This window comes from Streptomyces sp. NPDC104814 (assembly GCF_055583185.1).
This window is the reverse complement of record NZ_JBVJOL010000006.1, coordinates 394,110-449,083: the sequence shown is the minus strand read 5'-3', so window position 1 is coordinate 449,083 and position 54,974 is coordinate 394,110. Positions and strand designations below refer to the sequence as shown.

Annotated in this window: 55 protein-coding genes and 1 tRNA gene (2 of these 56 cut by a window edge); 23 read left to right on the top strand and 33 right to left on the bottom strand. The window is 71.8% G+C overall.

The annotated features are described in order from the left end of the window. Window positions 1–390, bottom strand: the 5' portion of a protein-coding gene (locus tag ACZ64A_RS22700) for an LCP family protein (RefSeq protein WP_469812541.1). 897 nt of this gene lie to the left of the window's left edge; only the first 390 of its 1,287 coding nucleotides appear in the window; its start codon is at window positions 388–390; its stop codon lies off the left edge, out of view. 119 nt (window positions 391–509) lie between these two features. Here ACZ64A_RS22700 and ACZ64A_RS22695 point away from each other — a divergent pair, with 119 nt between their 5' ends. Both ACZ64A_RS22695 and ACZ64A_RS22690 read left to right on the top strand, forming a co-directional pair. Continuing rightward, a complete protein-coding gene (locus tag ACZ64A_RS22695; RefSeq protein WP_469812539.1) occupies window positions 510–1,067 on the top strand; it encodes an acyl-CoA thioesterase in 558 nt (185 codons plus the stop codon). 179 nt (window positions 1,068–1,246) lie between these two features. Next, the gene (locus tag ACZ64A_RS22690; protein ID WP_469812538.1) at window positions 1,247–1,408 is read left to right on the top strand and encodes a hypothetical protein; all 162 of its coding nucleotides are present in this window, start codon (window positions 1,247–1,249) and stop codon (window positions 1,406–1,408) included. A gap of 199 nt (window positions 1,409–1,607) precedes the next feature. Here ACZ64A_RS22690 and ACZ64A_RS22685 read toward each other — a convergent pair whose 3' ends face one another. After that, entirely contained in the window at window positions 1,608–2,765 is a 1,158-nt protein-coding gene (locus ACZ64A_RS22685) for an acyl-CoA dehydrogenase (RefSeq protein ID WP_469812537.1), read from the bottom strand. 200 nt (window positions 2,766–2,965) lie between these two features. Between ACZ64A_RS22685 and ACZ64A_RS22680 the strand changes: the two genes are divergently transcribed. Then, window positions 2,966–4,309 carry a UDP-glucose dehydrogenase family protein gene (locus tag ACZ64A_RS22680; protein WP_469812536.1) on the top strand — a complete coding sequence of 448 codons (1,344 nt, stop codon included), beginning with the start codon at window positions 2,966–2,968 and terminating at the stop codon, window positions 4,307–4,309. Between the two features lie 177 nt (window positions 4,310–4,486). Here the strand turns inward: ACZ64A_RS22680 and ACZ64A_RS22675 are convergent, their stop codons facing one another. Beyond that, window positions 4,487–4,993, bottom strand: coding sequence for a CGNR zinc finger domain-containing protein (locus ACZ64A_RS22675; RefSeq protein WP_469812535.1), 507 nt, complete (start codon window positions 4,991–4,993; stop codon window positions 4,487–4,489). Between the two features lie 105 nt (window positions 4,994–5,098). Between ACZ64A_RS22675 and ACZ64A_RS22670 the strand changes: the two genes are divergently transcribed. Together ACZ64A_RS22670 and ACZ64A_RS22665 are read left to right on the top strand one after the other, a co-directional pair. Next, on the top strand, window positions 5,099–5,458 hold the full coding sequence (locus ACZ64A_RS22670) for a VOC family protein (protein WP_469812603.1): 360 nt from the start codon (window positions 5,099–5,101) through the stop codon (window positions 5,456–5,458). A gap of 52 nt (window positions 5,459–5,510) precedes the next feature. Continuing rightward, complete coding sequence (locus ACZ64A_RS22665) at window positions 5,511–5,900, top strand: VOC family protein (RefSeq protein WP_469812533.1); 390 nt, start codon at window positions 5,511–5,513, stop codon at window positions 5,898–5,900. A 121-nt stretch (window positions 5,901–6,021) separates the two neighbouring features. Here the strand turns inward: ACZ64A_RS22665 and ACZ64A_RS22660 are convergent, their stop codons facing one another. The 6 genes from ACZ64A_RS22660 to ACZ64A_RS22635 form a co-directional block, all read right to left on the bottom strand. Further along, window positions 6,022–7,131: a dipeptidase gene (locus ACZ64A_RS22660; RefSeq protein WP_469812531.1), complete on the bottom strand. Its 1,110-nt coding sequence runs from the start codon at window positions 7,129–7,131 to the stop codon at window positions 6,022–6,024. Between the two features lie 120 nt (window positions 7,132–7,251). After that, window positions 7,252–7,515, bottom strand: coding sequence for a Txe/YoeB family addiction module toxin (locus ACZ64A_RS22655; RefSeq protein ID WP_469812530.1), 264 nt, complete (start codon window positions 7,513–7,515; stop codon window positions 7,252–7,254). Further along, the gene (locus tag ACZ64A_RS22650) at window positions 7,512–7,784 is read right to left on the bottom strand and encodes a type II toxin-antitoxin system Phd/YefM family antitoxin (protein ID WP_469812528.1); all 273 of its coding nucleotides are present in this window, start codon (window positions 7,782–7,784) and stop codon (window positions 7,512–7,514) included. The genes ACZ64A_RS22655 and ACZ64A_RS22650 overlap by 4 nt, the downstream gene beginning before the upstream one ends. 80 nt (window positions 7,785–7,864) lie before the next feature. Continuing rightward, window positions 7,865–9,043, bottom strand: a complete 1,179-nt coding sequence (locus tag ACZ64A_RS22645; protein WP_469812526.1) for a dipeptidase — start codon at window positions 9,041–9,043, stop codon at window positions 7,865–7,867. A gap of 4 nt (window positions 9,044–9,047) precedes the next feature. Continuing rightward, window positions 9,048–9,545 carry a 5-(carboxyamino)imidazole ribonucleotide mutase gene (purE, locus tag ACZ64A_RS22640; RefSeq protein ID WP_469812602.1) on the bottom strand — a complete coding sequence of 166 codons (498 nt, stop codon included), beginning with the start codon at window positions 9,543–9,545 and terminating at the stop codon, window positions 9,048–9,050. Between the two features lie 20 nt (window positions 9,546–9,565). Continuing rightward, complete coding sequence (locus ACZ64A_RS22635) at window positions 9,566–10,705, bottom strand: 5-(carboxyamino)imidazole ribonucleotide synthase (protein WP_469812525.1); 1,140 nt, start codon at window positions 10,703–10,705, stop codon at window positions 9,566–9,568. A gap of 175 nt (window positions 10,706–10,880) precedes the next feature. On the opposite strand from ACZ64A_RS22635, the gene ACZ64A_RS22630 reads away from it, so the two are divergent. Beyond that, entirely contained in the window at window positions 10,881–11,378 is a 498-nt protein-coding gene (locus tag ACZ64A_RS22630) for a GtrA family protein (protein WP_469812524.1), read from the top strand. Window positions 11,379–11,418: 40 nt separating this feature from the next. Here the strand turns inward: ACZ64A_RS22630 and ACZ64A_RS22625 are convergent, their stop codons facing one another. Then, window positions 11,419–12,696: an ATP-binding protein gene (locus tag ACZ64A_RS22625; RefSeq protein WP_469812523.1), complete on the bottom strand. Its 1,278-nt coding sequence runs from the start codon at window positions 12,694–12,696 to the stop codon at window positions 11,419–11,421. A gap of 192 nt (window positions 12,697–12,888) precedes the next feature. Further along, window positions 12,889–13,566 carry a response regulator transcription factor gene (locus tag ACZ64A_RS22620; RefSeq protein WP_020940464.1) on the bottom strand — a complete coding sequence of 226 codons (678 nt, stop codon included), beginning with the start codon at window positions 13,564–13,566 and terminating at the stop codon, window positions 12,889–12,891. A 539-nt stretch (window positions 13,567–14,105) separates the two neighbouring features. Between ACZ64A_RS22620 and ACZ64A_RS22615 the strand changes: the two genes are divergently transcribed. Next, complete coding sequence (locus ACZ64A_RS22615; protein WP_469812521.1) at window positions 14,106–15,644, top strand: peptide MFS transporter; 1,539 nt, start codon at window positions 14,106–14,108, stop codon at window positions 15,642–15,644. A gap of 240 nt (window positions 15,645–15,884) precedes the next feature. Here ACZ64A_RS22615 and ACZ64A_RS22610 read toward each other — a convergent pair whose 3' ends face one another. Then, window positions 15,885–16,367, bottom strand: coding sequence for an ATP-binding protein (locus ACZ64A_RS22610; protein WP_469812520.1), 483 nt, complete (start codon window positions 16,365–16,367; stop codon window positions 15,885–15,887). A 216-nt stretch (window positions 16,368–16,583) separates the two neighbouring features. Next, the gene (locus ACZ64A_RS22605; protein WP_361628617.1) at window positions 16,584–16,985 is read right to left on the bottom strand and encodes an STAS domain-containing protein; all 402 of its coding nucleotides are present in this window, start codon (window positions 16,983–16,985) and stop codon (window positions 16,584–16,586) included. Window positions 16,986–17,234: 249 nt separating this feature from the next. Here ACZ64A_RS22605 and ACZ64A_RS22600 point away from each other — a divergent pair, with 249 nt between their 5' ends. Together ACZ64A_RS22600 and ACZ64A_RS22595 are read left to right on the top strand one after the other, a co-directional pair. Next, the gene (locus ACZ64A_RS22600) at window positions 17,235–18,104 is read left to right on the top strand and encodes an RNA polymerase sigma factor SigF (protein WP_469812519.1); all 870 of its coding nucleotides are present in this window, start codon (window positions 17,235–17,237) and stop codon (window positions 18,102–18,104) included. 133 nt (window positions 18,105–18,237) lie between these two features. Then, entirely contained in the window at window positions 18,238–19,785 is a 1,548-nt protein-coding gene (locus ACZ64A_RS22595; protein ID WP_469812518.1) for a ricin-type beta-trefoil lectin domain protein, read from the top strand. 33 nt (window positions 19,786–19,818) lie between these two features. Here the strand turns inward: ACZ64A_RS22595 and hutI are convergent, their stop codons facing one another. The 4 genes from hutI to hutU are packed head-to-tail and all read right to left on the bottom strand — an operon-like array spanning window position 19,819 to window position 25,239. Continuing rightward, window positions 19,819–20,988, bottom strand: coding sequence for an imidazolonepropionase (gene hutI / locus ACZ64A_RS22590; protein WP_469812517.1), 1,170 nt, complete (start codon window positions 20,986–20,988; stop codon window positions 19,819–19,821). Between the two features lie 38 nt (window positions 20,989–21,026). After that, complete coding sequence (locus ACZ64A_RS22585; RefSeq protein WP_469812515.1) at window positions 21,027–22,364, bottom strand: formimidoylglutamate deiminase; 1,338 nt, start codon at window positions 22,362–22,364, stop codon at window positions 21,027–21,029. Then, window positions 22,361–23,578 carry an allantoate amidohydrolase gene (locus tag ACZ64A_RS22580; RefSeq protein ID WP_469812513.1) on the bottom strand — a complete coding sequence of 406 codons (1,218 nt, stop codon included), beginning with the start codon at window positions 23,576–23,578 and terminating at the stop codon, window positions 22,361–22,363. Before ACZ64A_RS22580 ends, ACZ64A_RS22585 begins: the two co-directional genes overlap by 4 nt. Further along, on the bottom strand, window positions 23,575–25,239 hold the full coding sequence (gene hutU, locus ACZ64A_RS22575; protein WP_469812512.1) for a urocanate hydratase: 1,665 nt from the start codon (window positions 25,237–25,239) through the stop codon (window positions 23,575–23,577). The genes ACZ64A_RS22580 and hutU overlap by 4 nt, the downstream gene beginning before the upstream one ends. 163 nt (window positions 25,240–25,402) lie before the next feature. Here hutU and ACZ64A_RS22570 point away from each other — a divergent pair, with 163 nt between their 5' ends. From ACZ64A_RS22570 to ACZ64A_RS22550, 5 genes are all read left to right on the top strand, one after another. After that, the gene (locus tag ACZ64A_RS22570; protein WP_469812510.1) at window positions 25,403–26,788 is read left to right on the top strand and encodes a type III PLP-dependent enzyme domain-containing protein; all 1,386 of its coding nucleotides are present in this window, start codon (window positions 25,403–25,405) and stop codon (window positions 26,786–26,788) included. 166 nt (window positions 26,789–26,954) lie between these two features. Then, window positions 26,955–27,359, top strand: coding sequence for a hypothetical protein (locus ACZ64A_RS22565; protein WP_469812509.1), 405 nt, complete (start codon window positions 26,955–26,957; stop codon window positions 27,357–27,359). Then, window positions 27,356–28,411, top strand: coding sequence for a hypothetical protein (locus ACZ64A_RS22560; RefSeq protein ID WP_469812507.1), 1,056 nt, complete (start codon window positions 27,356–27,358; stop codon window positions 28,409–28,411). Before ACZ64A_RS22565 ends, ACZ64A_RS22560 begins: the two co-directional genes overlap by 4 nt. A gap of 58 nt (window positions 28,412–28,469) precedes the next feature. Continuing rightward, window positions 28,470–28,943: a roadblock/LC7 domain-containing protein gene (locus ACZ64A_RS22555; protein ID WP_469812506.1), complete on the top strand. Its 474-nt coding sequence runs from the start codon at window positions 28,470–28,472 to the stop codon at window positions 28,941–28,943. Between the two features lie 15 nt (window positions 28,944–28,958). Then, a complete protein-coding gene (locus ACZ64A_RS22550) occupies window positions 28,959–29,333 on the top strand; it encodes a roadblock/LC7 domain-containing protein (RefSeq protein ID WP_361628584.1) in 375 nt (124 codons plus the stop codon). 11 nt (window positions 29,334–29,344) lie between these two features. Here ACZ64A_RS22550 and ACZ64A_RS22545 read toward each other — a convergent pair whose 3' ends face one another. Continuing rightward, the gene (locus ACZ64A_RS22545) at window positions 29,345–29,929 is read right to left on the bottom strand and encodes a hypothetical protein (RefSeq protein ID WP_469812505.1); all 585 of its coding nucleotides are present in this window, start codon (window positions 29,927–29,929) and stop codon (window positions 29,345–29,347) included. A 92-nt stretch (window positions 29,930–30,021) separates the two neighbouring features. After that, complete coding sequence (locus ACZ64A_RS22540) at window positions 30,022–30,864, bottom strand: MurR/RpiR family transcriptional regulator (protein WP_469812504.1); 843 nt, start codon at window positions 30,862–30,864, stop codon at window positions 30,022–30,024. A 121-nt stretch (window positions 30,865–30,985) separates the two neighbouring features. Between ACZ64A_RS22540 and ACZ64A_RS22535 the strand changes: the two genes are divergently transcribed. Then, window positions 30,986–32,392, top strand: a complete 1,407-nt coding sequence (locus ACZ64A_RS22535) for a purine-cytosine permease family protein (RefSeq protein WP_469812503.1) — start codon at window positions 30,986–30,988, stop codon at window positions 32,390–32,392. A gap of 33 nt (window positions 32,393–32,425) precedes the next feature. Continuing rightward, window positions 32,426–32,848, top strand: coding sequence for a hypothetical protein (locus ACZ64A_RS22530; RefSeq protein ID WP_469812501.1), 423 nt, complete (start codon window positions 32,426–32,428; stop codon window positions 32,846–32,848). A 16-nt stretch (window positions 32,849–32,864) separates the two neighbouring features. Here the strand turns inward: ACZ64A_RS22530 and ACZ64A_RS22525 are convergent, their stop codons facing one another. Next, window positions 32,865–33,626, bottom strand: a complete 762-nt coding sequence (locus ACZ64A_RS22525) for an SDR family oxidoreductase (protein WP_469812500.1) — start codon at window positions 33,624–33,626, stop codon at window positions 32,865–32,867. Window positions 33,627–33,776: 150 nt separating this feature from the next. Between ACZ64A_RS22525 and ACZ64A_RS22520 the strand changes: the two genes are divergently transcribed. Further along, complete coding sequence (locus ACZ64A_RS22520) at window positions 33,777–34,640, top strand: helix-turn-helix transcriptional regulator (protein ID WP_469812498.1); 864 nt, start codon at window positions 33,777–33,779, stop codon at window positions 34,638–34,640. Here ACZ64A_RS22520 and ACZ64A_RS22515 read toward each other — a convergent pair. Both ACZ64A_RS22515 and ACZ64A_RS22510 read right to left on the bottom strand, forming a co-directional pair. Continuing rightward, complete coding sequence (locus ACZ64A_RS22515) at window positions 34,608–35,021, bottom strand: DUF6924 domain-containing protein (RefSeq protein WP_469812496.1); 414 nt, start codon at window positions 35,019–35,021, stop codon at window positions 34,608–34,610. The two genes, ACZ64A_RS22520 and ACZ64A_RS22515, sit on opposite strands and share 33 nt — an antisense overlap. Before the next feature lie 541 nt (window positions 35,022–35,562). After that, complete coding sequence (locus tag ACZ64A_RS22510) at window positions 35,563–36,945, bottom strand: cystathionine beta-synthase (protein ID WP_469812495.1); 1,383 nt, start codon at window positions 36,943–36,945, stop codon at window positions 35,563–35,565. Window positions 36,946–37,280: 335 nt separating this feature from the next. Here ACZ64A_RS22510 and ACZ64A_RS22505 point away from each other — a divergent pair, with 335 nt between their 5' ends. The 3 genes from ACZ64A_RS22505 to ACZ64A_RS22495 all read left to right on the top strand — a co-directional run bounded on the left by ACZ64A_RS22505 (window position 37,281) and on the right by ACZ64A_RS22495 (window position 40,924). After that, the gene (locus ACZ64A_RS22505) at window positions 37,281–38,291 is read left to right on the top strand and encodes an SGNH/GDSL hydrolase family protein (RefSeq protein WP_469812494.1); all 1,011 of its coding nucleotides are present in this window, start codon (window positions 37,281–37,283) and stop codon (window positions 38,289–38,291) included. Between the two features lie 331 nt (window positions 38,292–38,622). Continuing rightward, window positions 38,623–39,843: an acetyl-CoA C-acetyltransferase gene (locus ACZ64A_RS22500; RefSeq protein WP_469812492.1), complete on the top strand. Its 1,221-nt coding sequence runs from the start codon at window positions 38,623–38,625 to the stop codon at window positions 39,841–39,843. A 271-nt stretch (window positions 39,844–40,114) separates the two neighbouring features. Further along, a complete protein-coding gene (locus ACZ64A_RS22495) occupies window positions 40,115–40,924 on the top strand; it encodes a hypothetical protein (RefSeq protein WP_469812491.1) in 810 nt (269 codons plus the stop codon). A 34-nt stretch (window positions 40,925–40,958) separates the two neighbouring features. Here ACZ64A_RS22495 and ACZ64A_RS22490 read toward each other — a convergent pair whose 3' ends face one another. Further along, entirely contained in the window at window positions 40,959–41,270 is a 312-nt protein-coding gene (locus tag ACZ64A_RS22490) for a hypothetical protein (RefSeq protein ID WP_469812490.1), read from the bottom strand. A 102-nt stretch (window positions 41,271–41,372) separates the two neighbouring features. Here ACZ64A_RS22490 and ACZ64A_RS22485 point away from each other — a divergent pair, with 102 nt between their 5' ends. Further along, complete coding sequence (locus ACZ64A_RS22485) at window positions 41,373–41,600, top strand: DUF4287 domain-containing protein (protein WP_361628545.1); 228 nt, start codon at window positions 41,373–41,375, stop codon at window positions 41,598–41,600. Between the two features lie 115 nt (window positions 41,601–41,715). On the opposite strand, the gene ACZ64A_RS22480 is transcribed toward ACZ64A_RS22485, so the two are convergent. The 3 genes from ACZ64A_RS22480 to ACZ64A_RS22470 form a co-directional block, all read right to left on the bottom strand. After that, window positions 41,716–42,612 (bottom strand): Bax inhibitor-1/YccA family protein, encoded by an 897-nt coding sequence (locus ACZ64A_RS22480; RefSeq protein ID WP_469812489.1) that lies wholly within the window; start codon window positions 42,610–42,612, stop codon window positions 41,716–41,718. A 228-nt stretch (window positions 42,613–42,840) separates the two neighbouring features. Further along, window positions 42,841–44,016, bottom strand: a complete 1,176-nt coding sequence (locus ACZ64A_RS22475; protein WP_469812488.1) for a 4-hydroxybenzoate 3-monooxygenase — start codon at window positions 44,014–44,016, stop codon at window positions 42,841–42,843. Window positions 44,017–44,176: 160 nt separating this feature from the next. Then, window positions 44,177–44,260: transfer RNA gene (locus ACZ64A_RS22470), tRNA-Leu, on the bottom strand. A 402-nt stretch (window positions 44,261–44,662) separates the two neighbouring features. Between ACZ64A_RS22470 and ACZ64A_RS22465 the strand changes: the two genes are divergently transcribed. Next, entirely contained in the window at window positions 44,663–45,436 is a 774-nt protein-coding gene (locus ACZ64A_RS22465) for an ABC transporter ATP-binding protein (RefSeq protein WP_469812487.1), read from the top strand. After that, window positions 45,436–47,967, top strand: coding sequence for an ABC transporter permease (locus ACZ64A_RS22460; RefSeq protein WP_469812486.1), 2,532 nt, complete (start codon window positions 45,436–45,438; stop codon window positions 47,965–47,967). Before ACZ64A_RS22465 ends, ACZ64A_RS22460 begins: the two co-directional genes overlap by 1 nt. Before the next feature lie 55 nt (window positions 47,968–48,022). Here ACZ64A_RS22460 and ACZ64A_RS22455 read toward each other — a convergent pair whose 3' ends face one another. The 7 genes from ACZ64A_RS22455 to eno form a co-directional block, all read right to left on the bottom strand. Then, the gene (locus ACZ64A_RS22455) at window positions 48,023–49,315 is read right to left on the bottom strand and encodes a class I SAM-dependent methyltransferase (RefSeq protein ID WP_469812485.1); all 1,293 of its coding nucleotides are present in this window, start codon (window positions 49,313–49,315) and stop codon (window positions 48,023–48,025) included. Between the two features lie 213 nt (window positions 49,316–49,528). Continuing rightward, the gene (locus tag ACZ64A_RS22450) at window positions 49,529–50,917 is read right to left on the bottom strand and encodes an NAD(P)/FAD-dependent oxidoreductase (protein WP_361628530.1); all 1,389 of its coding nucleotides are present in this window, start codon (window positions 50,915–50,917) and stop codon (window positions 49,529–49,531) included. A 554-nt stretch (window positions 50,918–51,471) separates the two neighbouring features. Then, window positions 51,472–52,392 carry a DUF2382 domain-containing protein gene (locus tag ACZ64A_RS22445; RefSeq protein WP_469812484.1) on the bottom strand — a complete coding sequence of 307 codons (921 nt, stop codon included), beginning with the start codon at window positions 52,390–52,392 and terminating at the stop codon, window positions 51,472–51,474. A gap of 167 nt (window positions 52,393–52,559) precedes the next feature. Then, window positions 52,560–53,501: a Ppx/GppA phosphatase family protein gene (locus ACZ64A_RS22440; protein WP_469812483.1), complete on the bottom strand. Its 942-nt coding sequence runs from the start codon at window positions 53,499–53,501 to the stop codon at window positions 52,560–52,562. Further along, window positions 53,498–54,046 (bottom strand): DUF501 domain-containing protein, encoded by a 549-nt coding sequence (locus ACZ64A_RS22435; RefSeq protein ID WP_469812482.1) that lies wholly within the window; start codon window positions 54,044–54,046, stop codon window positions 53,498–53,500. Before ACZ64A_RS22435 ends, ACZ64A_RS22440 begins: the two co-directional genes overlap by 4 nt. A 22-nt stretch (window positions 54,047–54,068) precedes the next feature. Beyond that, window positions 54,069–54,545 carry an FtsB family cell division protein gene (locus tag ACZ64A_RS22430; protein WP_469812481.1) on the bottom strand — a complete coding sequence of 159 codons (477 nt, stop codon included), beginning with the start codon at window positions 54,543–54,545 and terminating at the stop codon, window positions 54,069–54,071. Between the two features lie 184 nt (window positions 54,546–54,729). Further along, window positions 54,730–54,974 carry the 3' portion of a phosphopyruvate hydratase gene (eno, locus tag ACZ64A_RS22425; protein ID WP_469812480.1) on the bottom strand. The gene runs 1,051 nt beyond the window's last position, so only the last 245 of its 1,296 coding nucleotides appear in the window; its start codon lies off the right edge, out of view; it ends in the stop codon at window positions 54,730–54,732.

Below are 54,974 nucleotides of genomic sequence, written 5' to 3'. Positions count from 1 at the left end.
GAAGTACGTGCCGACGCCGGTGACCACGAGCACGGTCGCGAGCGTGATCGCCGTCCACTTGATCCGGCGGCGCCAGTTCGGCGCGGGACGCGGTCCGCGGCCGGCCGGTCCGGCGGGGCCGTGGCCGCCGGGGCTGCCGTAGACCTGGCCGGTGTTGTAGCCGGAGTCGTACCCGTCGTCGTAGCCGCCGGGGGCCTCGCCGCCGTCGACGTACGACGGCTGCGGCGGCACCGCGCCGTACTGCGGGCCGGCCGGGCCCGGCCGGGCGCCCGGAGCGGGCCGGCGGACCTGCCGCATGACGCGGGCGCTCTCCGGCGTCGCGCCGGCGCTGCCGCGTCCGTAGCGGGTGCCGCGGTTGTCGTCGGACCATCCCTCGGGCCAGTCATTCATGGGCCCCAGTGTGCCGGGCCCGGCGGTGTGCCTTACAAGGGCCGTCGGTAAATAAGGTCAGCGCTGTTGCGAAGCTGACACAAATCCACCGGATGTCAGCTCGGCATAAGGTGGACGGCATGACAGACCAGGCCCCCGCCGCAGATACGGACACTCCGGAGATCCCGGGCAAGCCGACGTCGGCGTCCCGCACCACGCTGAGCCACATCATGACCCACAACGACACCAACCTGCTGGGTACGGTGCACGGCGGCGTGATCATGAAGCTGGTCGACGACGCCGCCGGCGCGGTCGCCGGCCGCCACTCGGGCGGGCCCGCGGTCACCGCGTCGATGGACGAGATGGCGTTCCTGGAGCCGGTCAGGGTCGGGGACCTGGTGCATGTGAAGGCCCAGGTCAACTGGACGGGCCGGACCTCGATGGAGGTCGGCGTCCGCGTCCTGGCCGAACGCTGGAACGAGTCCACGCCGCCCACCCAGGTCGGCTCCGCCTATCTGGTCTTCGCCGCGGTCGACGCCGACGGCAAGCCGCGCTCGGTCCCCCCGGTGATCCCGGAGACGGAACGCGACAAGCGCCGCTACCAGGAGGCCCAGATCCGCCGCACCCACCGCCTGGCCCGCCGCCGAGCCATCATGGACCTCCGGGAAAGGCGCGCGGCGGAGGGCTTCGAGGACTAGGGCCTGCCGACGGCATCAGGAGCGGCCCTGGGTGCCTTCAGCGCCGGGTCGTTCTTCGTGTGCGGGTCGCGTCGTGGCCGGTCGCGTGCCCGGCATCGTGGTGACCGTGGAACGGTCCGGTCTCGCTCCGGCACTACTACGGCTCCCGCCTGCTGTACGCCGGAGTCCCTGAGAACGACGTGGCGGACTGGATGGGCCACAGCAGCACAGACGTGCTCAGGGAGCACTACCACTACATCTTCGAAGGCGCCGAGCAGCGCGGCCGAGCCGCCATCGCAACCATGCTGACGCCCGGCGCCGATGACCCCGACGACCCCACAGGCGCGTCAGAGGTCGCCTGACCCCACAGGACAACAGCCCCCGGCAACTCGCCGGGGGCTGTGTTCGTTTGGGCAGGTCAGCGGCTGTTTTCGAGTCGCCAGTTGCCCAGGATTCCCCCAGCATGACGCCCATGGACGGCCCTGATCGGGCCGCGACGGGCAGAAAGCCGAGAGCGCTCCTCCGGAGCCTTGGAACTGCCTCTGACCTGCGGAAACGGTGTTACGGGAGGTTCCTCGCCATGACGATGCGCTGGACCTGGTTCGTGCCCTCGTAAATCTGGGTGATCTTGGCGTCGCGCATCATGCGCTCGACCGGGTAGTCGCGGGTGTAGCCGTAGCCGCCGAGGAGCTGGACCGCGTCGGTGGTGACCTCCATCGCGATGTCCGAGGCGAAGCACTTGGCGGCGGCGCCCAGGTAGGTGAGGTCCGCGTCCCCGCGCTCGGAGGCGGCCGCGGCCTGGTAGGTCAGGGCGCGGGCGGCCGAGATCTTCATGGCCATGTCGGCCAGCATGAACTGGATGCCCTGGAAGTCGGCGATCGGCTTGCCGAACTGCTTGCGCTCCTGGACGTAGCCCTTGGCGTAGTCCAGCGCGCCCTGGGCGATGCCGAGGGCCTGCGCGGCGATGGTGATGCGGGTGTGGTCCAGGGTCTTCATGGCCGTCATGAAGCCCGTGCCCTCCTCGCCGATCATGCGGTCGGCGGGGATGCGGACGTTGTCGAGGTAGACCTCGCGGGTCGGGGAGCCCTTGATGCCGAGCTTCTTCTCCGGCGCGCCGAAGGAGACGCCCTCGTCGGACTTCTCCACGACGAACGCGGAGATGCCCTTGGAGCGCTTGGCGGGGTCCGTGACCGCCATCACCGTGTAGAAGTCCGACACGCCCGCGTTGGTGATCCAGCGCTTGACGCCGTTGAGGATCCAGTGGTCGCCGTCGCGGACCGCGCGCGTCTTCATGCCGGCCGCGTCCGAACCCGCGTCGGGCTCGGAGAGGCAGTACGAGAACATGCCCTCGCCCTTGGCGAGCGGGGTCATGTACTTCTTCTTGAGCTCCTCGGAGCCGGAGAGGATCACCGGCAGCGAGCCCAGCTTGTTGACGGCAGGGATCAGCGAGGAGGACGCGCAGACGCGGGCCACCTCCTCGATCACGATGACCGTCGCCAGGGCGTCGGCGCCCGCGCCGCCGTAGCTCTCGGGTACGTGCACCGCGTGCAGGTCGTTCGCCACCAGGGCGTCGTGCGCCTCCTGCGGGAAGCGGGCGTCCTCGTCCACCGCGGCGGCGTGCGGCGCGATCTTCGCCTCGGCCAGCGCGCGGACGGCGTCGCGGAGCATGTCGTGCTCCTCGGACGGGCGGTACAGGTCGAAGTCAGCCGATCCGGCCAAGGTCTCTCACGCTCCAAAGACGCTGTGATACTGACGCGATACCAACGCTAATTACCGTTAAGTAACTCAAATTTTAGAGCGCTGGACGCCGCATGGGTACGTGACCTGAACGACAGAGGGAAATCCGCCCGGTGAGGGCCACCGGCGCGCCCCGGCTATGCTCGGCACGCGCACCGAACGACCTCGACCCGGGAGCACGCATGGCCCTCAAGATCACCGTGATCGGCACCGGTTATCTCGGTGCCACGCACGCGGCGGCCATGGCGGAGCTGGGATTCGAGGTGCTCGGCCTCGACGTCGTCCCGGAGAAGATCGAGAAGCTCCAGCGGGGCGAGGTCCCGATGTACGAGCCGGGACTCGAGGACCTGCTGCGCAAGCACGTCGCCGGGATCGAGGGGTCCAGCGGGCGGCTGCGCTTCACCCAGGACTGGGCGGAGGCCGGCGCGTTCGGCGAGGTGCACTTCGTGTGCGTGAACACCCCGCAGCGCCACGGCGAGTACGCCTGCGACATGAGTTACGTCGACTCCGCGATCGCCTCCCTCGCCCCGCACCTGCGCGGTCCCGCCCTCGTCGTCGGCAAGTCGACCGTGCCGGTGGGCTCCGCCGACCGCCTCGCCTCCTACCTGGTCGAGCACGCGCCGGCCGGCGGGGACGCCGAGCTGGCCTGGAACCCTGAGTTCCTGCGCGAGGGCTTCGCCGTTCAGGACACGCTGCACCCGGACCGGATCGTGGTCGGCGTGCGCAGCGAGCGGGCGGAGAAGCTGCTGCGGGAGGTGTACGCCACGCCGATCGCCGAGGGCTCGCCGTTCGTCGTCACCGACTTCCCGACCGCCGAACTGGTGAAGACGTCCGCGAACTCCTTCCTCGCCACCAAGATCTCCTTCATCAACGCCATGGCCGAGGTCTGCGAGGCCGCCGGCGGCGACGTCGCCAAGCTGGCCGAGGCCATCGGCTACGACGACCGGATCGGGCGGAAGTTCCTGCGCGCCGGCATCGGCTTCGGCGGCGGCTGCCTGCCCAAGGACATCCGGGCGTTCATGGCGCGCGCCGGTGAGCTGGGCGCCGACCAGGCGCTGACGTTCCTGCGCGAGATCGACTCGATCAACATGCGCCAGCGCGGGCAGATGGTGGAGCTGGCCCGGCAGGCGCTGGGCGGCGGCCCGTTCCTGGGCAAGCGGGTCGCGGTGCTCGGGGCGACCTTCAAGCCCGACTCGGACGACGTCCGCGACTCCCCCGCGCTCAATGTCGCGGGGCAGATCCACCTCCAGGGCGGTCAGGTGACCGTCTACGACCCGAAGGGCATGGAGAACGCCCGCCGGATCTTCCCCACCCTGGGGTACGCCGGCACCGCGCTGGACGCCGTGCGCGGCGCCGATGTGGTGCTGCACCTCACGGAGTGGCAGGAGTTCCGGGAGCTGGACCCGGAGGAGCTGGGCTCGGTCGCGGCGGAGCGGCTGATCCTGGACGGCCGCAACGCCCTCGACCCGGAGCTGTGGCGGCGGGCCGGGTGGACGTACCGGGCGATGGGCCGCCCCACCGCGTAGCAGACGGTTTCGCGTAGCAGACGGTTTCCCCACGGACGTACGAGGGACGCCGGTTCGGCCGAGGCTCAGTCGGCCGAACCGGCGTCTGTCGCATTCTGCACCACCGCGGAGCCCGCTCACGCCCCCTTCGCCCGGCAGCCGCCCGTTCACGCGCCCCTTCGCCCGGCAGCCGCCCGTTCACGCGCCCTTCGCCCGGTAGCGCCGCATCTTCGCGCGTGCCCCGCAGACCTGCATCGAGCACCAGCGTCCGCGGCCGGCGGGGCTGCGGTCGTAGTACGCCCAGTGGCAGGTGTCGGCCTCGCACGCCTTGAGCCGCTCCCAGGTGCCCGCGACGAGGGCCTCGGCGACGGCGGCGGCGACACGGGAGAGCAGCGGAGCGGAGTCGGCCGGGGCGAGACGGGCGGAGCCGTCCCGCTCGTCCACGGTGACCAGCAGCGGGGCGGCGGCGAGCAGCTCGCCGAGCGGGGTGACCCGGCGGTGCGGGGGGTGCCCGGCGTGCGCGAGGAGGGCCGCCCGCAGGGACTCGCGCAGTTCGCGGGCGTGCGGCAGGTCGTCCTCGGTGAGCCCGAAGCGCGCCCGGCCCTCGGCCGTGCCGAGCGTGTCGCCGCCCGACTCGACGTCCAGGGTGTTGACCAGGGACTCCACGAGGGCGAGTCCTCCGGGCGCGACCGATCTCTCACTCATGCTTGCGACGTTACCTCCAATGGGGCAGCATGCAGTAACCGTTACCGTTTACCCGCCTCTATGGGTAACCGCCCGGGTAACGTCACCGATGCCGAGGAGGACGTCATGGCCGTCGCCGAACTGGGAGTCGTCGTTCTGGACTGCCCCGATCCCCGTGCCCTGGCCGGGTTCTACGCCGCCGTGCTGGGCGGCACCATCGAGGACCAGGGCGAGTGGGTGGACCTGAAGCTGCCGGGCGGGAAGCAGCTGGCCTTCCAGCAGGCGCCCGACTACGTCCCGCCGACGTGGCCGTCCGCCGACGGCTCGCAGCAGTTCCACCTGGACCTGACGGTGCCGGACCTGGACACGGCCGAGAAGGCCGTGCTGGAGCTGGGCGCGCGGCCGCTGGACGCCGAGGACCGCACGCGCACCTTCCGGGTTTACGCCGATCCGGCCGGGCACCCGTTCTGTCTGTGCGCCTGCTGACGGGCGCGCCCGCCGAGACACCGCCGAGACACCACTGATCAGGGAGGTCTCCATGCCCCGTGTGGCACGTCTGCGTTCCGTCGTCGTCGACTGTCCCGATCCGCGGGCGCTGGCCCGCTTCTACGCCGAGATCGTCGGTGGTGAGCCCGAGAGCGAGGACGCCGACTGGGTCGTGCTCCGGGTGCCGGACGGGCCCCGATTGGCGTTCCAGCGCTCGGAGGGCCACACCCCGCCGGAGTGGCCGCGCTCGGACCGCAACGCCCAGCAGTTCCACCTGGACCTGGACGCCGGGTCGAGCTGGGACGAGGTCGACCAGGTGGAGAAGCGGGTCCTGAACCTGGGGGCCCGGCTGCTGAAGCGGGAGGAGGGCGACGAGGACTTCCGGGTGTACGCCGATCCGGCCGGCCACCCGTTCTGCCTGTGCCTGATCCCCGAGGACTGACGCCGCTCCGGGGGCCGTGTGGGCACCCCGAGGGCTGACGCCGCTCCGGAAGCCGTGCGGAGCCCCGAGGGCTGACGCCGCTCCCGGGGCCGGTATCAGTCCCCAATTTCCCGGGGGCCCGCTATCCGTCCAGTTCCTCGATCGTCGCCGCCGACGGTTCCCGGCGGTCCTGCGCGGTCCGTGCCGCGAAGTCGGCGCTGCGCAGGACACGCTGGACGTTGCCCCAGGTCAGCAGGGCGAGGTCGGCCTCCGGCCAGCCTCGGCGCAGCAGTTCGGCGATGAGCCGGGGGTAGCAGGAGGGGTCGGTGAGGTCCTGCGGGTGGTCCGCGCCGGAGTCGTAGGTGCCGGCCAGGGCGACGCAGTCCGCACCGGCGACGGTGCGGACGTGGTCGAGGTGGTCGGCGACGTCCTTCAGCCTCGGCCCGGTCTGGTCGGCGGCCAGCGGCACCATGCACAGCCCCTTGGCCGCGCCGAGCCGGGCGAGCAGCTCGTCGGGCAGGTTGTCGGGGTGCGGGCACAGCGCGCGGGCGCCGGACCGGGTGCACAGCACCGGCGTCCGGGACAGGGTGAGGGCGCGGGCGATGGTGGCGTCGGAGGCACCCGAGAGGTCGGCGAGCACCCCGAGCCGGTTCATCTCGCGGACGACCTCCTCGCCGAACCGGCTCAGGCCCGCCTCGCTGGCCCAGCTGGTGCCGGCCAGGGTGACGACGCGGACGCCGAGGGAGTGCAGCACGCGCAGGATGGCGACGGAGTCGCCGAGGGCGGCGGCCGGGGCCGGGCCGGGGATCACGGCGACGCGGCCGCAGTTGCGGGCGTCGATGACCTGCCCGGCGGTCCGGGCCAGCCGCAGTCCCTCGGGGTGACCGCGTACGACGGAGCGGAGCAGGTCGAGCTGGGTCAGCGTGCTGACGAGCGCGCGGCCCGCGGCCGGCTCCCCCGGCAGGTGCAGGGACCACAGCAGGGCACCGACGTGGCCCTCGCGCAGCCGGGGCACGTCCGTGTCGACGGAGCTGTCGCCCAGTTCGAGGTCGTACCAGGGCAGCTTGCGCAGCGCCCAGGACAGCGCGCTGTAGCCGTCGGCGACGGGGTGCTCGGCGAGCAGCGCGCGCACCCGGTCGACGGCGTCCAGCGCGGCGGCGTACGCCTTCGGGAAGGGGTCGTCGACAGGGTCGTCGACGGGCAGGTCGCCGATCTCGGTCGTGTCGTGCAGTTCGTCCTGGAGGTCGGCCATGACGGTCTCCGTACGTCGTGATCGGCGGCAGAACGGCAGTACCGTCACGGTCGCACGGGGCGGGGCGTCCTTCCTGGTGGACGGGGCGTTCGGGGGTACGCCCGGCGGCTCCGCACGGGATCAGTCGTGGTAGTCGTAGCGGGCCTTGAGGATCTTCACTTCCTTGTCGTCGGCCCGGTAGACCAGCCGGTGCTCGTCGTCGATACGGCGGGACCAGTAGCCGGACAGGTCGCCTTTGAGCGGTTCCGGCTTGCCGATGCCGGTGAACGGGTCGCGCTGGATCTCACCGGTCAAGCGGGTGATACGGCGCGCCGTCCCGCGGTCCGAGCCGAGCCAGAAGAGGAAGTCCTCCCAGGCGTGCGGGTCGACGTGGACGCTCCTCACTCGCCGCCCGCCAGGTCCCGCAGTTCCTCCAGTGTCCTGCCGACGGCGGCGGTGCCCGCCCGGTCACGCGCGACCGCTTCCATGAGCCGGCGGGCGTTCGCGGGGGACCTCAGGAGGTAGACCGTCTCCTGCCAGGACTCGTAGTCGTCGGCGGACATGAGAACGGCATCGCCGCCCTTGGAGCTGATGCGGACCGGGGTGTGATCGTCATTGACGCGCTTGATCAAGGGGAACAGGTCCCTGCGTGCCTCACTGGCGCTTATGGTCATCCGCCTTCGCCCTCCATCCAAGTCGTACCGGAACATGGGACTGCTCCGGTACGACTTTCCGGTACCACCAGGGATGGTGCTCAGCCGTCCAGCGACTCGATCGTCGCGTGGGACGCGGGGCGTTGCCTGCGCAGCTCCCGGGAGACGTCCTCGGCCGCGCCCAGCACCCGGACCGCGTTCTGCCAGGTCAGCTTGGCCAGGTCGGACCTCGACCAGCCGCGGTCCAGCAGTTCGGCGATCAGGTTCGGGTAGCCGGAGACGTCGTCCAGACCCTCGGGGGTGAACGCCGTGCCGTCGTAGTCGCCGCCGATGCCGAGGTGGTCGACGCCGGCCACCTCGCGCATGTGGTCCAGGTGGTCGGCGACCGTCGCGACCGTGGCGACGGGGCGCGGGGTGCGCTCCTCGAACGCGCGGTGGATCTTCATCGCCTCGGGGCTGGTGTCCAGGTGGTGCAGCCCGTGCGCGCGCATGTTCTCGTCCGCGGCCGCCGTCCAGTCCACGGCCGCCTGCAGGACGAACTTCGGCACGAACGTCACCATCGCCACCCCGCCGTTGGCGGGCAGCCGCTCCAGCACGTCGTCGGGGATGTTGCGCGGGTGGTCGCACACCGCCCGGGAGGACGAGTGCGAGAAGATCACCGGCGCCTCGGTGACGTCCAGCGCGTCCCGCATGGTGCTCGCCGCTACATGGGAGAGGTCGACGAGCATGCCGAGCCGGTTCATCTCCCGCACCACCTCGCGGCCGAAGGCCGTCAGGCCGCCCGCCCTCGGCTCGTCGGTCGCGGAGTCCGCCCAGTCCACGTTGTCGTTGTGGGTGAGCGTCATGTACCGCACGCCGAGCGCGTACAGCCCGCGCAGGGTGCCGAGCGAGTTGGCGATGGAGTGCCCGCCCTCCGCGCCCATCAGCGAGGCGATACGGCCCTCACCGCGCGCCGCCTCCAGATCGGCGGCCGTCAGCGCCAGCCGCAGCTCGGCCGGGTGCCGGTCGACCAGGCGCCGTACGCAGTCGATCTGCTCCAGCGTGGCCGGCACCGCGTCCGGCAGGTCGGAGCGGACGTACACCGACCAGTACTGCGCGCCGACCCCGCCCGCCCGCAGCCGGGGCAGGTCGGTGTGCAGGTGGGCGGACTGGTCGGCGGCGATGTCACGGGCGCCGAGGTCGTAGCGGACCTGCTCGCGCAGGGCGTACGGCAGGTCGTTGTGGCCGTCGACGACCGGGAACTCGGCGAGGAGTTCCCGGGCTGCCTGAAGGGACGTCATCGCGTCACTTCCCGAAGCCGAAGCCGTTGCTTCCCTCGACCTTGGACCGCAGGCGCTTGCCCTTCTCGGTGGCCTGGTCGCCCAGTTCCTGCTGGAAGTCCCGCATGCGGCCCAGCAGCTCCTCGTCGTGGGCGGCGAGGATCCGGGCGGCCAGCAGACCGGCGTTGCGGGCACCGCCGACGGAGACCGTGGCGACCGGCACGCCGGCCGGCATCTGCACGATCGACAGCAGCGAGTCCATGCCGTCGAGGTACTTCAGCGGCACGGGCACACCGATGACGGGCAGCGGGGTGACCGAGGCGAGCATGCCGGGCAGGTGGGCGGCGCCACCCGCACCGGCGATGATCACCTTCAGCCCGCGGTCGGCGGCCTGCTCGCCGTACGCGATCATCTCGCGGGGCATGCGGTGCGCGGAGACGACGTCGACCTCGTAGGCCACCTCGAACTCGTCGAGGGCCTTCGCGGCGGCCTCCATGACGGGCCAGTCGCTGTCCGACCCCATGACGATGCCAACAACAGGGCTCATTCGGTGATGGTGCCTCTCAGGTAGCCGGCAGCGTGACGGGCGCGCTCCAGCACGTCGTCCAGGTCGTCGCCGTAGGTGTTGACGTGGCCGACCTTGCGGCCGGGCTTCACGTCCTTGCCGTACATGTGGATCTTCAGCTGCGGGTCGCGCGCCATGCAGTGCAGATACGCCGAGTACATGTCCGGATAGTCGCCGCCGAGGACGTTGACCATCACCGTCCACTTGGCCCGCGGGCGCGGGTCGCCGAGCGGGAGGTCCAGGACGGCGCGGACGTGGTTGGCGAACTGCGAGGTGATCGCGCCGTCCATGCTCCAGTGGCCGGAATTGTGCGGGCGCATCGCCAGCTCGTTGACCAGGATGCGGCCGTCGCGGGTCTGGAACAGCTCGACGGCCAGGTGGCCGACGACACCGAGCTCCTTGGCGATGGTCAGGGCCATCTCCTCGGCCTTCAGCGCCAGCTCCTCGTCGAGGTCGGGCGCCGGGGCTATGACGGTGTCGCACACGCCGTTCACCTGCTGCGACTCGACCACCGGATAGGCGACGGCCTGGCCGTGCGGGGAGCGCACCACGTTGGCGGCCAGCTCACGGACGTAGTCGACCTTCTCCTCCGCGAGGACCGGGACCCCCGCCTTGAAGGGGTCCTCCGCCTCCTCGGCGTTGTCGACGACCCACACACCCTTGCCGTCGTAGCCGCCGCGGACGGTCTTCAGGACGACGGGGAAACCGTCGCCCTCCGCCGCGAACGCGGCGACGTCCTGCGGATCGGAAACGATCCTGTGCCGTGGGCACGGAATGCCGAGTGCGTCGAGCCTGGCGCGCATCACCCCCTTGTCCTGGGCGTGCACGAGCGCGTCCGGCCCGGGGCGCACGGGGATGCCGTCCGCCTCCAGGGCCCTGAGGTGCTCGGTGGGTACATGTTCGTGATCGAAGGTGATCACATCGCACCCGCGCGCGAACTCGCGCAGCGTGTCGAGATCGCGATAGTCGCCGATGACGACATCGCTCACGACCTGCGCCGCGGAATCCTGAGGGGTGTCACTGAGGAGCTTGAACCTGATGCCCAGCGGGATGCCCGACTCGTGTGTCATACGAGCGAGCTGGCCCCCGCCGACCATGCCGACTACCGGGAACGTCACACCCATAGGGTATCGGCCACGCGGAGCAGACCGGGTCGGGCGCCTCTCACCGGGCTCTCACCCCGTCCGTCGGGCCTCTCACCGGCCTCCTCGGGTACTCGGCGGGCATCCGCCGTTAGGGGTGGTTAGCATGGCGGGGTTGACGAAACCGTAACGACTGGGGGCCTGCTCGACCATGGGAAGCGGTACCTCGGGGTTTCAGCGGCTTTTCCGCGAGATCGCCAAGTTCGGCGCCGTGGGCGGTGCGGGCGTGCTCGTCAACCTGGGTGTGTTCAACCTCGTCCGGCATATGACCGATCTGCAGGTGGTCCGGGCCAGCGTCATAGCCACGGCCGTGTCGATCGTCTTCAACTACGTCGGCTTCCGGTACTTCACCTACCGCGACGCCGACAAGAACGGACGCACCCGGGAACTGACCCTGTTCCTGCTGTTCAGTGTGATCGGCATGGTCATCGAGAACGGCGTGCTGTACGTGGCGACCTACGGTTTCGGCTGGGACACCCCGCTGCAGAGCAACATCTTCAAGTTCCTCGGCATCGGCGTCGCGACCCTGTTCCGCTTTTGGTCCTACCGCACCTGGGTCTTCCGTGCCCTGCCCACCGGCGAGGGCACCCCGGACGCACCGTCCGCCGTGGACCCGGCCCGGCCCGCGCGGCCTCGGCAGCGGGTCTGACCTGGTCTTCTGCTGAGTCTTCCGGTGACGACGTCCGCGCTCAGCGGACCGTCGGTTCCTCGTCGCGGGTCGGCTTCTTCGCCGGCTGGCTGCGGGAGAGGAACAGGCCGAAGACCGGCGGAGCCGCCTGCAGCATCTCCAGCCGGCCGCCGTCGGCCTCCGCGAGATCGCGGGCGACGGCCAGGCCGATGCCGGTGGAGTTGCGGCCGCTGATCGTGCGCTCGAAGATGCGCGCGCCCAGCTCCGACGGGACACCCGGGCCCTCGTCCGTCACCTCGATCACCGCCTGGTTGCCGGTGACCCGCGTGCGCAGCGCGACCGTGCCGCCGCCGTGCATCAGGGAGTTCTCGATCAGTGCCGCCAGCACCTGCGCCACCGCCCCCGGCGTGCCCACCGCCTGCAGATGCCGCTTCCCCGAGCTGACGATCGCCCGGCCGACGCTGCGATAGGCGGGGCGCCACTCGGCGACCTGCTGCTGGATCACCTCGTCGAGGTCGAAGGCGACGGCGGAGCCGGTACGCGGGTCGCGCGAGTTGGTCAGCAGCCGCTGGACCACGTCCGTCAGGCGCTCGACCTGGGTCAGCGCGACGTTCGCCTCCTCCTTCACCGTGTCCAGGTCGTCGGTGAGGGTGATCTCCTCCAGCCGCATCGACAGCGCGGTCAGCGGCGTACGCAGCTGATGGGAGGCGTCCGCGGCGAGCCGCCGCTCGGCGGTGAGCATCCGGGCGATGCGTTCCGCGGAGGAGTCCAGCACATCGGCGACCCGGTCCAGCTCGGGCACGGCGTACCGCTTGTGCCGCGGGCGCGGGTCGCCGGAGCCGAGCCGCTCGGCCGTCTCGGCCAGGTCGGTCAGCGGGGAGGCGAGCCGGTTGGCCTGGCGGATCGCCAGCAGCACCGCCGCCACCACCGCGAGCAGCGCGACCAGACCGATGATCAGCAGGGTGCGGCCGACCTCCCGGGTCACCGTGGAGCGCGGCTCCTCGACGACGACGGTCTCGCCTTCCTCGCCCTTCTGCTCCTTGGAGCGGATGACCTCGCCCTCGGGCTTGGTGCCGACCTCGATCGGCGCCCGCCCGGGGATGCGCACCACCGCGTAGCGGTCCTGCATGCCGGGGCCGTGCAGGATCTCCGGGGTGACGCCGGCGGCGCTCAGCAGCCGGCTGTCCACCACGCTGGCCAGGCGCAGCGCCTCGGAGTCCACCCGCTCCTGCGCCGTGTTGCTGATCGTCCGCGTCTCGACGATCACGAGGGACACACCGAAGACGGCGATGACGACGAGCACCACGGCGAGCGTGGACTGGATGAGACGACGGCGCATGTCCTCTTGTCCTGAAGGTGCCTGGTGCGGATCGGCTCCGGTCCGGCCCGCGGGGTCCGGTCAGGCCGGGGAGCCCGGCTCGGGCCGGTGGGTCCTGTCAGGCCGGGGAGCCCGGGTCGGGCCGGTGGGTCCTGTCAGGCCGGGGAGCCCGGCTCGGCCCGGGGGCGGACCGGTTGGGCCCGGGAGCCCGGCTCAGCTCTTCTCGAAGCGGAAGCCGACGCCGCGCACCGTCGCGATGTAGCGGGGGTTCGCCGCGTCGTCGCCGAGCTTCTTGCGCAGCCAGGAGATGTGCATGTCGAGGGTCTTGGTGGACGACCACCACGTGGTGTCCCAGACCTCGCGCATCAGCTGGTCACGCGTCACGACCCGGCCGGCGTCGCGCACCAGGACCCGCAGCAGGTCGAACTCCTTCGCCGTGAGCTGCAGCTCCTCGTCGCCCATCCACGCGCGATGCGACTCGACGTCGATCCGCACGCCGTGCGTCGCGGGCGGCTGCTGCGGCTCCGCCGCACCGCGCCGCAGCAGGGCGCGGACCCGGGCGAGCAGCTCGGCGAGGCGGAACGGCTTGGTGACGTAGTCGTCGGCGCCCGCGTCCAGGCCGACCACCGTGTCGACCTCGTCGGCGCGCGCGGTCAGGATCAGGATCGGCACGGTGTGGCCGTCGGCGCGCAGTCTGCGCGCGACCTCCAGGCCGTCCATGCCGGGCAGCCCGAGGTCCAGCACGACCAGGTCGACGCCGCCCTGCATTCCGGCGTCGAGCGCGGTGGGGCCGTCCTCGCGCACCTCGACCTCGTACCCTTCGCGGCGCAGTGCGCGGGCCAGCGGCTCCGAGATGGACGCGTCGTCCTCGGCGAGCAGTACACGGGTCATGAGGTGATGGTAGTCCGCCTGGTGCAACGCCCGAGGTGAGATCGCCACGCCCGGCTCTTACCTTCGGACAACCCGGACAGGGGGCGTCACCGGGCGCGCTCCGCGCGGCCGGACCCCGTGTCGGGGCCCGGGGACGGCGGATGCCATCCTGGTATCGACTGCCGAGACGGGGCTTGCGGTTCCTCGGCGGTCTGTGATCCGCGTCTCAAGTCCTTCCATACCGGGCGGTGTCCTGCCGTATGGTGAATCAACGCCTGTAGCACCGCGGGGACCTTTGGCGAGTTTTGTGACGCTGAAGGTCTTCTTTGTGTGCGGGCCGGCTGCGGCCGGCCTTGAAAGGAATGACCTGAGGCCGGGCCTCGAGCGCGACAACGCGCCTGGAGGCGTGGATCCCGGTGGTCTCCGTCCCCCGTTCCGCGATCCGGAACGGACTCTCCCTGGGCGTGGGGGATGGGCGGACCGACCGTGCCGGTGCCGGCCTGCCCCCCACCGGGCGCGCAACGCTCCATCCCGCGCGTCCCGACCAGCAAGGAACGACCATGGCGTCCAGCCTGACGAAGGCCTCGGTCCAGCCGGGCACCCCCGGCTCCGGGAAGACCTTCTTCGGCCACCCCCGCGGACTGGCCACTCTCTTCATGACCGAGATGTGGGAGCGTTTCAGCTTCTACGGCATGAGGGCTCTGCTCGTCGTCTATCTGCTCTCCGGCGGCCCCGACGCCAAGAAGGGCAGCATGGGCGGTGGCCTGGGCATGGACCTGGCCACGACGACGGCGATCTACTCCGTCTACCTGTCGATGGTGTACCTGCTCGCCATGCCCGGCGGCTGGCTCGGCGACCGCGTCTGGGGCCCCCGCAAGACGGTGGCCATCGCGGCGGTCACGATCATGGCCGGTCACCTCGTGCTGGCGCTGCCCGGCGGCCAGGCGCCGTTCTTCGCGGGCCTCGGCCTCGTGGCGCTCGGTTCCGGTCTGCTGAAGGCCAACATCTCCACGATGGTCGGCCACCTGTACGACGGTCCGGACGACCCGCGCCGGGACGGCGGCTTCACGATCTTCTACATGGGCATCAACATGGGTGCCTTCTTCGCGCCGCTGATCATCGGCACGGTCGGCCAGGAAGTGAACTGGCACCTCGGCTTCGGCCTCGCCGCCGTCGGTATGGCCATCGGTCTCGCCGCCTTCCTGCTCGGCACCCGCAACCTCAGCCCGGAGAGCAACGTCGTCCCGAAGCCGCTCGCGGCCGAGGAGCGCGCCGCCTGGCTGCGCAAGGGCCTGATGTGGCTGGCCATCGCGGCCGTCTTCTACGGCGTCGTCGGCTTCACCGGCCACTTCACGCTGAACTGGGCGATGATCCCGCTCACCGTCATCGGCCTGATCATCCCGGCGGGTGTGCTGCTGCGCATCAAGCGGGACAAGGAACTGTCGACCGTCGAGCAGTCGAAGATGACCGGATACATCTGGTTCTTCGTCGCGGCCGCCGCGTTCTGGATGATCTACGACCAGGGTGGCTCCACGGTCCAGGCGTTCGGTGAGACCAAGGCCGCCGACTCGCTGTTCGGCTTCAGCTTCCCGTCCTCCTGGTACCAGTCGCTGAACCCGGTGTTCATCATGGCGCTGGCGCCGGTCATGGCGTGGATCTGGCTGTGGCTGAACCGCAAGGGCAAGGAGCCCAGCACGGTCGCGAAGTTCGCCGCGGGTCTGTTCTTCATCGGCGTGTCGTTCTTCTTCTTCCTGCTGCCGCTGGGCATGGCGTCCGACGGCACCAAGGTCACGCCGATGTGGCTGGTCGGGATCTACCTGATCCAGACCGTGGGCGAGCTGTGCATCTCGCCGGTCGGTCTGTCGGTCACCACGAAGATGGCGCCGGCGAAGTACGCCAGCCAGATGATGGGTGTGTGGTTCCTCGCGGTCACCGCGGGTGACTCGATCACCTCGCTGCTGTCCAACCCGGCGGTTGCCGGTGTCGACCTCAGCGGCACGGGCGCGGTGCTCGGCGAGGCGGTCCTCGCGGCGCTGGCCGGGTTCGCGGTGTACATGTACCGGCGCAAGGTGAAGGCGCTGATGGGCGACGTCCACTGACGTCACCGCCCACCGAGGGCTCTTGAACGAAGGCCGCCGCATCTCCCTCCCGGGGGGTGCGGCGGCCTTCGTTCGTGTCCGGGTGAGTCGTGGGTGCTCGCGCCGTTCCCCGCGCCCCTCAGACGTGTGCGCAGCACGGCAAGGAGGCAGAGCGCTTCACACGTGTGCGCAGCACGGCCGGGAGGCAGAGCGCTTCATACAGGTGCGCAGCACAGCCAGGACGCGGCAGGGCGCAGAGCGCTACGCCGGAGCGCCCAGTTCCGCCCAGACTCTTTTGCCCGTGACGCCCGGCAGCCGGATGACGCCCCAGTCGAGGCACAGCCGCTGGACGATGAACATGCCGTGGCCGCCGGGACGGCCCGCGCGGTGCGGGGTGCGGGGTGCCGGCTGGCCCGTCCCGCGGTCGGCCACCTCGATGCGGATCACCTTGTTGTCGCAGGTGAGTTCCATCCGGTCCGGCCCCTCGGCGTGCAGGCACGCGTTCGTGACCAGCTCGGACACGACAAGCAGCACATCCTCGGCCGCGGCCCGCTGGTCCGCCGAGGCGGCCGGCAGCCACCCCCACGCGTACAGCGCCTGACGGGCGAAATCGCGGGCGAGCGGAACGACACCGCTTTGGTCGTCGAAGCTCAGCGTGCGGACCTGGCGGCCCGCCGACGCTCCGGAAGCGCCGCTGGGCTCCGGGCCGCGGTCGCCCGGCGAGCAAGGCCGGGTGGTGCTCATCAGCGCTTCACCTCACCGATTCACCAGTTCAGGATTCAAGACTTCGGTTCACGACTCACTACGTGGCTCGACGGGGGACGGTTCCGTCGATGGCTCGACAGGTTCAGGATGTCTCCTGCCCGACCCGGCGGACGGAACACCCCCCGGTTCGGCACGGCAGGTGTGACGTACACATACCTGGGGGCCGCGCCGGAAGGCACCGCACGGGCGGGTGGGTCAGTCGGCGGCCCCCGGCGGCGCGGAACCGCCGTCACCTGCCAGGGCGTCCTCGACCGAGTCGTGCACGGTGAAGACTGCCTCGGCCCCGGTGATCTCGAACACACGGGCCACCACCGGCTGCATCCCGGCGAGGTGGACCCCGCCTCCGGCGGCCTCCGCCTTGAGACGGGCGCCGAGCAGCACGTTCAGGCCCGTGGAGTCACAGAACTCCAGGCGCGAGCAGTCGACGACGAGCCTGCTGAAGCCCTTGCCGAGGCAGTCCTCGAGGGGCTCGCGCAGCAGTTCGGCGGTGTGGTGGTCCAGTTCGCCCGCCGCTGTCACGACGGCACTGGAACCCTCTTCCCGCACCTCCACCAGAAGCCGGCCCGACTGTGCGCTGCCGACCGTCCCGCGGTCCATGCCGTGTTACTCCCGAGGTCGTGGCTGCTGACTGACGACCTCGAACATTACGCCTTCTCCACGGGACCCGACACCCGAACAACTGCACACAAACGGACATACCCGAACGAAACGCACTTGCGATCGTTCCATCGAAGCGGGTAGGCCTAGTAGGACCCCGTAAGCGACACGGCCGGCTTTGGAGGCGCCGCACACCGCAGTGCACGTACTGGCTTCGGCAGCCATATGCCGAGAACGATGGAGGACCTCATGTCACCCCGGCTCGACGCCTCGCATACCCCGACGACGACGTCGACACCCCCTCCGGAGGACATACTTTCCGCACTCCCGGAGATCCCGCCCTACGACGAGGTCGGCCCCGTCGACGCGCGGGCCCTGTCCAAGACCCTCTTCGAGCGGCTGGAGTCCCTCGAGGAAGGCACGCACGACTATTCGTACGTCCGCAACACTCTCGTCGAGCTGAACCTCGCGCTCGTCAAGTTCGCCGCCTCCCGCTTCCGCTCCCGCAGTGAGCCGATGGAGGACATCATCCAGGTCGGCACCATCGGCCTGATCAAGGCCATCGACCGCTTCGAGATGTCCCGGGGCGTCGAGTTCCCGACCTTCGCGATGCCAACCATCATCGGGGAGATCAAGCGCTTCTTCCGCGACACGTCCTGGTCGGTGCGCGTCCCGCGCCGGCTGCAGGAGCTGCGCCTGGACCTGGCCAAGGCCGGCGACGAGCTGGCCCAGAAGCTGGACCGCGCCCCGACGGTCGCGGAGCTGGCCGAGCGCCTCGGCCTGACCAACGACGAGGTCGTCGAGGGCATGGCCGCGTCCAACGCGTACACGGCGTCCTCGCTGGACGCCCAGCCGGAGGACGACGACTCCGAGGGCGCGCTCGCGGACCGCATCGGCTACGAGGACCACGGACTCGAGGGCATCGAGTACGTCGAGTCGCTGAAGCCGCTGATCGCCGAGCTCCCGCCGCGGGACCGGCAGATCCTCTCCCTGCGGTTCGTCGCCGGCATGACCCAGTCGGAGATCGGCGAGGAACTCGGCATCTCCCAGATGCACGTCTCGCGTCTGCTGTCGCGGACGCTGGTGCGGCTGCGCAAGGGCCTCACCGTCGAGGAGTGACAGGACCTTCCACGGCGTTCACAGGGGTTACCCCGGGAAACTTCTTCCTCCCGGGTCCCCTGCGCCCCCTCCATGCACTACGGTCGCCCCCTACTGGTCGGTAGGTCAGCGAACGTGCGCGAGGAGGCGGCGGATGGCCCGGGCCGAGGCGGAGGTGTACGCGGACGCGTCCGACGCACGTCTGACGGAGCTGCTGCGCACGGGGACGGCGACCGCGTACCCCGCGCTGCAGGAGCTGCGCCGCCGGCACCTGGGCCGCGTCCTCGAGTACGCACGCCGGTGCACCGCCGGTGACGCGGCGGCCCGGCAGCTGGCCGCGGAGGCCTTCGCACAGGCCGCCCGGGAGACCGCGCGCGGCATCGACCCCGCCGTACCGTGGCGGCACCACCTCCTGCTGCTCACGGTCCGGCTCGCCGGCGCCTGGGCGGCGGACGAACGCGCGGGCGGCCTCGACCCCTCTTTGCTGCTCGTGCTGAGCAGCGCGGGACCGCACGGGCCCGCCCCCGCGATGCTCCCCGCCTTCCGCTCGCTGCCCCCGCGCACCCAGGGCCTCATCTGGTACGGCGTCCTGGAACGGGAGACGGCCGAGCGCACCGCCGCGCTGGTCGGCATGAGCCCCGCGGACGTCGTCCACGGCACGGGCCCCGCGCTGAAGACCCTGGCGCAGGCGTGTCTGCGGCAGCGCCTGGCCGCCTCACCGGATCCGGCCTGCGGTGACTTCCGCCGTCTGATCGAGGAGTCGGTACGGCCCGACCACCCCCGCGACAGCGCCGATCTGCGCATCCACATGACGCACTGCGCCTCCTGCACGGCCGCCCGCGAGGAACAGGCCACGCTGTACGACACGCCCGCCGCGGCGCTGGCCGAGGGGCTGCTGCCGTGGGGTGGCACGGCGTACCCGCGCCAGGAGACCCCCGGCCCCGGGCCGCTTGCCCTGCCCGAGGAGGAGTCCTGGCGGCCCGCCCGCCGGGTCGCGCTCGCCTCGGCCGCGCTCGGCGTCGCACTGGTCCCGCTGCTGGTGCTGCTCCTCAAGCCGGCCGAACAGCCCGCCCAGGACCGGGCGAGCGCGGTCACCACGCCGACGATCGTGCCCCCGGTGACGGTGACGGCCACGGCGACCGTCTCGGCGTCCCCGTCGCCGTCGCGCGCGTCGGCGTCCGCCTCACCGTCCCCTTCTTCTTCTCCTTCTGCTGCTTCCGCGTCGCCGTCCCCGTCGTCCACGCGCACGGCTGCGCCGAAACCGGTGCCCACCCCGCGGCCCGCCGCGCCGCGTCCGCCGGGCGGCGCCTTCGCGCAGGTGGTGAACGCCGCGTCGGGCCTGTGCCTGGACGTGCGCGACGGCTCCTTCGAGGAGGGCAACGACGTCGTCACCGCCCCGTGCGGCCCCTCCCCCACCCAGCGCTGGCGCTACGACGCCGAGCGGAACGCCCTCCAGTCGTACGCCGACCCGGACTTCTGCCTGGACAGCCGCGGGGACGTCGATCGCGGAGTCGGGATCTGGGAGTGCCGTGCGCTCTACGGGCGCAACGGGGACAACCTGAGGTTCGTGGTGGACGGCGACGGGGCGATCCGCCCGGTGATCGACCTCGGCAGGGCCCTCACCCCGGAATGGCGCGACGGGCTGTCACTGGACCGCCTGGACGGCGGCGCACACCAGCGGTGGCGGGCCGGGGCGTACTGACGCCGCTCGGCCCGTTCTGACGTGACGGCCGGTTCAGGCCACGCGCGTCCCGCGGCGCCAGACCTCCGTGACCAGCGGGACACCCGGACGGTACGCCAGGTGGACATGGCTGGGGGCGTCGAGGACGGCCAGGTCGGCGTAGGCGCCGGGGGTGAGGCGGCCGATGTCCTCGCGGCGCAGGGCCGCCGCGCCGCCCGCGGTGGCCGACCAGAGCGCCTCGTCGGGGGTCATGCCCATGTCCCGGACGGCGAGGGCGATGCAGAAGGGCACCGAGGAGGTGAAGGACGAGCCCGGGTTGCAGTCCGTGGACAGGGCGACGGTGGCGCCGGCGTCGAGCAGACGGCGGGCGTCCGGCCACTGGGCGCGGGTGGAGAACTCGGCGCCGGGCAGCAGGGTGGCGACCGTGGAGCTGTTCGCGAGGGCGTCGACGTCGGCGTCCGTGAGGTGGGTGCAGTGGTCGGCGCTGGCCGCGTCGAGTTCGACGGCGAGCTGGATGCCGGGGCCGAAGGAGAGCTGGTTGGCGTGGATGCGCGGGAGCAGCCCCTTGGCCTTGCCGGCGGTGAGGATCGCGCGGGCCTGGTCGCCGTCGAAGGCGCCCTTCTCGCAGAACACGTCGATCCAGCGGGCGTGCGGCGCGCAGGCGTCCAGCATCGCGCCGGTGACCAGGTCGACGTAGGCGGCCGGGTCCTCGGCGTAGTCCGGGGAGACGATGTGCGCGCCGAGGTAGGTGACCTCGTCGGTGTGGCGCGCGGCGATGCGCAGGGCGCGGGCCTCGTCCTGGACGGTCAGGCCGTAGCCGGACTTGGTCTCGAAGGTCGTGGTGCCCTGGCGCAGGGCCTCGTCGAGGTAACGGGTGAGGTTGGCCTCGAGTTCCGCGTCGCTCGCGGCGCGGGTGGCCGCGACGGTGGTGCGGATGCCGCCGGCGCTGTACGAGCGGCCGGACATACGGGCGTTGAACTCCTGGGTGCGGTCGCCCGCGAAGACCAGGTGGGAGTGGGAGTCGACGAAGCCCGGGATGACCGCCCGGCCGCCGGCGTCGACCCGGTTGTCAGTGGCGGGTGCTTTGCTTGATGTACCGATCCAGGCGACGCGGTCGCCGTCGACGACGACGGCCGCGTCCTGGATCAGACCGAGGGGGGAGCCGTCACCGAGGGAGGGGTCGTTGGTGACCAGCGCGGCGATGTTGCTGATGACGGTGCTCATGGTGTCCTCGTGGTGGGCCTGGATGGGGGTCGGCCGGGTCAGCCGCGCAGGGCGTCGACGGCGCTCGCGAGTGCCTGGGGCACGTCCGGCAGGAGTGAGTGGTGACCGTCGCGTACGACGTGCCGGCCGCCCACGACCGTGTGCCGTACGTCCGCTGCGGTCGCCGCGAATACGGCCGTCTCGGCGCCGAGGCGTGGCAGCGGTCCCGCTGTCCTGACCGAGTCCAGCGCGATCGTCGTGAAGTCGGCGAGGGCGCCGGGGGCGAGCGTACCCGCGTCGCTCCAGCCGAGCGCGGCGTGGCCGTCGGCGGTGGCGGCGCGCAGCAGGGCGGCGGCGGTCCAGTGGCCGCGGGTGCGGGTGCGCAGCCGTTCGTTCAGCTCCATCGCGCGGGCCTCTTCGAGCAGGTCGACGACGGCGTGGCTGTCGGAGCCGAGGGACAGCGGGGAGCCGGCGCGTTGCAGGGCGACGGCGGGTCCGATGCCGTCGGCCAGGTCGCGTTCGGTGGTGGGGCACATGCAGGTGCCGGTGCCGGAGCCGCCGAGCAGCGCGATGTCCTCGTCGGTGAGGTGGGTGTTGTGCACGCCGGTGGTGCGCGGGCCGAGCACACCGTGGTCGGCGAGGAGCCGGGTGGGGGTACGGCCGTGCGCCTGCAGGCAGGCGTCGTTCTCGGCGGTCTGCTCGGAGAGGTGCACGTGCAGCGGGGCCCGCCGCTGTTCGGCCCAGGCGGCGACGGTCGCCAACTGGTCTGCGGGTACGGCCCGCACCGAGTGGATCGCCGCTCCGATCCGTGCGTGATCGTGTTCCTTGAGAAGTGAAGAGCGTTCGGCCCAGGCCGCGGCGGTGCCGTCGGAGAAGCGCAGCTGGTGGGCGCTGGGGGCGGCGCCGAAGCCTGCGGACAGATAGCAGGTGTCCAGGAGGGTGATGCGGATGCCGGCCTCGGCGGCGGCCGCGATCAGTGCCTCGCCCATGGCGTTGGGGTCGGCGTAGGGGGTGCCGCCGGGGGCGTGGTGGACGTAGTGGAACTCGCCGACGGCCGTGATGCCGGCCAGCGCCATCTCGGCGTACACGGCGCGAGCGAGGGCGTGGTAGGTGTCGGGGGTGAGCCGGTCGGCGACGGAGTACATCACCTCGCGCCAGGTCCAGAAGGTGCCGGAGCCGACCTGGACGGTGCCGCGCAGGGCGCGGTGGAAGGCGTGGCTGTGCGCGTTGGCCAGTCCGGGCAGGGTCAGCCCGCGCAGGATCTCGGCGCCGGGCGGCGGGGTGGCGACGCCGGTGCGGACGGCGGTGATGCGGCCGTCGGCGGTGTCGAGGGCGACGCCCGGCTCGACGTTCGTGTCGAGCCAGGCGTGTTCCAGCCAGTACGTCCCGTGGGTCACCGGCAGGCCAGTCCTTCCAGTACGTCGGCGAGGGCGTGCACCCCGGCCACGCAGTCGTCCTCGGCGGCGGACTCGGCCGGGGAGTGCGAGACGCCCGTGGGGTTGCGTACGAACAGCATGGCGGTCGGGATGCTCCCGGACAGAATCCCGGCGTCGTGTCCCGCGCCCGTGCCGAGGACGGGCACGGTCAGCTCGCCGTCGTGGCCGAGGAGGCGGGCGAGTTCGTCGCGCAGGGCGTGGTCGAACTCGACGACGGGCGTGAAGGACTCACGGACCACGTCGAGGTCGACGCCGTGGGCGTCGGCGTACTCCCGGGCGGCCTTCTCGATGCCGGCGAGGACGGTGTCGAGGGTGTCCTGGCCGGCGGCGCGGGAGTCGAGCCAGCCGCGCACCAGGGAGGGAATGGCGTTGACGCCGTTCGGCTCCACGGCGATCTTGCCGAAGGTGGCGACGGCACCGGCGAGTTCGGCCTCGCGGCGGGCGGCGAGGACGGTCTGGGCGTACGGCAGCATCGGGTCGCGGCGGTCCACGAGCCGGGTGGTGCCCGCGTGGTTGGCCTCGCCGCGGAAGTCGAACCGCCAGCGGCCGTGCGGCCAGATGGCGCTGGCCACGCCCACGGCGTCCCCGGTGAGGTCGAGGGCGCGGCCCTGCTCGACGTGCAGTTCCACGAAGGCGCCGATGCGGGCGAGCCGCTCGGGGTCCGCGCCGATGGCGTCGGGGTCGTGGCCGGCGGCTTCCATGGCCTTCGCCAGGGTGACGCCGTCGCCGTCGGTGAGGCGGTGGGCCTGCTCGCGGGTGAGCTGTCCGGCGGTGAGCCGGGAGCCGACGCAGGCGAGCCCGAAGCGGGCGCCCTCCTCGTCGCCGAAGTTGACCAGGGCGAGGGGCTTGGTGAACTGCGCTCCCCGCTCGCGCAGTTCGTCCAGGGCGGCGAAGGAGGACACCACGCCGAGGGGGCCGTCGAAGGCGCCGCCGTCGGGGACGGAGTCCAGGTGGGAGCCGGTGACGACGGCGTCCCCGGCGTCGGGGTCGCCGAGCCAGGCCCACTGGTTGCCGTTGCGGTCGACCTCGTAGGTCAGCCCGCGGGACTCCGCCTGCTGCCGGAACCAGGCCCGGCAGTCGGCGTCGGCGCCGGTCCAGGCGTAGCGCCGGTAGCCGCCGGAGGCGGAGTCACGGCCGATCGGCAGCAACTCCGCCCACATGCTGTGGAAGCTCACGCCCCGTCACCCTCACGCATCGGCACCCGCACGCCGCGCTCGACGGCGACGGACTCGGCGATGTCGTAGCCGGCGTCGACGTGGCGGATGACGCCCATGCCGGGGTCGTTGGTCAGGACGCGGCGGATCTTCTCCCCGGCGAGCGGGGTGCCGTCGGCGACGGTGACCTGACCGGCGTGGATGGAGCGGCCCATGCCGACGCCGCCGCCGTGGTGCAGCGACACCCAGGAAGCGCCGGAAGCCACGTTGACCATGGCGTTGAGCAGCGGCCAGTCGGCGATGGCGTCGGAGCCGTCGAGCATGGCCTCGGTCTCCCGGTAGGGGGAGGCGACGGAGCCGCAGTCGAGGTGGTCGCGGCCGATGACGATCGGCGCGGCCAGCTCACCGGAGGCGACCATGTCGTTGAAACGCTCGCCGGCCTTGTCGCGCTCGCCGTAGCCGAGCCAGCAGATACGGGCGGGCAGGCCCTGGAAGTGGACGCGCTCGCCGGCCATCTTGATCCAGCGGGCCAGGGACTCGTTCTCCGGGAAGAGGTCGAGGATCGCCCTGTCGGTCCTGGCGATGTCGGCCGGGTCGCCGGACAGGGCGGCCCAGCGGAAGGGGCCCTTGCCCTCGCAGAAGAGGGGGCGGATGTAGGCGGGGACGAAGCCGGGGAAGGCGAAGGCGCGGTCGTAGCCGGCGAGCTGCGCCTCGCCGCGGATGGAGTTGCCGTAGTCGAAGACCTCGGCGCCTGCGTCCATGAAGCCGACCATCGCCTCGACGTGCTTCGCCATGGACTCGCGGGCGCGGGTGGTGAAGCCGGCCGGGTCCTTGGCGGCGGCGTCGGCCATGTCCTCGAAGTCGATGCCGACGGGAAGGTAAGCCAGCGGGTCGTGGGCGGAGGTCTGGTCGGTGACGATGTCGATGGGGGCGCCCATCGCGAGCAGCTGCGGGACCAGCTCGGCGGCGTTGCCGAGGACGCCGATGGACAGCGGCTTGCGCTGGTCGCGGGCCTCGGTGGCGAGCTGGAGGGCGTGGTCGAGGGAGTCGGCGCGCACGTCGAGGTAGCGGTGCTCGATACGGCGGTCGATGGCGCGCGGGTCGCAGTCGATGCAGATCGCCACGCCGTCGTTCATCGTCACGGCCAGCGGCTGGGCGCCGCCCATGCCGCCGAGGCCGGCGGTGAGGGTGATGGTCCCGGCGAGGGTGCCGCCGAACTTCTTCGCGGCGACCGCGGCGAAGGTCTCGTAGGTGCCCTGGAGGATGCCCTGGGTGCCGATGTAGATCCAGGACCCGGCGGTCATCTGGCCGTACATGGTCAGGCCGAGCTGCTCCAGGCGGCGGAACTCCTCCCAGTTGGCCCAGTCGCCGACGAGGTTGGAGTTGGCGATGAGGACGCGCGGGGCCCACTCGTGGGTCTGCATGACGCCGACCGGGCGGCCGGACTGGACCAGCATGGTCTCGTCGGCCTTGAGGCCCTGCAGGGTGCGCACCATCGCGTCGAAGGAGCGCCAGTCACGGGCGGCCTTGCCGGTGCCGCCGTAGACGACGAGCTTGTCGGGGTGCTCGGCGACCTCGGGGTCGAGGTTGTTCTGCAGCATGCGCAGGGCGGCTTCCTGCTGCCAGCCCTGCGCGCTCAGCTCGGTGCCGCGCGGTGCTCGTACGGGGCGGGGTCCCGACATGGTCTGCCTCCTGCTGGTACTACGACTATTCACATCCTCGCTTTCTGAATAGAACTAGTCAACACCGTGGAGCGGCCGCGTCCGCGCGCCGCGGGTGTTTGGCTGGAAGCAGGCAAGGCGGGCACGGCGGGAAGAGACAGCGGGACGACAGGAGGGGCGATCCGTGGACCACGACATCGACACCGACATCGACACCGGCGCTCGGGAGCGCGGGGCGCGGCGGGACGAGGCGGTGCGCGCCGCTGTGGAGCAGGGGCTGCTGGGCCCGGACGCGCCGCTCGTCGGGCTGCTCGACGTCACCGGGATCCGCCGGTCGGCGGCCGCGCTGCGGGCGGCGTTCGAGGCGGTGGCCGCGCCGGGGACACCGGTGCTGCACGCCTTCGCGGTGAAGGCGACCCCGCTGGTGCCCGTGCTGCGGCTGCTGTGGGAGGAGGGCATCGGCGCGGAGGTGGCGAGCCCGGGCGAGCTGGCGCTGGCCCGCGCGGCCGGGGTGCCGGCCACGGCGACGGTGCTGGACTCGCCGGCCAAGACACCGGCCGAGCTGCGCGAGGCACTGGCCCTGGGCGTCGCGGTCAACGCCGACAACCCGCAGGAGCTGGACCGCCTGGACGCCCTGATGCGGTCCGCCTCCACCCGCTCACCGCTCGGCATCCGGGTGAACCCGCAGGTCGGCGGTGGTTCCATCGAGGCTCTGTCGACCGCGACGGCCACCTCGAAGTTCGGGGTCGCGCTGCGCGACGAGGGTGCCCGCGCGTGGGTGGTGCGGGCGTATCTGGAGCGGCCGTGGCTGACCCGGCTGCACGCGCACACCGGATCGCAGGGCATCCCGCTGACGCTGATGGCACAGGGGGTGGCCGAGACCTACGCGCTCGCCGAGGAGATCAACGAGCGGGCCGGGCGGCGGCAGATCGACACCCTGGACATCGGCGGGGGGCTGCCGGTGAACTTCGCCTCCGACGCGGTGACGCCGACCTACGCGGAGTACGCGCGGCTGCTGGCCGAGGCCGTGCCGGGGCTGTTCGACGGGCGGTACGGGCTGGTCACCGAGTTCGGCCGGTCGCTGCTGGCCAAGCACGGCACGGTGGTGGCGCGGGTGGAGTACGCCAAGAGCGCGGGCGGGCGGCCGGTGGCGGTGACGCACGCGGGCGTGCAGGTGGCCACGCGCACGGTGTACGCGCCGGGCGCCTGGCCGCTCAGGATCGCCGCGTACGACGCGAAGGGCCGGCCGAAGGAGGGTCCGGCCGTCGTGCAGGACGTGGCGGGACCGGCGTGTTTCGCGGGGGACCTGCTGGCCCGCGAGCAGGCGCTGCCCCTGCTGGAGCAGGGCGATCACGCGGCGGCGCTCGACACGGGCGCGTACTACTTCGCGCACCACTACGCCTACAACTCCCTGGCACGGCCCGGCATCTACGGCTTCGCGCCGGACAGCAAGGGAGGCGTGGCCTTCGCGGTCGTGCGGGAGCCGCAGACGCTCGCCGAGATCGTCGCCGAGTCCGGCGGGGCGCACGCCGGGGCGCTCACCACCTTGCATGCTTCCGGGCGCGGCTGAACACCCCTCCCTCGAACGGGTCAACCGGGCCGAACATACGCTCAGTTGACCCACACTAGTCCGCGCTCCGCATGTTCCGCTGGAAAATGCCAGAACGCTCACCGGCCCTCCGTACGGTGCGTAGTGTCGTCGTCACTCGCCCGGATGCCAGGCGGAGGGGAGCGACGTGCCCGGAATCGACGAGTGCTTGCTGGAGGCCATGCGGCTGCCCGGCGCGCGCGGTGCGGCCCTGGTCGACTGGACCAGCGGACTGGCGCTGGGCGTGGTCGGGGAGTTCCCCGGCGGCGACCCCGAGGCCGCGGCCGCGGAGGTGGCGGAGCTGGCCCGGCTGGCCGCCGAACAACCGGCCTTCGCCGCCGCGGACACCTCCGGCGGCGGGCCGGACGACGCCGACCCGCCGGTGGAGGACGTGATCGTCAGCAACCGGGACGGCTACCACCTGCTGCGATTCGTCCCGGCGCCCTTCGACAGCGGCGCCGTGCTGCACCTGTGGCTGGGCCGCGCCGACGGCAATCTCGCCCTGGCCCGCATCCGGCTGGGCGAGATGGCCGGCCGGCTGGTGCTGGGATGACCGTGGTCGAGGCCCCTCCCCCGCTGCCGGTCCGGGACAAGGCACTGCGCGAGCCCGCGGGCGGGGTGTCCCCGATGCTGACCCGGCTCGCCGCGGAGCGCGCCACCGGCGTCCTGGTCCGCGAGGGCGGCACCCTGCACCTCGCCGACGGCGCGGTGGCGCACGCCGAGAGCCCGTACGCGCCGGGCCCGGGCGCGCTGCTCACCGCGCAGGGCGCGCTCAGCGCCGAGCAGTGGTGGGCGGCGGCCGGCGTGGCGGGCGACCCGGCGGGCACCGCGCGGCTGCTCGTGGACGCCGGGCATCTGTCCTGGGCCGGAATGGAGATCTGCCACCTCCAGACGCTGTACGACGCCGCCTACTTCGCCCTCGCCCCGAGCAGCAGCCCGGGCCGCTTCCACTACGGTGCCGACGCACGGACCGGCACGTGGGCCGGTGCGCAGGCCGGCACGGGGGCCGACGCGCGCACCGAAACGCGGACCGACCCCCGGGCCGACGCACGGACCGGCACGTGGGCCGATGCGCCGGCCGACACCCGGGCCGGCGCGCACGCCGGAACGTGGGCCGGTCCGGTGTTCGGGCAGCCGGCCGACACGGAGGCCGGCGCACGCCCCAACGCGTGGGCCGACGTCCCGGCCCGCGAAGGCGGCGCACGGCCCGGTGACGTGCTGCCCGCGGTGCCGGTCGCCGTCGTGGAGCGGGAGGTGCTGCGCCGGCGGGCGCTGCTGCACCGGCTGTGGCCGGACCCGATGACCGACAGCGCGCCACTGGTGCGCACCGACCCGGTCGCGGCACCGGCGGTCACCGCCCGGCAGGCGGCCGTACTGGCCCTGGTCGACGGGGTGCGTACGGCCCCGGACATCGCGCTCGCGCTGGGGCGGCGGGCCTTCCCCACGCTGGTGGAGGTGCGCCGGCTGGCCGCCGCGGGGCTGCTCGCGACGCCGCCCCCGGACCCGCCGTCCGCGGCCGCGCCGCCGCCGGCCGTCCTGCCCGACGACTTCGATCCCCACATCGCCTTGCTGAAGAGGGTCAGGGATGCGCTTCAGGCCCTTTGACCGGCCACGCCCCCGTGCAGAGCCCACCACCGACGCACCGACCGAGAGGAGACACCTGATGGCGGCCGAGCCAGAGATCCTCGCCGAGCTCCACCGGCTGCGCGCCCGCCTCCCCCAACTGACCGGCGCGATCGCCGCCGGCCGCGACGGCCTGGTCCTCGCCCACGACGCACCCGGCGTCGAACCCGACGGGCTGTCCGCGCTCACCGCCACCACGCTGGCGGTCGCGATCCGGATGACCGACGCCACCGGCCGGGGCGAGTTCCGCGAACTGCTGATCCGCGGCGCGCAGGGCTACGTCGCGACCTACGCGGCGGGCCGTACGGCCGTGCTGACCCTGCTCACCGAGGACCGCGTCAACGTCGGCCGGCTGCATCTGGAGGGCCGCCGCGCCGGCGCGCGCGTCGGCGAACTGGTCGACGCCCACGAGGCGCTGGCCCAGGCCCCCGCCCGCCCCACGATCCCACCCCAGGAAACCGCGCGCCCGCTGCCCGTCCGGGCGGTCAACCCGCGCGCCACCACCGAAAGCTGAGAGGTAACCACCGTCATGGCCACCACTGAGACCGCGCTGAAGGAAGCCCTCGCCTCGATCGAAGGCGCGACCGGCGTCGCCCTCGTCGACTACACCAGCGGTATGGCGCTGGGCACGATGGGCGGCAGCAAGACGTTCGACCTCAACGTCGCCGCCGCCGGCAACACCGACGTGATCCGCGCGAAGATGCGCACCATGGAGATGCTCGGCCTGAAGACCGAGATCGAGGACATCCTGATCACGCTCTCCGACCAGTACCACCTGATCCGCCTGCTGAGCGGCCGCAGCGGCAACGGCCTCTTCCTCTACCTGGTCCTGGACGCCAAGCGGGCCAACCTGGCGATGGCCCGCCACCAGCTGAAGAAGATCGAGCAGGAACTGGAGGTCTGAGGCCCGCTCGGTCAGACCAGCGCCGCGGGACGGCGGCGGGCCCCGCCCGGGGCCGCGTCGCCGGCCGCGATGCCCGTGCCGCGCCAGGCCCGGACCGCCGGGCCGGCCGGCCGGCCGCCGCGCCGGTCGAGCCAGTCGACGCGCACCCACAGCAGCGCGTCCCCGGCACGCTCCCGCCGCCCGAGCCAGGCGGCCTTCAGCCACAGCCCCATGCCGCATCCGGCGAGCAGCAGCCCGCCGGCCACCGGCACGGCGAACGCGGAGCCGAGAGCGAAGGCGAAGGCGAGCAGCAGCCACCAGCGGTGCCCCCGGCGCCAGGCACGCACGGTCACCGCACGGTCCTGCAGGATGTCGTACTTGCCCGCGCGGGCGGCCCCACGGGCGAGGGCGGCGTACCGCCCGCGGCGGGCGAGCGCCACCGCCGCCGCGGCGAGCAGATACAGCGCCGCCCCCGCGAACACCCCGATCCGGCGGCCGGTCAGTCCCTGAGGCACCGCCCCGAGCCCGGCCGCGATCAGTCCGAGCCAGCCCAGCGGTGCCGCTCCCGCCCGTACGACGACGGCGACCCGGGCGAGTCCCTGTCCTCCGCGCGCCACGTCAGCCTCCCGTGTCACGTGTCCATCACGCCGGGGGAAAAGCTAGCGGCAGAACGTGAGACGAATCTGAGAACGCCGGAGGTCCTCGGCCCTCACTCCACGAACAGCCCGCGCGCCGCGGCCTTGACGTCGAAGTCCTCCAGGCGGGCCTGCGCGTCGGGGAGTTCGTCGGCCATCGCCTCCAGCAGCACCCGCCCGAGCAGCATCGGCGCGCAGGCGGTGTCGAAGGCGAGCCCGGTGCCGACGGCGGCCGGCAGCAGCAGGTCGGAGACCTTGGCGACCGGCGCGAAGGCGGAGTCGGCGACCGTGACCACGGTCAGTCCGGCCTCCCTGGCGTAGTCCAGGGATTCGACGACCTCGCGGGGATGGCGGGGCAGCGCGAAGCACAGCAGGGCCGTGGCGCCGGCGCGCACGGCCGCGTCGACACGGTCGTGGATCATCGTGCCGCCCTCGTTGAGCAGCCGGACGTCCGGGTGGACCTTGGCCGCGAAGTAGGCGAAGCCGTATGCCTGGGAGGCGGCCGCGCGCAGGCCCAGCACCGGCAGCGGCCGGGACGCGGCGAGGATCCGGCCGGCCTTCTGCACGGGACGCGGGTCGGCGAGCAGGTCGGCGAGGTGCCGGAGGTTCTCGATCTCGGCCTCGACGGCCTGCTGGTACTCGTTGTACGACGAGGAGTCCGCGGCCGGTTCGGCGGGGACGACCTCGCGCAGATGGCGGCGCAGCGCCGGGTAGCCGTCGAAGCCGAGGGCGACGGCGAAGCGGGTCACGGACGGCTGGCTGACCCCGGCCAGCTCGGCCAGTTCCACGCTGGACAGGAAGGGCACGTCGGCGGCGCGGCGGACCATGCTGTGCGCGATGCGCCGCTGGGTCGGCGTGAGCCGGTGCCCTTCGAAGAGGGCCTGCAACCGGCTCGCCGGGCTGTCGGTCGCGCTCATGACGTGCTCCCCCTTCGGTTGGTCCTCACCGCCCCGGGAGAGTACAGCGCCGAGGCATTGACAATTTATTCAGTCTACGTGAACCCTGCATACGGTTATACAGCCCGACCGGGGAGTACGCATGGCTCAACTCGTCGAACTGCGCTCCATCGACGTCGTACCCGACGAGGAGCGGCACGGCACGGCCTTCAGCCAGTTCACGCTCTGGCTCGGCGCCAATCTGCAGATCACCGCCGTCGTCACCGGTGCCCTGGCCGTCGTCTTCGGCGGCGACGTGGTCTGGTCGCTGGTGGGCCTGGTGCTCGGCAACCTGCTCGGCGGCGCCGTGATGGCACTGCACTCCGCGCAGGGACCCAAGCTGGGCCTGCCGCAGATGATCCAGTCCCGCGCCCAGTTCGGGGTGCGCGGAGCGGTGGTCCCGCTGCTGCTGGTGATCGTGATGTACGTCGGCTTCTTCGCGTCCGGCAGCGTGCTCGCCGGGCAGGCGGTGGGCGAGCTGACGCACACCGGCGACACCACCGGCATCATCGTGTTCGCCCTGGTCACCGCCGTCATGGCGACCGTCGGCTACCGGGTCATCCACACGCTCGGCCGGATCGCGAGCACGATCTGCGCGCTCGCCTTCGTCTACCTCGGCATCCGGCTGCTGGACCGGGCCGACCTGACGGCCCTGCTGCACGACGCGCACTTCTCGCTGCCGATGTTCCTGCTGGCGATGTCCCTGTCGGCGTCCTGGCAGCTGGCGTTCGGCCCGTACGTCGCGGACTACTCCCGTTATCTGCCGCGCACCACCTCCGCCAAGGCCACCTTCTGGTGGACGCTGTCCGGCTCGGCGCTGGGCAGCCAGTGGTCGATGACGTTCGGGGTGCTGGTCGCGGCGACGGCGGGCGGGAAGTTCCTGGACAGCCAGGTCGGCTATGTCGTCGCGCTCGGCGGCACCGGACTCGTGGCCTCCTTCTTCTACTTCGTCATCGCGCTCGGCAAGCTCACCATCAACGTGCTCAACACCTACGGCGGCTTCATGTCGATGGTGACCAGCGTCAGCGGCTTCAGCGGCCGGGCCGTGCTGTCGCGGCGCGGCCGGGCCGCCTACATCGCGCTGATCATGGTGGCGGGCACCGCGGTCGCCCTGGCCGGCAAGGACAGCTTCCTGACCTCGTTCAAGGACTTCCTGCTGTTCCTGCTGACCTTCTTCACCCCATGGTCGGCGATCAACCTCGCCGACTACTACCTGGTCTCCCGTGAGCGCTACGACATCCCCGCCCTGTTCGACCCGCACGGCCGCTACGGCGCCTGGCGCTGGGGCACCCTCGCGGTCTACGGGGTGGGACTGGTGGCGCAGCTGCCGTTCCTGGCCACCGGCTTCTACACCGGCCCGCTGGTCGAGCCGCTCGGCGGCGCCGACATCTCCTGGATCGTCGGCCTCGTCGTACCCGCCGTGCTCTTCCTGCTGATCTCCCGGCGTCCGGCCGGCCCCCGCAGCAAGACGGGGGTTGTCCCCCGTGCGCAGGAGGCCCGCACTCCCTAGCGTGGACGCCGGACCACGGGACGGGAGACGGCGATGGACACCCACGACTCGGAACTGAAGAAGGAACTCGACGCCACCCTGCACGCCCGCAGGGAGCTGGGTGAGGAGTACGAGTCGGCGCTGGTCGACTCCTTCCTGGAGAAGGTCGACCAGCGCGTCGACGCGGCCGTGGACCGCCGGGTGCGCCGGCAGCTCGCCGAGCAGCAGATGGCGCAGGCGCGCGGCGCCCGGTCCGCGCCGGCGGCGGACTCCTGGGCGGAGCGGTTCGGCTTCGGGATCATCTCCCTGGTGCTCGCCATCCCGCTGTCCGCGATCGCGGCGACCCAGGCCGGGCTGAGCGGCCTGGTCGTCTCGTGGGCGGGCGTCGTGGGGGTCAACTTCGTGCAGGCCGCCCGCTCGAACGCCGCCCTGTTCGGCCGCCGCCGTGCCGAGCGGGACTCCGACTGGCAGGAGTAGCGAACCCGCTGCCCGCTCACGCCTGGCGGGTCGGCAGCACCACGATCTGGCGCAGGTTGACGTGCCGGGCGCGGCTGGTGACGTAGGCGACGACATCGGCGATCTCCTCGGCCGCCAGGCCGCCGAGCGCCTCGAACATGCCGTCCAGCTGCGTGGCCAGCTCCTCGTTGCTCACGTGCGTCTTCAGCTCGGTCTCCGTCAGCCCCGGCTCGATGTTGGTCACCCGCACGTCGCGCGGCCCGAACTCGGTGCGCAGGGACTGCGAGAGATAGGTGACCGCGGCCTTGGTGGCGCCGTAGACGGCGTAGTCGGGGAACGGGATGTGCGCGCCGATGGAGGAGATGTTCACCAGGTCCGCGGTGCCGCCCTCGGTGGCCGCGGCGACCAGGTCGGCGGTGAAGGCGCGGATCACCCGCAGCACCCCGGTGACATTGGTGTCGAGCATGCGCTGCCACTCGTCGATCCGGCCCTCGTGGACGGGCCCGGGCAGCATGACGCCGGCGTTGTTCACGACCAGGTCGACACGGCCGAAGGCGGCGCGCACGGCGTCGGCGGCACGCGTCACGGACTCCTCGTCGGTGACGTCGGCGACGACGGCGAGGGCTTCGCCGCCGTCGGCGCGGATCTTCTCCACGACCGTCTCCAGCCGGTCCCCGCGCCGGGCCAGCAGCGCGACCCGCGCGCCCCGGGCGGCCAGCAGCACGGCCACGGCCTGCCCGATCCCGCTGGCCGCGCCGGTGACGACGGCGGTACGGCCGGAGAGGTTCTCGTACGACATACGGTGCTCCTCGTGATCCGCCGGCCGGGGCGTCTCCCCGGCGGCACGTGATCACTGTGGCGGCCCGCGCCCGCCGCACCCAGGGCTGCGCTTTTCCTGGGTCTGCCAGTACCAGGTTCCCGGCCCCCGCGCGCGCCTAGGATCGGCGCCATGAACGGGGACCGGACCACCGCTGACATCGGCGACTTCCTGCGCTCACGCCGCGCCCGCATCCAGCCCGAGGAGGTGGGGCTGCCGCCGCACGGCCGGCGCCGCGTGCCCGGGCTGCGCCGCGAGGAGGTGGCGCAGCTCGCCGGGGTGAGCGTCGACTACTACATCCGCCTCGAACAGGGCCGCGGCAGCGCCGTCAGCGACGCGGTGCTCGACGCCGTCGCGCGGGTGCTGCGGCTGGACGAGACCGAGCACGCCTATCTGCGTACGGTGGCCCGCCCACGCTCCCGTCGCGCCGCCGCCCGCCCGGCCACGCCCCCCGTGCGCCGTGGTGTGCAACTGGTGCTGGACGCCATGGAACGCAGCCCCGCCTTCGTGCTGAACCAGCGGATGGAGGTCCTGGCCTGGAACGCCCTGGCGGACGCGCTGAACGGCTTCAGCCGCATGGCGCCCGGGGAGCGCTGCGTGCCGCGTCAGGTGTTCCTCGACCCGGCCGCCCGGGAGCTGTACCCGGAGTGGCACGCGGTCGCCGCGCAGACCGTGGCGCATCTGCGGCTGAGCGCCGGTCTGCACGCGGACGACCCCGAGCTGTGCGCGCTGGTCGGCGAACTCTCCCTCAGAAGCGAGGACTTCCGCCGCCTGTGGGCCGATCACGAGGTCGCGGAGTGCGCGTGGGGCGTGAAGAAGGTCCACCACCCGGTCACGGGACTGCTCACCCTGCCGTACGAGACGCTGGCCCTGCCCACGGACCCGGACCTGACGGTCGTCGTCTACACGCCCGAGCCGGGCTCGGAGACCGCGCAGCGCCTGGCTCTGCTGGGCAGTTGGGTCTCAGCCGTCCCCGAAGCCACGGAACGTGCCTGAGGGGTCGGCCGCGTCGGCGTAGTCGGCGAAGTCGAGGTTGGCGATCGAGAGGTTGGCGGCGATCTCCGGATACCAGCGCACCGGGACCCGGAAGGTGCGGCCCGGCTCGTCGTAGAGGTCGACGGCGAGCAGCGGCAGTTCGGGGTCGGTGAGGGTGGTGGCGTCGGCGAGGAACACCTCGCAGATCCGCTCGTCCTCCGCGGCGGCCAGCTCCTCGTCGAGCAGCGCCTGGACGCTCGCCCCGGAGAACCGGGGGTCGCTGACACGGCTCGCTCCGTCGGCGGAGTCGAGCGCCGTGCACAGGGCGTCCCAGGCGGTGTCGTCGGTGAAGTCGGTGCGCAGGACGAGCGTGGCGAGGTCGTCGGGCTGGGGAAGGGCCATGCCGGTGATCCTCTCACCCGGCGCTGACACCGACGGCCGGGGAAAGGGCACGGAAGAGTCGCGGATCCGTTCCGAAAACGTCATGCGCGGGGACGGAAACATCCGGCGCGGGACACGTGGGGACACAAGCGCCGTACACGGCGAAAGGGGCACGCGGCGGGGGAAGTTGTGCGCGGGGACCGCCGCACCCCCGTTGCCGGGGGGCGGGACGACGGCGGTCCCCGCGCGGGGACGCGGGCCGGGTCAGGGCCGGACTCCTGCGTCCGTGGCGTCCGTGGAGGTCCGGGAGCCGCTCCGGAGGTCCGTGACGCCGTTTCACGCCGGTGGGGGGACGGGGAGCCGCTCCCGTTTCCTCCTTGCCGACACCCCCCACTGTGCCGGGCGCGTGTTAAGCCGGTGCTGCGCGGACGTGACACCCGCGTACCACTTCCGCGACAGCCCGATCGGCCCAGGTCACCCCGGGTTCGCCGCCGTCGCCGGCGGTTCACCCGGGGTTCACCGTCCCGTTCAGCCCTTGGCGAGGGTCAGCCCTTGACGGGGTTCAGCCCTTGGCGAGGAAGGCCAGCAGGTCCTGCCGGGAGACGACCCCGGTCGGCTTGCCCTCGACGAGGACGATCGCCGCGTCGGCCTTGCCGAGCACGCTCATCAGGTCCCCGACGGGCTCGCCGGAGCCGACCTGCGGCAGCGGCGCCGACATGTGCTTCTCCAGCGGGTCCTCCAGCGAGGCCCGCTTGCTGAACAGGGCGTCCAGCAGCTCGCGTTCGACGACGGAGCCGACGACCTCGGCGGCCATCACGTCCGGGTGACCGGCGCCCGGCTTGACCACCGGCATCTGCGAGACGCCGTACTCGCGCAGCACCTCGATGGCCTGCCCGACGGTCTCCTCGGGGTGCATGTGCACCAGGGACGGGATGGCGCCGTGCTCCTTGTCGTTGAGCACGTCGGCGACGCGGGCGCTCGGCCCCTCGTCCTCCAGGAAGCCGTAGTCGGCCATCCACTCGTCGTTGAAGATCTTGCTGAGGTAGCCGCGGCCGCTGTCCGGCAGCAGGACGACGACGACGTCGTCCTCGGTGAGCCGTGCGGCCACCTCCAGCGCCGCGACGACCGCCATGCCGCAGGAACCGCCGACGAGCAGGCCCTCCTCCTTGGCGAGGCGGCGGGTCATCTGGAAGGAGTCCTTGTCGGACACGGCGACGATCTCGTCGGCGACGTCACGGTCGTAGGCGGTCGGCCAGAAGTCCTCACCGACGCCCTCGACGAGGTACGGCCGGCCCGAGCCGCCGGAGTAGACGGACCCCTCGGGGTCGGCTCCGACGACCTTCACCCGGCCGTCGCTGGCCTCCTTCAGGTAGCGCCCGGTCCCGGAGATGGTGCCGCCGGTGCCGACGCCCGCCACGAAGTGGGTGATCTTCCCCTCCGTCTGCTCCCACAGCTCGGGGCCGGTGGAGTGGTAGTGGGAGAGCGGGTTGTTGGGGTTGGAGTACTGGTCGGGCTTCCAGGCTCCCGGCGTCTCGCGCACGAGGCGGTCGGAGACGTTGTAGTAGGAGTCGGGGTGCTCCGGCGCCACGGCGGTCGGGCAGACCACGACCTCCGCGCCGTAGGCCCGCAGCACGTTGATCTTGTCGGTGCTCACCTTGTCGGGGCACACGAAGATGCACTTGTAGCCCTTCTGCTGGGCCACGATGGCGAGCCCGACGCCCGTGTTGCCGCTGGTCGGCTCGACGATCGTGCCGCCCGGCTTGAGCTCTCCGCTCTGTTCGGCCGCCTCGATCATGCGCAGGGCGATGCGGTCCTTCACCGACCCGCCCGGGTTGAAGTACTCCACCTTGGCAAGGACGGTCGCCTTGATGCCCTTGGTCACGCTGTTGAGCCGCACCAGCGGGGTGTTGCCGACGAGGCTGATCATCGAGTCGTGGAATTGCACCGTTGTCTCCGGATGCTGCAAAAGATGTGGTCGTGGTGTCCGGCCAGCCTAGGCCCTGTCGCCGGATTCCCGCCGTCCGGCCGGAGGGCGGGCCGTGCGGTGTCTGGTGCGTGCGATCGCAAGGCGCCGGGGCGCCCTCGTGGCGGAGCCACTTGGGCGGTCCGGCAACGCGGCGAGCGTGCGTGCCGGACACCGCACGGCAGGCGGGAATCCGGCGACAGGGCCTATGGCCTGGCGCGCGTCCATGACGGGCGTTCACTCCTGGTGGAGATTGGGCAACGGTCCGTACGGGGCAAGGAGTGGGTGAGGGCGCTTCGAGGAGGTGGCGGCGACGCATGACGAGCATGTCGAGGGCGCGGGTGGCCCGTCGCATCGCGGCGGGCGCCGCCTACGGCGGTGGGGGCATCGGACTGGCGGGCGCGGCCCTGGTCGGTCTGCTGGTCGCCGAGGCCCAGATGGCCCGCCGCCAGGTGAGCAACGGCACCACCAACCACGTGCCGAACGCCGAGGGCCTGTACGGCCTGTCCTACGACACCCCGGGTGAACCCCCGCTGCGGCTGCTGATGCTGGGCGACTCCACCGCCGCCGGGCAGGGCGTCCACCGGGCCGGGCAGACACCGGGCGCGCTGCTGGCGTCCGGGCTCGCCGCGGTCGCCGAGCGCCCGGTGCAGCTGCGCAACGTCGCCCTGCCCGGCGCCCGCTCCGACGACCTGGACCGCCAGGTGGGCGTCGCCCTGGCGGACCCCGCCCTGGTGCCCGACATCTGCGTGATCATGGTCGGCGCGAACGACGTCACCCATCGGATGCCGCCGACCCGCTCGGTACGCCACCTGGCGTCGGCGGTACGGCGGCTGCGCACCGCCGGCGCGGAGGTGGTGGTCGGCACGTGCCCGGACCTCGGCACCATCGAGCCGGTGCAGCAGCCGCTGCGCTGGCTGGCCCGGCGTGCCTCGCGGCAGCTGGCGGCGGCGCAGACGATCGGGGTGGTGGAGCAGGGCGGCCGTACCGTCTCGCTGGGCGATCTGCTGGGCCCGGAGTTCGCGGCGAACCCGCGTGAGCTGTTCGGCCCGGACAGCTACCACCCCTCCGCCGAGGGCTATGCGACGGCGGCGATGGCGGTGCTGCCGACGGTCTGCGCGACGCTGGGCCTGTGGCCGGCGGACGAGGAGCGGCCGGACGTGAGCCGCCGCGAGGGCTTCCTGCCGGTGGCGAAGGCGGCCGCGGAGGCGGCGTCGGAGGCCGGCACGGAGGTGGCGGCGGCCCGGGGCCCCTGGGCCCTGCTGAAGCGCCGGCGCAGGCGCCGGGTCCCGGAAACGGAGCCGCAGCCCGCGACCCCGTCGCCGTAGGCCGCAGGTGCGCCTGGACCCCGTGACGGGGTACCCGGTAGCGCGGTGCGCGGGTCACGCAGCCCGGCGTGACGAGGTGCCCGCGGCTCGAGACGCAGGGCACTGCGGCCCACCCAGGGGCGCGGGGAACTACGCGACCAGCCACCCACCGACCCGCAGCAGACAACGCACCGTCGCCCCACGCACCCCGCCAAGGGAGCCGTCGGCAGACAAAAAGCAAGCGCTTAGAAAGTTGCGGTCAAGGTCACACCACGGCGCCCGTGACCTGACCCCTACGGAGAGGTAACTTCCCAGGAAGTCCGCCCGATCCCCGCAAGCCCATGGAGCCGTGATGCCCGAAGCCGTCATCGTCTCGACCGCCCGCTCCCCCATCGGCCGCGCCTTCAAGGGCTCCCTGAAGGACCTGCGCCCGGACGACCTGACCGCCACCATCATCCAGGCGGCCCTCGCCAAGGTCCCCGAGCTGGACCCCAAGGACATCGACGACCTCATGCTCGGCTGCGGCCTGCCCGGCGGCGAGCAGGGCAACAACCTCGGCCGTATCGTCGCCGTGCAGATGGGCATGGACCACCTGCCCGGCTGCACGGTCACCCGCTACTGCTCCTCCTCCCTGCAGACCTCCCGCATGGCGCTGCACGCCATCAAGGCCGGCGAGGGCGACGTCTTCATCTCGGCCGGTGTCGAGACGGTCTCCCGGTTCACCAAGGGCAACTCCGACAGCCTCCCGGACACGCACAACCCGCTGTTCGCCGAGGCCGAGGCCCGCACCGCCGAGGTCGCCCAGCAGGAGGGCACCACCTGGCACGACCCGCGTGAGGACGGCCTGCTGCCCGACGCGTACATCGCGATGGGCCAGACCGCCGAGAACCTCGCCCGTCTCAAGGGCATCAGCCGCCAGGAGATGGACGAGTTCGGCGTCCGCTCGCAGAACCTCGCCGAGGAAGCCATCAAGAACGGCTTCTGGGAGCGGGAGATCACCCCGGTCACGCTCCCCGACGGCACGGTCGTCTCCAAGGACGACGGCCCCCGCGCCGGCGTCACCCTGGAGGGCGTCCAGGGCCTGAAGCCGGTCTTCCGCCCCGACGGCCTCGTCACCGCAGCCAACTGCTGCCCGCTGAACGACGGCGCCGCCGCGCTCGTCATCATGTCGGACACCAAGGCCCGCGAGCTGGGCCTGACCCCGCTCGCCCGGATCGTCTCCACCGGCGTCTCCGGTCTGTCCCCGGAGATCATGGGCCTCGGCCCGGTCGAGGCGAGCAAGCAGGCGCTGCGGCGCGCCGGTCTGAGCATCGGCGACATCGACCTGGTCGAGATCAACGAGGCGTTCGCCGCCCAGGTGATCCCCTCCTACCAGGACCTCGGCATCGACCTGGACAAGCTGAACGTCAACGGCGGCGCCATCGCCGTCGGCCACCCCTTCGGCATGACCGGCGCCCGCATCACCGGCACGCTCATCAACTCCCTGCAGTGGCACGACAAGCAGTTCGGCCTGGAGACGATGTGCGTCGGCGGCGGCCAGGGCATGGCGATGGTGATCGAGCGCCTCAGCTGAGCCCTGTGTAACCGGCGGGACACCTTGTGTGAGCCCATGGCCCGGAGTCCGCGAACTCACGCGGCTCCGGGCCGTTTTGTGATCCAATCTCCCCCATGATGTGACCTATATCCCTCCGCCAGGGGAAAGCAGCAGGTCATCGTGGTCACACCCGCCACCGACGGCACAACCCCCTGTCCGTTTCGTGACGTTACGCACTGACAACTTGATGGTCCACCCTTCAAGCTGATGTAGGAAGTCGGGGGTCGACTTTGAACCTGGGAGTACGTCAGTGAGCGCCATGCCGATCGCGTTGCTGGTCACCACGGCCGCCACGGGCGCCGTGGGCCTCGCCGTCCTGCGCACCCTCGTGCTGCTGCGCCGGCAGGTGACGGCCCTGCACACACAGCTGACCGGGAACCACTCCGCGACCCACGGGCTGCTGCCCGCCGCCCGCGCCGCGGCCGACGCGGAAGAGATACGCGCCGCCGTGGCCGACGCCCTCGCCGAGGAGCGCGAGCGCGAACTCGCCGAGGCGCGGGCGTTCTGGGCGGCGCAGGAGGCCCGCGACGCCTCCGACGCACCCTCCCTGCTGGGCCTGGCCGACAGCGAGCTGTTTCTGCCCCGCCAGGTGGACTTCGTCGGTCTCGAGCCGGTGACCGAGCACGGCCCGGAGGCCGACGAGTTCTCCCCCAAGGACTTCGTCCAGGGAGGTACCCCCGGCGAGTCCCCGGAACTGGCCGCGGCCCGCCGCCGTCACCCGTCCCACCCGGACTTCGTGCCGATGCAGTCACCGGTCGTCAACGACCATGAGCGCACCGTGGCCGTCCTGGAGGAACTGTCCGCGGACCGCGTCCAGCTGACCGACGTCCGCCCCGGCCCGCTCGGCACGCTCGACGTCTACGTCTTCGCCGACGGCACCACGCTGTGCATGACCCCGGGCCACCGCGAGACCGCGGACCGTCTGGCGGCCGCCCTGCGCGCCGGCGACACCCCGTACCTGCTCGGCGGCTCCGGCATCTCGGGCGCGTACACCCTGACGTTCGCCTGCGGCGAGGACAACGTCTACATCCTGGCGGACCGGGTCATAGCGAGCCTGTGACGCGAGGCCGCACACAACACCCACGAGGGCGGGCTCAGATCCCCGCCCTCTTCTGCGCCTCCTCCACCAGCCGCACCGCCCGCTCCACGTCGGCCCGAGAGCCGAGCACCACCGCCAGATCGCGCCCGGCGACGGTCACCTGATCGGCTGCCGCGAACATCCCCGCGTCGGGCATCTCCCGCGGTTCCTCCCCCGGCGACTCGACCGTCTGCGCCCACCGGGCCAGCTCCCTGGCCAGCGCCAGCGCCTCCGCGGCGGCTCCTCGTTGCAGACGGGACTGCGGTGCTGCCCGCAACCGATCGGCGAAGTGATCAACAGCTCGGATCAGAGACGTCGTATCCACCACGCCGTGAGCCTACGCGCCCGCTCGGGACTGTTGCCAACGAGCGAACACTCAGGCACGGTGACCTGAAGGACCGGCTTACATCCCCTGCGTCCGGAGGCGCCGATGTCCCATGTCCTCTCCGAGGAGACCCACCGCAACATTCTCGCCCGCATCCCCCACTGCACCGGTCGTGAGATCGCCGACTGGCTGCGCACCGTCGAGGAAGGCCCCGCCCTCCGTTTCGAGGAGAAGGTCAGCTGGCTGCGGCACGAGCACAATCTCGCGTACGGCCACGCCAAGGCGATCATCCATGAGTACGAGCTGAGGAGGGCCGCGCGGAAGCTGCGCTGACCGCTCCGCCCCCGCGGGCGAGCACCTCGCGCACCCGCCGGCACACGGCGAAGGGCCCCGGGACTGCCGTCCCGGGGCCCTTCGGCGACATCGGCCGGCGATCCGCCGGCCCGCGTCAGTCGTTGCTGCTGAAGATCGCCACCAGCCGCAGCATCTCCACGTAGATCCACACCAGGGTCATGGTGAGACCGAACGCGGCCAGCCATGCCTCGTTGCGCGGGGCGCCGTAGGCGATGCCGTCCTCGATCTGCTTGAAGTCGAGGGTCAGGAAGAACGCGCCGATCAGGATCGCGATGATGCCCACGACCGCGCCCAGCGGGCCCATGCTGCGCAGACCGCCGTCCTCGGCGACGCCGAACGCCACCAGCAGCAGGTTGACCGCCATGACCACCACGAACGCGATGGCGATGGCCATGCCGATACGGGCGTAGCGCGCCGTGACCCGGATCCAGCCCGCCTTGTAGACGAGCAGGGTGGCGCCGGAGACCGCCATGGTGCCGAGCACCGCCTGGAACGGGGCGCCGCTCCACGCGCTGTTGTACATCTCGCTGATCACGCCGAGGAAGACGCCCTCGAACGCGGCGTAGCCCAGGATCAGCGCGGGCGACGGGGTGCGCTTGAAGCTCTGCACTATCGCCAGGACGAAGGCGACCAGCCCGGAGCCGGCCGCGAGGCCGTAGGAACCGGGCGAGACCGGCAGGACGGCCCAGGCGAGGGCCGCGCAGAGGGCGACCACGCCGAGCGTGGTGGCCGAGCGCAGGACGACGTCGTCCATCGTCATCCGGCCGGTGGTGGCCGGGGCCTGCGGGGCGCCGTACTGAGCGTCCTGCGGGGCGTACGGGTTGGTCGCGTAGGGGTTCTGCGCGTAGGGGTTGCCACCCTGGGCGTACTGACCGCCCTGGGCGTAGGGGTTGCCCTGTGCGTACCCGGCCTGCGGTGCGGTGCTGAAGCCCGCGTAGCCGTTGTCGCGGCTGAACCCCCGTCGCGAGAAGACCGGGTTGCTGCTCCTCATCTCACTCCTCCATGGCCACCGAGCGTGGCCTTGGCTCAAGAGTAATGGAAAGGCAAAGGATCGACCCTAATACCTGGGAAGGATCTTTCCCGCCCTGTGCTGCGCAACACGCTACGCGCAGGGGTGATTCCCGCCACCGCCGGGCCCGGTTCATGACGAAGCCGGTACACGTCCGGAATCGGCCGGAGATCCTCGCGCCCGGCCTCACGCCCGCCTCGCGCCTGGGCCTCAGTCGAGCGGGAAGCCGGTGTACGCCTCGGCGAGGTCGGTCTCGGCGGCGCGATGGGCGGTGATGCGCTCCAGACGGGCCAGCTGGAGCCGGTCGTCGAAGCCGGTGGCGTCGGGGGCGCGGTGCAGCAGGGTCGTCATGTCGTAGGAGAAGCGCTCGGCCTGCCACACGCGGCGCAGGCAGGTCTCGGTGTAGGAGTCGAGCAGGTCCCCGGAGCCGGTGTCGCGCCGGTGGATCAGGGCGCGGGCGAAGGTGACGACGTCGCCGACGGCGAGGTTCAGGCCCTTGGCGCCGGTGGGCGGCACGATGTGCGCGGCGTCCCCGGCGAGGAAGAGGCGGCCGTGGCGCATGGGCTCGTGGACGAAGGAGCGCATGGGCGTGACGGATTTCTGGGTGATCGGGCCACGCTCGAGACGCCAGCCGTCGGCGGTCTCGAAGCGGCGCTCCAGTTCGTCCCAGATCTCCGCCTCGCTCCAGCTCTCCGCGTCGGTGTCCGCGCTCACCTGGAGGTAGAGGCGGCTGAGGGACCGGGAGCGCATGGAGAGCAGGGCGAAGCCGCGGTCGTGGCGGGCGTAGACCAGCTCGTCGTGCGAGGGGGCGACGTCGGCGAGGACGCCGAGCCAGGCGAAGGGGTACGTCCGCTCGAAGACGCGGGACAGCGCGGCGGGGATCGCCTTGCGGGCCACGCCCCAGAAGCCGTCGCAGCCGACGACGTAGTCGCACTCGAGAACCTCCTCGCGCCCCTCGTGGCGGTAGCGCACGCGCGGCCGGTCGGTGTCGGCGTCCTCCACGGCGAGGGCCTCGGCCTCGAACAGCAGCGGACCGCCCTCCTTGAGCTGGAGCGCGACGAGGTCCTTGCACACCTCGGTCTGGGCGTAGACCATCACCGACCTGCCCCCGGTCAGCGCCGGGAAGTCGACGCGGTGGCGCTTGTTGCCGAAGCGCAGCTCGATGCCGTCGTGACGCAGCCCCTCGCGGTCCATGCGCTCGGCGGCGCCGGCCGCGCGCAGGACGTCCACGGTGCCCTGCTCCAGGATCCCGGCGCGCTGGCGCTGTTCGACGTAGGCGCGGTCGCGGCTCTCCAGGACGACCGAGTCGATGCCGGCGGTGTGGAGCAGCCGGGCCAGGAGGAGGCCGGCCGGACCGGCGCCGATGATGCCGACGGTGGTGCGCATCGGGCGTTCCCTTCGCGTGGGCGACACGGCCCCTCGCACGGCCCGTTCGCCTGGTGAAATTTTCTTCACTGACTTAGGGACGTGAGTCTGCGCCCGCCGTCACCCGCTGTCAACGGGTACGCGGGACGCATCGGGGAAGAGTGCGGCCGAGGGTCGGAGGTGCCCGGAGCCGGACTTGAACCGGCACGCCCGCGAAGGGGCAGCGAGGTTTAAGCTCGCCGTGTCTGCATTCCACCATCCGGGCAGGCCATGGGCTCCGCATCGAGACTCCGACCCTATCGGCAGACGTCCCCCGCACAGCGGGCGGGTGACCCGATGTTGTCTTATTTTATTGGCGCCTGAGGGAGCATCAGCCAACGGAACGCGCCGTCCGCACTTGCCAACAGCCTTGCGTGCGGCCCTTTGCCACGTACGCGAAATGACGGAATTTCACCGTACGAACGAGGGTGCGCCACCGGTTCTGACCACCGCCGTCCGGCCCGGCGATCTCAGGGACGGGCGTCATCCCCAGGTATGACACGGCCGCCCCGGGTCCGCCCGCAGACGGCCCACGGAACCGGAACAGCGGGTGACTCCCCGGCGTCGAGCCGCCGGAAGGATGGAACACGTCCCTCGAACATGTCGTTTCCGTGAGGAGAGCTGTCCCGTGACCACCACATCCGTCGCCGGCCGGACCAGTTCCGCCGTGGCCGCACGCGCCACGGACCTGTCGAAGATCTACGGCCAGGGCGAGACCCAGGTGGTCGCCCTCGACCGGGTCTCGGTCGACTTCCACCAGGCCCGGTTCACCGCCATCATGGGCCCCTCCGGCTCCGGCAAGTCCACCCTGATGCACTGCGTCGCGGGTCTGGACACCTTCTCCTCCGGCTCCGTGCGCATCGGCGACACCGAGTTGGGCGCGCTGAAGGACAAGCAGCTGACCAAGCTGCGCCGCGACAAGATCGGCTTCATCTTCCAGGCGTTCAACCTGCTGCCGACGCTGACCGCGCTGGAGAACATCACCCTCCCGATGGACATCGCCGGCCGCAAACCCGACCGGCAGTGGCTGGACTCGGTGATCGGGATGGTCGGCCTGTCGGACCGGCTCGGGCACCGCCCCTCCCAGCTCTCCGGCGGCCAGCAGCAGCGCGTCGCCGTCGCCCGCGCGCTCGCCTCCAAGCCGGACATCATCTTCGGCGACGAGCCCACCGGAAACCTCGACTCCCGCTCCGGCGCCGAGGTCCTCGGCTTCCTGCGCAACTCCGTGCGGGAGCTGGGCCAGACCGTCGTGATGGTCACCCACGACCCGGTCGCCGCCGCCTACGCCGACCGTGTCGTCTTCCTCGCCGACGGCCGCGTCGTCGACGAGATGATCCGCCCCACCGCCGACGCGGTCCTGGATTTCATGAAGCAGTTCGACGCGAAGGGCCGCACCAGCTGATGTTCCGCACCGCGCTGCGCAACGTCCTCGCGCACAAGGCCCGCCTGCTGATGACCGTCCTCGCCGTGATGCTCGGCGTGGCGTTCGTCTCCGGCACCCTCGTCTTCACCGACACCGTCTCCGGCGCCTACGAGAAGAGCTCCGCCAAGGGCTTCGACCACGTCGACGTCGCCGTCGAGCCCCGCTCCAAGGCCGACACCGGCGACACCGTCGGCAAGCGGCCCGAGCTGACCCGGGCGCAGCTGGACACCAGCGCCAAGGTGCCCGGCGCCGCCTCCGCGATCGGCGTCGTCCAGGGCTTCACCGCCATCGCCGACCAGCACGGCAAGCTCATCGGCGGCGGCTTCCGCTCCGAGGGCGGCAACTACTGGGGCACCGAGGACCCGCGCTACCCGCTCGTCGAGGGCCGCGCCCCCACCGGCAAGGACCAGGTCCTCATCGACGAGAAGACCGCCGAGCGGGCCGGCTACGAGGTCGGCGACACCGTGCGCATCTCGGTCGACGGCCCGGTCCTGACCCCGGTGATCACCGGCATCTTCACCACCGACGACGGCAACGTCGCGGCCGGCGGCAGCCTCGCCCTGTTCGACACGGCCACCGCGCAGCGGCTGTTCGGCAAGGCCGGCACCTACGACGAGATCGACGTCAAGGCCGCCCCCGGCACCTCGCAGACCGCCCTGCGGGCGGCACTGGACAAGGCGCTGCCGAAGGACGCCGTGGAGACCACCACCGGCAAGCAGCTCGCCGACGACCAGGCGCGGACGATCTCCGCGCAGATGAGCGGGATGCAGCAGGCGTTGCTGGTCTTCGCCGGCATCGCCCTGTTCGTGGGCACCTTCATCATCGCCAACACCTTCACCATGCTGGTCGCCCAGCGCACCAAGGAACTCGCGCTGCTGCGCGCCGTCGGCGCCTCCCGCCGGCAGGTCACGCGCTCGGTGCTGATCGAGGCGCTGGTGGTCGGCACGGTCGCCGGTGTGGCCGGTCTGGTCGCGGGCATCGGCATCGGCGCCGGACTGAGGTCGCTGATGGGCGCCTTCGACGCGACCGTCCCGGACGGCCCGCTGGTGATCGCCCCCGTCACCGTGGTCGCCGCGCTCGTCGTCGGCGTCGTGGTGACCGTGCTGGCCGCCTGGCTGCCCGCCCGGCGCGCCGCGAAGATCCCGCCGGTGGCGGCGATGAGCAGCGTGCACGCCAAGGCGACCACCAAGTCGCTGGTGCTGCGCAACACCATCGGCGCCCTGTTCGCCGCGGCCGGCGTCGCCGTGGTGCTCGCGGCCACCACGATGTCCGCCGACGCCGCCCAGGCGCCGATGGGGTTCGGCGCGGTGCTGCTCATCATCGGCGTGTTCGTGCTCACCCCGCTGCTGTCCCGCCCGCTGATCGCGGCCGCCGCGCCGCTGCTGCGCGCCTTCGGGGTGTCGGGCAGGCTCGCCCGGCAGAACTCGGTGCGCAACCCGCGCCGTACCGCCGCCACGGCGTCCGCGCTGATGATCGGGCTCACCCTGATCACCGGCATGACGGTCATGGCCGGCAGCCTGCAGACGTCCATCGACAAGATGGCCTCGGCGGCGATCCGCGCCGACTACGTCGTCTCCATGGCGAACGGCAACGAGCTGTCCCCGGACGTCGAGAAGACGCTGCGCACGACCGAGGGCGTCAGGGACGTCAGCCCGCTGCGCAACGCGCCCTCGCGCATCGACGGGCGGACCGAGTACCTGACCGGCGTCCATGGCGCAGCGATCGGCAAGCTCACCGATCTGAAGACCGAGGACGGCTCCTTCACCGTGGGCGGCGATAAGGTCGTCGTCGACCGGGACACCGCGAAGGACCACGGCTGGCGCGCCGGTTCCGGCTTCACCGTGCACTACGAGGACGGCAAGGCGCAGCGGCTGACGGTCGCCGGGGTGTACGAGGGGAACGACATGATCCGCGGGATCATGCTCGACACCGCCGCTCTGACGCCGCACCAGCCGGCCGGGGCCGGTGACATGCAGGTCATGGTGAAGACCGCCGACGGCGCGTCGGCCGCGGCCAAGGACCGCCTCGTGAAGGCACTGGGCGACAACCCGGCGATCAGGGTCCAGGACAAGCAGGACGTCTCCGACGAGATCGCGCAGATCTTCACGCTGATGCTGAACATGCTCTACGGCCTGCTCGGCATGGCGGTGATCGTCGCGGTGCTCGGCGTCATCAACACCCTGGCGATGAGCGTCTTCGAGCGTTCGCAGGAGATCGGCATGCTGCGGGCGATCGGCCTGGACCGCTCGGGCGTCAAGCGGATGGTCCGCCTGGAGTCCCTGGTGATCTCCCTGTTCGGCGGCGTGCTCGGGATCGGCCTCGGCGTGTTCTTCGGCTGGGCGGCCGGTGAGCTGCTCGGCACCAAGATGCCGACGTACGAACTGGTGCTGCCGTGGGCGCGGATGGCGCTGTTCCTGGCGGGGGCCGCCCTGGTGGGTGTCCTGGCCGCCCTGTGGCCGGCCCGCCGCGCGGCGCGCCTGAACATGCTCCAGGCCATCAAGGCCGAGTAGCGGGTACGGCACGGACGGGCCCCGCTTCCTTCCGGGAGCGGGGCCCTGGTGCGTGTCAGTTCCAGGTGCGGGCGCGCAGCGGCATCCCGGAGGTTCCGGAGTCGGGGGTCTTCACGGCGAGGACCTGGTTGACGCCGATGCGGTTGTGTTCGAAGGACAGGGCGGAGGCGGCCATGTACAGCCGCCACACGCGGGCCCGGCCCGGGCTGGTCAGCCGGACCGCGCGGTCCCACTGGGCCTCCAGGTTGGCGACCCAGCCGCGCAGGGTGAGCGCGTAGTGCTCGCGGATCGACTCCACGTCGCGCACCTCGAACCCGGCCCGTTCCAGCTGGGTGACCGTGGTGCCGATGGGCTGCAGTTCGCCGTCGGGGAAGACGTAGGCGTCGATGAAGGCGTCCACGTCGTACGCGCCCTCGTCGCGCTGCGGCCGCCGGCCGATCTGGTGGTTGAGCAGCCGGCCGCCGGGCCTGAGCAGGGCGTGCAGGCTCTGGGCGTACTCCAGATAGCGCTCGGCGCCGACGTGTTCGGCCATGCCGATGGAGGAGATCGCGTCGTAGGGGCCGTCCTGCACGTCCCGGTAGTCCTGCACCCGGATCTCGACGCGGTCGGTCAGGCCCTCGTCGGCGGCCCGTTTGCGGGCGTAGGCGGCCTGCTCCTGGGAGAGGGTGATGCCGACGACGCTCACCCCGTGCTCACGGGCGGCGTGCAGCGCCATGGAGCCCCAGCCGCAGCCGACGTCGAGCAGCCGCTGACCCGGCTTCAGGGCGAGCTTTCTGCTGACCAGTTCGAGCTTGTCGCGCTGGGCGGTCTCCAACGTCGCGTCGGGGGCGGGCCAGTAGGCGCAGGAGTACACCATGGACGGGCCGAGGACCAGCTCGTAGAAGTCGTTGCCGACGTCGTAGTGGTGGCTGATGGCCTTCTTGTCGGTGCGGCGGGTGTGCAGATGGCCGCGGCGCCGGCGGACCTCCTCGGGGGGCGGCGCGGGCGGCAGCGGCGGCCCCGCGAGCTTCACCAGACCGCGTACGGCCTGGCGCACGGACGGGTCGCGCAGGGCCTCGCCGAGGGTCCGCGCGTCCTCGCCGCGGTCCCAGATCAGCTCGGCGAGCAGGTCGAGCGCGGCGTACAGGTCGCCCTCGATCTCCAGGTCGCCGGCCACCCAGGCGCGGGCCAGGCCCAGTTCGCCCGGTTTGAACAGCAGCCGGCGCAGCGCGCGACGGTTGCGCACGACCAGCGTCGGGGCGCCGGGGGGACCGGCCTGTGAGCCGTCCCAGGCGCGGATACGGACCGGGAGCGGCACTCCCAGCAACTGCTCGAGCAGGCGCGTGAGCCGCAGCGCGGCGTCGGCCATGTGCAACACCTCCGTGACTAGCGATCCCGGAATGTCGTGCACCACGTAAACACCTGCGCGGCGCCGCCGCAGTCCCCCACGCGCGTCACGGCTGGGTAAACCCTCCTAAGGGACGGAAACGCCGAAGGGGCCGCCCGCACCACGGATGGCGGGCGGCCCCTTCGGGCTGTTGCGCGGGTGACCGGGAGGGTCAGGAGGCCGTGACCGTCAGGGTCAGGAGGCCTTGGCCTTCTCCTCGGTCTTCACGGCGGCCTTGGCGGGAGCCGGGGCCGGCTTGGCGGCCTCGTAGAACTCCTCGCGCGGGGACTCCAGCGCGCCGAGGGAGACGACCTCGCGCTTGAGGAACATGCCGAGCGTCCAGTCGGCGAAGACCCGGATCTTGCGGTTCCAGGTCGGCATCGCCAGACCGTGGTAGCCGCGGTGCATGTACCAGGCGAGACGGCCCTTGAGCTTGATCTTCATCTTGCCCATGACGATCATCGCGACGCCCTTGTGCAGGCCGAGGCCCGCGACCGCGCCCTTGTTGGCGTGGCTGTACTCCTTCTGCGGGAAGCCCCGCAGGCCGGAGAGGACGTTGTCGCCGAGCACCCGGGCCTGGCGCAGCGCGTGCTGGGCGTTCGGCGGGCACCAGGCGTTCTCGTTGCCGGCCTTGCGGCCGACCAGGTCCGGGACCTGGGCGTTGTCGCCGGCGGCCCAGATGTAGTCGGTGCCCTGCACCTGGAGCGTGGGGGCGCAGTCGACGTGACCGCGCGGGCCCAGCGGCAGGCCGTAGCGGGCCAGCACCGGGTTGGGCTTGACGCCGGCGGTCCACACGATCGTGTTGGCGTCGACCTCGAGGCCGTTCTTCAGCACCACGTGGCCGTCGACGCAGGAGTCCATGGAGGTGGACAGGTAGACCTCGACACCGCGGGACTCGAGGTGCTCCTTGCCGTACTGGCCGAGCTTCGGGCCGACCTCGGGCAGGATCTTGTCGGCGGCGTCGACGAGGATGAAGCGCATGTCCTCGCGGGACACGTTGGTGTAGTACTTGGCCGCGTCCCGGGCCATGTCCTCGACCTCGCCGATGGTCTCGGCGCCGGCGAAGCCACCACCGACGAAGACGAAGGTGAGCGCCTTGCGGCGGATCTCCTCGTCCGTCGTGGAGTCGGCCTTGTCGAGCTGCTCCAGCACGTGGTTGCGCAGGCCGATGGCCTCCTCGATGCCCTTCATGCCGATGCCCTGCTCGGCGAGGCCGGGGATCGGGAAGGTGCGGGAGACCGCGCCGAGCGCGATGACCAGGTAGTCGAAGGGCAGCTCGTATGCCTCGCCGACCAGCGGGGCGATCGTGGCGACCTTGCGGTCCTGGTCGATGGTGGTGACCCGGCCGGTGAGGACCTCCGCCTTGGGAAGCACACGTCGCAGCGGGACGACGACGTGGCGCGGGGAGATGCTGCCGGCGGCGGTTTCGGGGAGGAAGGGCTGGTAGGTCATGTACGACCGGGGGTCGACGACCGTGACGGTCGCCTCTCCGTAGCGCATCTTCTTGAGAATGCGCCGAGCTGCGTACAGGCCTACGTACCCACCGCCTACTACGAGGATCCTGGGACGCTCCGTGGTGCTCATGGCATCGAGTATCCACCCGGTTGGGGGGGGTGGCTCGTGCGCCCCTTCACAAGGTCCGACGGTGCCTGTGCTACACTCCGCGGCCCGCGTGACGCAGGTCATGGCGGTCGACGGGAACCGTTGTCCGGTACAACCCGTTGTCAAGGCCGCGTGAGCTGCCCCTCTGGGTGCCGGACGGCACGGTGAGCGAGCCGCGGGGGCCGGCGGGGCACGTGATCCGAAGGTGCCTCACCCACCCCTTCTGAACATGTTCAAAGGCGAGTTCGGCCCCCGAAGGGGTGATCCGAAGGTGTTCGGGGGGCCTGCGGGACGGAATTCCTTGTGAAGAACTTCACGAACTTTCCCGACGACCTGTCATCCGACGGTTCCCGTGGCCCGCTCAGGCGTGGTCACGGGTGCTCAGGGGAGGACGCTGACCAGGGCCGATCGCGTCCCGCGGCGGGCGTTTCCGGAGGCGCCGGTTCGACTGCCGGGTGCGGTTGCCGCGCCATGGCGCCCGGGGTGCCGGCGGCGGTTGCCCGCCGGCACCCCGGGCGGTCCCCGGGGCCGGATCCCTACCGGTGGCCCGGGCCCATGCCGTCGCGGTCGTCGCGGCCCATACGGTCGGGGCGCCCGCCGGTCTCCTCGGCGCTGCCCTCGATGCGCTCCTTGCGCACCTGTCCGCGCACGGTCTCCTGCTCGGTGTGCTCCTCGGCGGTCAGGCGCACCCGCTCCACCGGCACGGCCTCGGTCTCCACGACCGGCCGCTCCTCGTGCAGGACGACCTCGTGCTCGGCCTCGCCGATGTCCGGGCCGGACAGCGCGGCGTCGCGGTTCGCGTCGGTGATCGGCTCACGTTCGACGCGCACCTCCTCGTGCCGCAGCGGTACGACGCGTTCCTCCTCCTCGGTGACGACGTACTTGCGCAGCCGGGCGCGGCCCACCTCACGGCGCTCCACGCCCACGTGCATCTGCTCCTCGGAGCGCGTCATCGCGTCGTCGTCCGGGCCCCGGCGCGCACCGGCGGCCGCACGGCCCTGCGCCGCACCCGTCGTGCCCGCCGCGGAAGCCGTGCCCGCGGCACCCGCCGCGCCGGCCGTTCCCGCCGCGCCCGCGGTGCCGCCCTGGTGGGCCCAGCCGCCCTCGCCGGGCCGGTTGGCGCGGGACCAGGACTCGTCCCAGTCGAGGCCGTAGTGGTCGTAGAGCCGGTGCTCCTCGTCCTCCGAGAGATGGCCGCCGCCGTCGACGTCGACGTGCGGGGCGTCCTTGACCTTGCTCTTGGAGTACGGGACCTCCGTGTGCCCGTCCACCACCGCGGCGTCACGGATGGGCACGAAGGACTCGCTGCTGCCGAAGAGGCCGGTCTTGACCGACACCCACTCCGGCGCACCGGTCGTGTCGTCGAGGAAGACGTGCTTGGCTTCGCCGATCTTCTTCCCGTCCTCACCGAGGACCGGATGATCCAGGACGGAGGGGATCTGCTCTCTGGTGATCATGTTCGTCTCACCCTTCTTTCGGAGCGACTCCCTTGGCGGGTGCACCATCACAAAAAGGGCGAAACGACCCAATGGCAACAAAGGGCACATACTTTTCGTAAGTGCCCTTTGTGCACGTCAGTGTGGCGTGGTCACATAACTTGCTGTGGTCACACCATGTACCGTGGTCACACCACGGACCAGGCGATGCCGTCCAGGATGTCGTGCTCGCTCACGACGACCTCCTCGGCGCCGATCCGCTCCATGATCGACAGCAGCACCAGGGAGCCCGCCGCGATCACGTCCACCCGGCCGGGGTGCATCGACGGCACCGCCGCGCGCTCGGCGTGCGTGGAGCGCAGCAGCCACTCGGTGATCTCGCGGACCTTGTCCCGGGAGATCCGCGAGTGGTGGATGCGCGCCGAGTCGTACTCGGGCAGCTCCTGGGCGATCGCCGACACGGTCGTCACCGATCCGGCGAGCCCGACCAGCGTGCGCGCCTCGCGCAGCGGAACGCTGCTCTCGGCGAGGTCGAGGGCGGCCTCGATGTCGGCCCGCATGGCCGCGATCTGCTCCTGCGCGGGCGGGTCCGTGACGGCCCCGCCGGCCACCAGGTGCCGTTCCGTCATCCGCACACAGCCGACGTCCACCGAGCGGGCCGCGCGCACGTGTTCCTCGCCGACGACGAACTCCGTGGAGCCGCCGCCGATGTCCACCACCAGGAACGGCCGGTCCAGGTGCTCGTGCCCGGCCAGCTCCCTCGTCGCGCCGGTGAAGGAGAACTCCGCCTCCTGGTCACCGGTGATGACCTCCGGCTCCACGCCGAGGATGTCCATCACACCGCGCACGAACTCGTCGCGGTTCTCCGCGTCGCGGGAGGCCGAGGTGGCCACGAAGCGCAGCCGCTCGGCGCCGTGCTCCTTGATGATCTCCGCGTACTCACGGCACGCGGCGAAGGTGCGCTCCAGCGCCTCGGGGGCGAGGCGCCCGGTGCGGTCGACGCCCTGCCCGAGCCGCACGATCGTCATACGGCGGTCCAGGTCGACCAGTTCGCCGCTCTTCGGGTCGCAGTCGGCGACCAGCAGGCGGATGGAGTTCGTACCGCAGTCGATGGCGGCCACACGGGTCACTGGGCGTCCTCCTCGGTCCCGGCGCCGTCCTGGGCCGGCGTCACGCACGGACCCTTGCGCCACCACTCGGGCAGCATCGCGATGGCCTCGTCGCCGAGCGGGTTGACGCCCGGTCCGGCGGCCAGGGAGTGGGCGACGAGCACGTGCAGGCACTTCACCCGGTCCGGCATGCCGCCGGCGCTCGGGAAGCCGGTCAGCTCCTCGATCTCGTCGCGGCGCCGGATGTAGTCCTCGTGCGCGGCACGGTAGGCGGCGGCCAGCTCCGGGTCGGACTGCAGCCGCTCGGACATCTCCTTCATCACGCCCTCGGCCTCCAGCGTGCCGATCGCGGAGGAGGCCCGGGGGCAGGTCAGGTAGTACAGCGTCGGGAAGGGCGTGCCGTCCGGCAGGCGCGGGGCGGTCTCCACGACGTCGGGCTGCCCGCAGGGGCACCGGTGGGCGATCGCGCGCAGCCCGCGCGGCGGCCGGCCGAGCTGCTGCCCGAAGGCCTCGACGTCCGCGTCGGTGGGTTCGGTGCGCGGGGTGGACGGCGGGGGCGTTTCCACTACGAAGTTCTCTCTTGTCGAATTACTGGTCGGAGGCGTCGGCCTTGTCGACCCCGTCCCAGACGTTGGAGTACCAGGGGCGGTGCGCCGAGCCGGCGTCGGTGTGGGCCTGCGTGGCCGCGTCCGGGTCGACCACGACGTAACCGGTCTCGCCGGGCAGCACATAGTGCAGCCGCTTGCGGATCTGCTGCTCGGCGAAGGAGTCGTCCTGCCAGCGCGCCTTGAGGTCGCGCAGCTGCTCCACGCGCTGCGCGGCCTGCTGCTTCTGGCGCTGCAGGTCGGCGATCTCGGCGCGCTGCGAGACGTACTGGCGCATGGGATAGGCGAGCGCCACGATCAGCGTGCACACCACCAGCGCGAGCAGCGCCGCGCGGCCGGTGAGCCGGGAGCGGCGGGCCTGCCGTTTGGTCTGGGAACGGTAGACGCGGGCCGCGGTCTGCTCGCCGAGCAGCCGGATCCTGGTCGCGGTGGAGAAACGGTCCCGGTCCTTCACCGCCATGGGCATCCTCCCGTTCACACGCGCGTACGTCCCCGGACACGGTACGGGACCGAGTACGGGGACGTACGTACGACTGGCTAAGCCTTACGCCAGGTTGGCCCAGCCTTGGGCCAGGACACGGGCTCGACCGGTGGCCGGGCCCGTGGACCCGGCCCTTGGCTCAGCGCTTGGCTCGGCGCTCGGCTCAGCCCTTGGAGACCGTGCCGCGGAAGCGGGGGAACGCGCTGCGGCCGGCGTACACCGCGGCGTCGTCGAGGATCTCCTCGATGCGCAGCAGCTGGTTGTACTTGGCGACGCGCTCGGAGCGGGCCGGGGCGCCGGTCTTGATCTGGCCGCAGTTGGTGGCGACGGCGAGGTCGGCGATGGTGACGTCCTCGGTCTCGCCGGAGCGGTGGGACATCATGCACTTGAAGCCGTTGCGCTGGGCCA

Coding starts and splice junctions, on each gene's coding strand:
- ACZ64A_RS22625 (WP_469812523.1), bottom strand. CDS start 12,696: ATGCGCCGTCGTCTCATCCAGTCCACGCTCGCCGTGGTGCTCGTCGTC.
- ACZ64A_RS22540 (WP_469812504.1), bottom strand. CDS start 30,864: ATGAGCGCGACCGACAGCCCGGCGAGCCGGTTGCAGGCCCTCTTCGAA.
- ACZ64A_RS22610 (WP_469812520.1), bottom strand. CDS start 16,367: ATGAGCACCACCCGGCCTTGCTCGCCGGGCGACCGCGGCCCGGAGCCC.
- ACZ64A_RS22595 (WP_469812518.1), top strand. CDS start 18,238: ATGGCCCGGGCCGAGGCGGAGGTGTACGCGGACGCGTCCGACGCACGT.
- hutI (WP_469812517.1), bottom strand. CDS start 20,988: ATGAGCACCGTCATCAGCAACATCGCCGCGCTGGTCACCAACGACCCC.
- ACZ64A_RS22555 (WP_469812506.1), top strand. CDS start 28,470: ATGGCGGCCGAGCCAGAGATCCTCGCCGAGCTCCACCGGCTGCGCGCC.
- ACZ64A_RS22615 (WP_469812521.1), top strand. CDS start 14,106: ATGGCGTCCAGCCTGACGAAGGCCTCGGTCCAGCCGGGCACCCCCGGC.
- ACZ64A_RS22680 (WP_469812536.1), top strand. CDS start 2,966: ATGGCCCTCAAGATCACCGTGATCGGCACCGGTTATCTCGGTGCCACG.
- ACZ64A_RS22675 (WP_469812535.1), bottom strand. CDS start 4,993: ATGAGTGAGAGATCGGTCGCGCCCGGAGGACTCGCCCTCGTGGAGTCC.
- ACZ64A_RS22650 (WP_469812528.1), bottom strand. CDS start 7,784: ATGACCATAAGCGCCAGTGAGGCACGCAGGGACCTGTTCCCCTTGATC.
- hutU (WP_469812512.1), bottom strand. CDS start 25,239: ATGTCGGGACCCCGCCCCGTACGAGCACCGCGCGGCACCGAGCTGAGC.
- ACZ64A_RS22520 (WP_469812498.1), top strand. CDS start 33,777: ATGAACGGGGACCGGACCACCGCTGACATCGGCGACTTCCTGCGCTCA.
- ACZ64A_RS22455 (WP_469812485.1), bottom strand. CDS start 49,315: ATGGCCGACGCCGCGCTGCGGCTCACGCGCCTGCTCGAGCAGTTGCTG.
- ACZ64A_RS22620 (WP_020940464.1), bottom strand. CDS start 13,566: ATGACCCGTGTACTGCTCGCCGAGGACGACGCGTCCATCTCGGAGCCG.
- ACZ64A_RS22695 (WP_469812539.1), top strand. CDS start 510: ATGACAGACCAGGCCCCCGCCGCAGATACGGACACTCCGGAGATCCCG.
- ACZ64A_RS22560 (WP_469812507.1), top strand. CDS start 27,356: ATGACCGTGGTCGAGGCCCCTCCCCCGCTGCCGGTCCGGGACAAGGCA.
- ACZ64A_RS22445 (WP_469812484.1), bottom strand. CDS start 52,392: ATGATCACCAGAGAGCAGATCCCCTCCGTCCTGGATCATCCGGTCCTC.
- ACZ64A_RS22660 (WP_469812531.1), bottom strand. CDS start 7,131: ATGGCCGACCTCCAGGACGAACTGCACGACACGACCGAGATCGGCGAC.
- ACZ64A_RS22525 (WP_469812500.1), bottom strand. CDS start 33,626: ATGTCGTACGAGAACCTCTCCGGCCGTACCGCCGTCGTCACCGGCGCG.
- ACZ64A_RS22550 (WP_361628584.1), top strand. CDS start 28,959: ATGGCCACCACTGAGACCGCGCTGAAGGAAGCCCTCGCCTCGATCGAA.
- ACZ64A_RS22500 (WP_469812492.1), top strand. CDS start 38,623: ATGCCCGAAGCCGTCATCGTCTCGACCGCCCGCTCCCCCATCGGCCGC.
- ACZ64A_RS22630 (WP_469812524.1), top strand. CDS start 10,881: ATGGGAAGCGGTACCTCGGGGTTTCAGCGGCTTTTCCGCGAGATCGCC.
- ACZ64A_RS22485 (WP_361628545.1), top strand. CDS start 41,373: ATGTCCCATGTCCTCTCCGAGGAGACCCACCGCAACATTCTCGCCCGC.
- ACZ64A_RS22605 (WP_361628617.1), bottom strand. CDS start 16,985: ATGGACCGCGGGACGGTCGGCAGCGCACAGTCGGGCCGGCTTCTGGTG.
- ACZ64A_RS22530 (WP_469812501.1), top strand. CDS start 32,426: ATGGACACCCACGACTCGGAACTGAAGAAGGAACTCGACGCCACCCTG.
- ACZ64A_RS22505 (WP_469812494.1), top strand. CDS start 37,281: ATGACGAGCATGTCGAGGGCGCGGGTGGCCCGTCGCATCGCGGCGGGC.
- ACZ64A_RS22430 (WP_469812481.1), bottom strand. CDS start 54,545: ATGGCGGTGAAGGACCGGGACCGTTTCTCCACCGCGACCAGGATCCGG.
- ACZ64A_RS22475 (WP_469812488.1), bottom strand. CDS start 44,016: ATGCGCACCACCGTCGGCATCATCGGCGCCGGTCCGGCCGGCCTCCTC.
- ACZ64A_RS22670 (WP_469812603.1), top strand. CDS start 5,099: ATGGCCGTCGCCGAACTGGGAGTCGTCGTTCTGGACTGCCCCGATCCC.
- ACZ64A_RS22645 (WP_469812526.1), bottom strand. CDS start 9,043: ATGACGTCCCTTCAGGCAGCCCGGGAACTCCTCGCCGAGTTCCCGGTC.
- ACZ64A_RS22450 (WP_361628530.1), bottom strand. CDS start 50,917: ATGAGCACCACGGAGCGTCCCAGGATCCTCGTAGTAGGCGGTGGGTAC.
- ACZ64A_RS22665 (WP_469812533.1), top strand. CDS start 5,511: ATGCCCCGTGTGGCACGTCTGCGTTCCGTCGTCGTCGACTGTCCCGAT.
- ACZ64A_RS22480 (WP_469812489.1), bottom strand. CDS start 42,612: ATGAGGAGCAGCAACCCGGTCTTCTCGCGACGGGGGTTCAGCCGCGAC.
- ACZ64A_RS22460 (WP_469812486.1), top strand. CDS start 45,436: ATGTTCCGCACCGCGCTGCGCAACGTCCTCGCGCACAAGGCCCGCCTG.
- purE (WP_469812602.1), bottom strand. CDS start 9,545: ATGGGGTCGGACAGCGACTGGCCCGTCATGGAGGCCGCCGCGAAGGCC.
- ACZ64A_RS22600 (WP_469812519.1), top strand. CDS start 17,235: ATGTCACCCCGGCTCGACGCCTCGCATACCCCGACGACGACGTCGACA.
- ACZ64A_RS22535 (WP_469812503.1), top strand. CDS start 30,986: ATGGCTCAACTCGTCGAACTGCGCTCCATCGACGTCGTACCCGACGAG.
- ACZ64A_RS22515 (WP_469812496.1), bottom strand. CDS start 35,021: ATGGCCCTTCCCCAGCCCGACGACCTCGCCACGCTCGTCCTGCGCACC.